We start from the raw sequence: 40,965 nt of genomic DNA on the forward strand, positions 1-40,965 counted from the left end.
TGCGGTGCCTTGAATGTCCAATTTTCTATAGACATAACACCCCTACGGGGTAAAAAGAGAAAGTTTTCCTTGAAACGTCTATGTTTAAACATCCAAGAGCTATTAGGTAGCAACTTGGGTTATTCTTAGCGAAAGCGTGCTGCAAAAACCGCCGATATTTTATTCGTGTCTAAGTGCATCAATCGGATGAAGTTTCGAGGCTTTCCATGCGGGATACGCGCCAAAAAAGACCCCTACCAACGCACTGACGATAAACGAGACGACAGCGTACATCACAGAGACTTCGGTTCGCCATCCCCAAATCGATGGCACGCCTTCCGCGCCCAGGATCCCAACGCCAATACCGAGGGCACCGCCAACGAGCGCGAGTGTCGTAGATTCAACGAGGAACTGCGCGAGGATATCGATGCGCTGTGCGCCGACAGCCTTCCTAAGCCCAATCTCTTTCGTCCGCTCCGTTACAGAGACAAGCATAATGTTCATAATGCCGATCCCGCCAACAACGAGCGAGACAACAGCGATCCCCAAAATCATATTGGTAAAAGTTTGGCTTGATTCTTCAAGTGTTTCCATGAACTCCGCTTGGTTGCGAATGTGAAAATCAGGCTCCTTATTTATAGGGATTTCGTGTTCCTTTCGGATGAGTTCAATTAGCTCGGTTTCTGCCGCAGCAATGAGTTTGTCGTTATTCGCTTGTACACTGATACTCGATAGATAGTCATTTCCGAAAACGCGCTTCATAGCAGTTGAATAGGGGATGAAAACTTGGTCATCGGGGTTGCGCCATCCGCTCGCCCCTTTCTCTTTCATAACACCTACAACGTGGAAACCAACATTTTTAATTTTGACTATTTGACCGACGGGTTCTCCGGTTTCAAAGAGATTATCAACAACAGTCTTACCGAGCACACAGACGCGGTCTCGCTTTCGTATCTCATACTCAGTAAAAAATCGTCCTTTCTCAACGGTAAAATTCGCTGTGACGAGGTATGCTGGAGAGGTACCGACGATGGTTGTGTTCGTATTTTTATTACGGAACTTCACCTGTGCGCGGCTGCTCACTTCTGGCGTGACATAACTAAAAGTTTGTCCGCGTTCCTGTAGTGCCTCCATGTCTTCGACAGTGAGGGTTCTGCGGGCATCAGCAGATCCGCGTCCGCGAAACATACTTTGTCCAGGTCGGACAGCGAGAATGTTCGCGCCTAATGTCTGAATCCGCTCGGTGATATCGGCTTTGGCACCTTCACCGATCGAAGTGGTGGTTATAATCGCGCCGACACCGATGATTACGCCTAACATTGTTAATAGAGATCGGAGTTTGTTTGCCAATAAGGCGCTCAATGCGTTTGCAAAACTTTCAAGAATACCCATAACGTTCGCTCCTACGCCCAGTTCCGTTCATCATAGCTGGGTGTACCTACACGTAAATGATAGTGTCTATCGTCCGCGGGGTCCGCCACCGCCCCCCATACGTCGCATTGTAGATGCTGGGTTCTGCATCATGCGTCGCCGCCAATCTTCAGCACCGCTGCCGCGTTCAAAGCCGCCGATAGCGACGACATCACCTTCGGCGAGTCCTGAGATAACCTCAATCTTCTCATAACTGTTAACACCCGTTACAACGGGCTGTGGTCGTCCGGGTTGTCCGTCTGCATCGACGATCCTCACCATTTTCCTGCCTCGCATATCAAGGACTGCTTCAGTTGGCAAAGTAAGGATACCAGTTTTGTTAACAGCCGAGATCTGGACGCTGGCGTTCATACCGGGTTTGAGAAACGGCATCTTTGTGTCTTCAGTCGCTGTAGGTTGCGCCTGGGTCGATGGTTCTTCTGTTGGTGCTTCCTCAAAGAATCCGCCGAAAAGTCCACCCCAATCATCGTCATCAGCCTCTTCTTTTGCCTCCGCTACGTCAGATGCTTCTGATTGCTGTGCGGGTTGTTGTGGAAGTGGTTCTTGGGGTGTCGGTCTTGATGGGGCTCCATCAGCCTGACCTCCTTCTGCTTGGCGTTGTTGGCGCATTGCGCGGAAACGTTCGCGTTGTTCATCGGTCATATTTGCGAAATCTGGTCGGGCACCGCCGCCTCGCCGACCTTCTGCCCCTTGCATCATCCCTTGACGTGATCCAGTAGCTGCTACATTTTTCAATTCAGAGGTCACTTCAAATGTTGTTACGTTCTGAATGACTTGCCCTTGGGGCGCAATCTTCAAGACTTCACCCTGAAACGGCATATCGGGGTAGGCTTCAACGTTAATCGTCACGGGTTGTCCGATTTGGATTTTGCCGATGTCAGTTTCATCGACCTCAGTCACGACGTAGACGGTATCAAGGTCTGCCATGGTGACGATTGCCTGCCCTTCAGTTGAGGCGAGTGAAGAGAGGCGCGAAGTAATCAATTGTCCTTCTTCAACCTTTTTCTCAAGGATTGTTCCAGAGATGGGTGCCTTGATGACTGTATCATCGTACTCAATTTGGCGAAGTTCGAGCTGCGTTTGATTGCGTTTGACGGCCAAACGTGCGGTCTCAATATCGCGTTCCTTTCGGGTAATTTGTTTCCGATTCGCTTGTGCGAGTTTCAATGACTCTTCAGCCTGTACGATGCGTTGTTCCTGAAGTTTAATATCCATATCTCGCGAGGCTTCAGCCTCAACGCGCTCCTTGGCAAGGTCGCGGTTGAATTCCGCCTTTTTGATATCTGCCTTCCCCAATTCAAGTTCTGCCTCAGTCGCCGGTTTCTTTACCAATTTCAGGTTTTCGGCAGATGACCGATGCCGCGCCTCCGCCGATTTAAGCTGTGCCTGTGAAGACTCTAAGGCAGCCTGCGAGATGAGTTCTTTCTCATAAAGCTTCTTATTGCGTTCATGCTCTGCGGTTACCAGATCCAAGTTTGCCTTGTCCTGTTCCAGGGAGGCTTGTGCGCGCTGTTTATTTTCTTCCCGGACTTCATCGGAGGTGAGCAATGTATACCGAATGTTAGCGATTTTGAGGCTGTTTTCAGCATCCATGACCCCGCGTTGGTTGGCTATTTTCTCAAGACGGATATCTTCCTTGAGTTGGATGAGCCGTTGCTGTGCCTCAGCGAGAGATTCCTGTGACTGCCGGATCTGAATGTCGGACTGCTCTCTCTGGAGCTGGATGTCAATTTCCGCCTGTTCCAAACGCGCTTTAGCAGATTGTAAATCGGCTTGCGCCTGTTCCAAACTGATCTGGACGTAGGTAGTCTCAATCACAGCAATGATGTCGTCCTTTTGAACATAATCACCTGCGTCAACCTTGAGTTCCAGAATCTTTCCGCTCGCTTTGGAACTGACTTCAACAATATTCAACGGCTTAATCGTGCCCGTTGCGTCAATCGTGACTGCAATGTTGCCACGTTCAACGGTTGCTGTCTTTATCGCGTGTGCATCGCTGCTGCCGGCTTCATCTTTGGTTGCGAACACGATGCGCCCGACAACGACCGCGACTGCTACAACGAGCACAACTGCTACAGCAATTGTAATAACTTTCCACTTTCCCATCATGGATGACTCCCTCCTGATATAGGTGCCCATTAAGAGAGTTATTGTAAAGAGAGTTATTGTAAAATCTATCTCTTAACTGAAAACTGATAACTCTCACTGCGAGGCAAACTGAAGACTTTTCTATTTAGTCAAATCTGAAAAAGAAAAAGTTCGTTGTTTTTGTTTCTACAAACTTGGTATATTAACGGCACTATCGCGTCGCTCGTGCATATTTTTTTCCATCGCTTCAGGATAGCGGTCGGGCAGATGTGAGACTTCGTTGAGTTTTTGGAGTGCGTCCCCCTCCAATCGCCATCCAGCTGCTCCGAGATTATCGCGCAGATGCGCAGTATGCCTTGCACCAACGATCACTGAAGTCATTGCCGGTTGTTCCAGGACCCACCGCAGTGCGACTTGTGCGGGGCTATGTCCAAGTTCTTCAGAAATGTCAAAAAGTGTTTGCAATGTCTCATCGGCGTTGTCAGCGAAATAGCGTTGTGGATATGCCCATCCTTCCTCTGACCGAGTGCCACCTTGTGTACGTTCGCCTGGCTTGTATTTTCCAGAAAGAAATCCCCCTGCTAACGGACTCCATACGACTATGCCTAACCCTTTAAGTTCACAGAGCGGCACGATTTCTTGCTCTATATCCCGCACAACGAGACTATATTGCGGTTGATAGCAGGCAAACCGTGCCCACTTGTGGACATCGCTGAGCCATAACGCTTCGGATAACCGCCACGCTTGGTAGTTGCTACACGCGGTGTAACGGACTTTGCCTTGTTGGATGAGATCATCCAATGCGCGAAGCATCTCCTCTAACGGTGTCTGTGTATCAACGTGGTGAATATAGTAGATGTCTACGTAATCCATCTGGAGGCGTTTGAGGCTATCGTCGATCGCCTGCATGATATGTGCGCGGGACATCCCAGAATCATTGGGACCGGTGCCCATCGGGTTGAAAAACTTGGTTGCGATAACGGCATCGCGTCGCCGCCCCTTGAGTGCTTTACCGAGGAGGACTTCGGATTCGCCATCGGCATAAGAATTTGCGGTATCAAAGAAGTTGACACCGGCATCCAAAGCGAGGTCTACCATTCTGTTTGACTCTGCCTCGTCAGCCCCGTGCCCAAAGGTCATGGTGCCTAAACAGATTTCTGATACTTTGAGTCCACTTTTTCCCAATCGTCTATATTCCACGCTTATTCCTCCGTCCAGTTGGCATTATCTTCTTGAAGAATCAGATACCTTTCACCGGAATCGTCCGTCCTTGATTCATGTTTCCAATCAATGAATCCCAAACTTTCATAAAGTCGCGCGGCAGCCTCATTTTTCCTATCATGGCTCGTTGCAATCCGCTCGACTTCTGGATGTAATTTCAATCTGCGTACCACTTCAACCATAGCGGCTCTGCCATATCCTCTCCTTTGAAACTTTTCGTCTATCATCAAGCGTAAGATGAAGCCGCGGGCATTGCTAAGGCCATACATTACAAATCCTACCATAGATGGATTCGCTTGGTAATGGGCATCTGCGTCATAGATGCCGCAAGGATGATATGTTGGACTGACAGATGCCTGGGCAAGGGAGTATATATTGGGGGCGACGAATCCCTTTTGATGATTAGCTACCTTTAGGGAAATACATTCATCAAGATTCTCGGGCGTAATGGGTCTGAGGGATACTTTTGCCATTTAATTTCCTTTTTAACGACTTTAGTTTCTACAGAACAGCAATGGTTTCACCTTCTGAACGGAGTCCTGCTTCATAGACCTTCATAACTTCAAGGGCGAACTCAAGCGACCCTTGCTCCGCCGGTTTGCCTTCGAGAATGCAATCGCAGAAATATCGCATCTCTTGGTAGAAACCTTGGACGAAAAGCCCTTTGTTTTCGAGCGTGCCGAGACTGTATTGCGGTTCCCAGACGACGGCACCACTCTCAAAACCTTCGGGGACATAACTGGTACTACCGCTATAATTGAAAGGCATGCCGCGCTGCAGGAGTACCCGGTTATTGTTCCGAATTTCGGCATGGCATCCGTCACCAAAGAATTGATAGAGTTCAGAAGGTTGCCCGTGCCTTGCACCATCCGCGAGATGGAAGTTTCCGAGTGCGCCGCTCTCGTATTCCAAGATACACGCGCCACCACCACGCTGTCCTCGACGGACGGTTACAGCGGAAACCTTTCCACCGACTGCCACCATCAACGATAACGGGTGGCAACCGTTTTGGAGCCAATTCGTATGCTCTTTCTCGCGCAGTACACGTTTCCCTTCGCTCGGAATTGTCATCGGATAAACCGCTAAGAGGCTTCTCAAGGGACCGTATTCTTCCGTTGCGAAGATTTCAATAATCTTCTGTGTCGCAGGCATGAACGCTTTTTTGAATCCGACAACGACAACGTGATCCTTGCGCTGGCGAATCATTTCCCGAACTTCATCAGCAAACATTCCGGGCGGTTTTTCCAACCAGACATGCATCCCTGCGTCGAGTGCTTCGCAGGTCAATTCGGGGTGCAGGCGTGGCGGTGCGCAGAGAAAGATGGCATCCAATTGCTCGTTCCGAAACATCTCCGCCATACTTGGATAACACGCTTTAACACCGTATTGTTCAGCAGTAATGTGGGCGCGGTCAAGGTCAAGGTCGCAAAACGCCTTCAATCGAATAGGGAGAAATGTTAGCGTCGGTAAGATATTCCGATAGCCGTGTGAACCGACACCAACGACTGCCACATTCAACCGCTCTTCAAATTCGCGTTGATAGCTCATGTTTTTAATTTACCTTGCGGTTAAGACACAGGGGTTGCGGATTTGACATTCCTTCCGAAAAATAATGGCAACTGGGAATGTGCCACAGGCTAACAGCCTATGCTACAAAAAACTGTCCAAACTATAGTTTAATTTACCTTGTGGTCAAGACACAGGCATTACGGAAGTACGTCATCAAGATAGGCATCCAAATCCCTTTTCATTTTTTGTAATTCCGTTTGGTCAATATACATCATGTGCCCAGCCTGATAGTAAGCCATCGTGATATTATCCTGCAAGGATGCATCGAGTCCGAGGTGGCTGAAGGTATATTCTGATGCTAAAAAGGGTGTTGCTAAGTCGTAATACCCGTTCGCGACAAACACTTTCAAGGCAGGATTAACAGTCATCGCCTTTCGCAAGGTATCAGCGACGTTGACGTATTCGTTCTGATGGCCGCTGTAGTCCCAAGGATGCACACGTCTGCTCAGGATCTCATAAGGGAGGTCCGACTCGAATTCGAGTTCGCCACGCACATAATCGTTGAGAGTCGCGGTATATGCCCCTTGGACGACCGCGGAACTTGGGTCATATTCGTAATACTCGCCTGCTGAATCGCGGTCAATTCCCTTGTATCGACTATCAAAGCGACCGACTGTCTGTGCTTCATCGCGGAGCAATTCCTTGCAAAATCGACTGATGTTAATTCGCAAGTCAGTCCGCTCGATGTACTCCGGTGTAAGTCCGGTATAACTTGCGAGTTTTTTAACAATGTCGGCACGTTGTTCAGAAGGGACGTTACTGCCCTTCATGAGTGCTACGGTATAATCACCTACGGCAAATTCTCTGACCTCGTCAATGAAAGTTTCTAATTGCGTATGGGTTTCATCCAACTTGTTATGATAAAACGCTGTCGCTGCATAAGTCGGGAGAAAGAGGATGTAGGGGAGATCGTTGCCGGGTGCGAACCGAATTGTCTGGAAGTTGAGGACGACCGAAACGAGCATGATGCCGTTAAGGTAAGTACCGTGTCGTTCCTGAAGGTAACCTGCGAGACCACCGGCCCGCGTTGTTCCATAACTTTCACCGATGAGGAACTTCGGGGATCCCCAGCGTTGATAGCGTCCCAAATAGAGAAGGATAAAATCGCCGACGGATTCAATATCTCTTTTGAACCCGTGGAACTGCTTCGCCTCTTCCCCCGGGACGGCTCTGCTGAACCCAGTGCTGACAGGATCGATGAAAACGAGATCGGTTTTGTCTAAGATAGAACATTCGTTATTGGTAAGCTGATAAGGTGGTTGTGGTAATTCGCCATCTTCATCGGGTTTGACGCATCTCGGTCCGAGGACTCCCAAATGTAGCCATACCGACGAAGATCCGGGACCACCGTTGAATGAGAAAGTTATAGGACGGTTGGAAGCATCTTCTACATCATCGCGCGTATAGGCCACAAAGAAAACAGCGGCTTTCGGCTTCTCACCCTCCTTGTCGATTTCTTCTTTGAGGATAAGCGTGCCTGTTGTCGCTGTGTAACGCATCTCCTCACCGTTGATTGTAACGCTGTGGTGTGTAACTGAGAGTTTATCCTCAGGTATATCGGCGTTTTTCTCTTCGTCCTTGGTTTCTTCAGATTCTTTCTTTTCTTCTTGGCTCATATTGAATTCCTCACTATTTTTTCATTGGCAAGACGCTGCATAGTGCCTTATTAAATTAAACGCATTATAGCATACTTTGCGGAAACAGGTGTGACAATTTTTTGTCTGAATGCAGGTCGCATGAATCAACGGTATGAATGCCTTATGGGCATTCCCCGGGGTGAGTACACCGCAAAACCTCACCTACCGGGCCTGGGAAAGTGGAACTCTGGAGGTCGCTCCCACAAGAAAGGGTCCGCTAATCGTTTCATACGACGCAAAGAATTTGACATAATACAGAAATGTGCTAAACTTTATACAAAGGAGATACACAATGCAGAAACCGATTCGCTTAGGACTCATCGGCTGCGGTGGGATTGTGCAAATTACGCATGCCCGTGCCTACCGCGCCCTCACAGATACCGTTCAGGTCACTGCCCTCGCAGATGTTGTTCCCGAAAATCTGGAAAAGATTGGGGACATGTTTGACGTTCCTACAGAAAACCGATACACAGACTATCGCGAGATGCTGGCACAGGCAGCACTTGATGTCGTGACGATTGCTACACCGCACTCACTTCACGCCGAGCAAGTCATCGAAGCCGCAAGTGCAGGCGTGGCGATCATCTCGGAAAAGCCGATGGCGACAAACTTAGAAGAAGCAGACGAAATTCTGGCAGCAGTACGCCAGAACGCTGTGCCTTACACAGTGGTGCATAACTATATCTTCACCGCGGGGATGCGCGTGGCGATGACAGAACTCGACGCGTTAGGTAAACCACATTTCGGACGCAGTGCTGGAATGGGATTGAAGCCTACAGATTTTTCGGCGGATCATCCGACACCAGCGTTCGCGTGGCGCGCCAGTAAAGCGAAAGGTGGTGGTTGTATCATTGACACGAGTTACCACGAAATCTATTCCGTCTGTACGCTGATGCAATCCCCGGTACGCTATGTTGAGGCACGGGTGCAAACGATGCAGCTTGACATTGATGTTGATGACATCGCGATGCTGCTGTGTGAACATGAAAATGGGGGGATCACGACTGTTTCAGGCGCGTGGTGCGTGCCGGGTACGGATTCGGGTTGGTGCGAGATGCACGCTGAAAATGGCTCTCTGCGCGTCAATCATCGCCACAACGTAGCAGACGCGCTCCGTCGTTTCACGAGAGCCGAAGGCTGGCAGCAGTTGGAACTGCCTGAATTCGATGAAGCAGAACGCACGGATGCAAGTGGCCATGCCCGCTACTTTATGGAGACCTTTAATGCACTTGCTGCTGGCGGATCGGTACCTGTGAGCCCAGAGATGGCGTATCATAACCTTGCGATTATTGAAGCAGCACGTAAGGCTACGACGGAACGCCGCGCTATTGAGATTTCGCCACCAGAGGACATTTGACTTTTTCAGGTTTATGCGTTTGTAATAGGGTGATTGATCGCCCGTTAATTGTGGAAGGAGACGGGCAATAAATTGCCCTACTACAAACTGGAAATGTTTAAGTTGAACCAGCATTTTCAGAGAGGAGTTGAGATGAAAAGAAGTCTGCTATTCCACGCTTTGGTTGTTTTAATGTTGATATTGAGTCTGCACATGCCGTTACAGTGCTTAGCACAGCAGAGTTCGGTAGCTCTTGATGCAAAAACGGATGCGGAATACGATGCTGAAGACGATGTGAACACGACGTTGTGGCTTGCCGCTGGTGGTATTTTAGGGACAGCCGGGAGTTTCTTGCTCGGCTCCATTGCTATGGGTGGGGCTTATGTCTACCAGCCCGTCCCTCCCGCCGAGCGACTTCTCGGTAAATCAGCAGAATACGTCAGCTTCTACACAGATGCCTACAAAGCGCGAATCCGTAGACTTCAATTGGTTGCTGCCATAAAAGGGGCAGCTGGCGGAACGGCTGTCTTCTGCCTGTTAGGAATGCTCAACATAAAGCCGTGGTCAGACTTTGTGACCCGGTAGATATTGTGAGGCGAGGCTCGCGAACCTCGCCTGCAAGAGAGTTTTTGTAAGTCTCGCCTAAATAAACACACTATCGACGCAACAGATGTTGTAACGCGTTTGCGATGATATATTCTTCGCCAGCATTGAGGGTATAGGCGTTAATCACAAGCGTGTCTTTCCCGTGTGTGTTCACTTTGATACGGGGGGTGCCAGCATCCAATCCACGTGAGATCTCCGCTGCATCCTTGCCACTACAGGTAACATGCAGATTGGAAAGGGTATGACTATTTTCTTGATAACGCACTTCGCAGGATACACCCTCAAGGTTCTCAAGCCCTTGTGCGAGTGCAGCGTACCTTGCATCCTGTTCCTTTAACCGTTTATTGTGATCCGTCGATAGCCAGATGTCAATAGCGGTTACCAATCCGATAACCTCCTGTCTATCAACTTTCATCCCGCGTCCGACGGGACGGGGGCCGATGAAACCGTGCCTCCGTACAGTCTCAATTAGTTCCTTTCTGCCACAGACGAACCCTGTCGAATGCGGTGCGTTGAAATACTTGCCACCGAAACAGACAAGGTCTGCAGATTGGGCATTGCGTCTGAAGTAGTCAAGCGGATAGATTTGAGATGCTGCATCGGCAATCAAAGGAAGGTTATGCGAATGCGCGATCTCAACCGCCTTTTTCAATGGAACGGCTTTACCTTGATTGGGTTGGATGAGATATGCGAGTGCGGCGGTGTTTTCACCGATGGCATCGTTGAGTTCGTCAGCAGTGCAACCGTTTTCGTCGCCTACGTTAATGAGTTTACTGCCCGGAATTGTAAATGCGCGATCGTAGGAGTAGTGTTGCATCTTCTGAAAAACGATTTCGTCTTTCAGTCCAGTGGTATCTGGCAGTTGCGCACATTTATCAGGATCGCTACCCGTCATGACAGTCGCTGATGCCAAGACGAGTGCGGTATAGCATCCGGCTGTGATGTATGCGTCTTCAACACCTAACCGCTCGGCTATGAATTGCCCAGATTTTTCGAGCAATTCTTCCATTTCGACGTAACTTTCATCTGCTTGGCGCATCGCGTCTCGGACTGCTGGAGACGGCGTGGATCCGCCCCGGACAGTCTGATTACCGGTCGCATTAATGACGGGGCGTGCGCCGAGTTTTTTGTAGACATTTCCCCAACCTGTATTCGCCATGAGATTGCCTCCTTGGGAATAGTTATCAGTTGTCAGTTTTCAGGTGTCAGTTATTAGCAGTCAGCCATCGGCTGTCAGCCGTCGGTAGGAACTCTCCCTTTCCAGTAACGGGTGGGAACCCTGGTTTTAAATCTCGTCAGCAAAAGAAGCTACGCAAGCTGTGTTCTATCTTTTTGGATTAGAGGATCGTCAATTCATCCTCATCGCCGCTCTCCTCTAACACTGTTTCTAATTCTTGCGCGACCGCGCCGAAGGCTTCGGATTGCGGAGACTCTGGATGCCCGGCGACAATCGGCACGCCGATGTCACCTGCAGTGCAGACTTCAGCATCAAGTGGGATCTGGCCTAAGAACGCGACACCGAATCGCTCGCTTGTATTTTTACCGCCGTCTTTCCTAAAGATTTCTGTCTTTTCGTTGCAGTGCGGACAGAGGAAATAACTCATATTTTCAATGATGCCGAGAATGGGAACACTGAGTCGTTCAAACATGGCAACACCACGCCGGACATCGGCAAGTGCAACATCTTGAGGCGTTGTGACAATGAGTGCGCCTGTGAGCGGAATCGCTTGCGTTAAAGAGAGTGCCACATCACCGGTACCCGGTGGTAAGTCAATGATGAGATAATCGAGTTCACCCCATTCTACATCGCTAAGGAGTTGGCGTATAGAACTGTGTAACATCGGTCCGCGCCAGATCATCGCCTGCTCCTCTGGCACCATAAACCCGATTGACATGAGTTTAATGTTATGGCGAACGAGTGGGACAAGCTTGCGCTCCGGACTCACCTTTGGTTGTTCTTGAATGCCCATCATCGTTGGGATACTGGGACCGTAAGCGTCAGCGTCCATCAGCCCGACCGTGCCGCCTGCCTTGGCTAAGGCGATCGCGAGATTGGTCGCGACGGTAGATTTTCCAACGCCGCCCTTTCCACTGGCGACCGCGATTTTATACTTGATATTGGGGAGTGTGATATTTTGTTGCTGGGGTTGTTGCTGTTGCGGTGGTGGCTGTTGTTGCGGTTGCCGTCCAGAAATTTGTGAACCGCTGATCACCTTCAGGTCGGGATGTCCCTTCGTTTCGGATCCTGATTGCGATTTAGGTTTTTTGTCGTCGCCTTTTTTAAGAAATCTCATATCTATGCTCCTACAGGTTGTTTATAGTAGGATTTACGCAAATTGAGCAAATATCGGACATTTAGACGCAAAAAGCGGTGATTTCCTTATTTTAAACCCCCTAAATCCGCCTTATCAGGGGGACTTTAAGAAGGAATGCGTAAGTCCTATATAGAATGGGTTGTCAGTTTTCAGTCATTAAATGTTACGGCACTTTGGCAAATAGTTTAACATTTTTTTAGATAATTTTGTATAATACGTTGAAGAAGAACATAAGTCAACACAATTCCGATAAAACGTCCGGCAATTATGGACTTTAAAGTACAAATAGGTCAGAAGGAGTTTTTATGAATATTCTGATGTTACGACATTCCGCTGGGTTTGAACATAGCTACCTACCGGATGCAGAAGTTGCGTTGAAGCAGATTGGTGCAGCAAACGGTTGGAACGTTACCACAACACACCGGTGCGACCGCATTAATGCTGACAATCTTGAACAACAGGATATCGTGGCGTTCGCAACGACGGGCGATCTACCGTTTAATGACAGGCAAAAAGAGGCGTTATTGAGTTTCGTACGCAATGGAAAAGCGTTTTTTGGTATCCATAACGCGACAGATACGTGCTACGATTGGCCCGAATACGGTGAAATGCTCGGCGGCTACTTCGCTGGACATCCGTGGCACGAAGAAGTGAACGTCATTGTTGAGGATACCGACCATCCAGCAACCCGTATGTTGGGTAGTAGTTTTAAGGTTGTTGACGAAATTTATACCTTCAAAAATTGGGATCGCAACAAAACACGGGTGCTGATGCGTTTGGATAACGATTCTATTGATGTTTCTCGCGGCAATCGCGAGGATAATGATTATGCCCTCGGTTGGTGTCATACATACGGAAAGGGACGCGTGATGTACACCGCATTGGGACACCCCGACGCACTTTGGAGCGAAAAATGGTTTCATGAACATATCATAGGATGTCTCAAATGGGCAGGTGGACTGGAAGATTAGTCAACAGTCAGCAATCAGATTTTTAGACATCAACCCTTAACACGTAGGTTGGGTTAAACGGATGCCAACAAAGCTGTCCAAATCAGAGAAAAGCACGACTTTCTCCTGATACGCAACAGCCACCAGAAACGGAGTGAAACCCAAAGCTTTTGCTGTGAAGTTTCCGAAACTCTGACAGTGTAAAGTTGGGTTTCACTCCGTTCACGAATAGATATAGCGGCATATTAGCTTTCAGGTGTCTTTGGCATATCAACATCTGACTTCTCAATGCCGTTCAACCTAACGGAAATCCGCAGAAACACCCCATCAATACGCAAAAACACCCAAGCAAAAACATCTACGGGACTCAAGAGGGTTTTGAAGTCTTCAAGGTTTCCGCTGAGTATCTTCCATTCTTCCCGCCGTTAATAATTGCGTTATGCATCCATCCTGTTTGTGTCCGTCAACTGGGTATAACGCCTGTGGCTCGTAGAAGGGTCTCTTGCACTAACAACTCATGTGCCACCGGACGATCGGGTGGTTGGTCTCCCGCAATTGTTGCTAAAAACGCGTCAAGTTCAAGTTCATAGGTGCGTTGACGGCTCTCACCGTCTATCTCTACGATTTGTTCACCTTGTGTGTAACCGTCCCTTGCATTCTCTAAACAGAGACGAATCTTCAACCCCGGCTCAAAGGGTTCAACGATAATAGCACTCCCTTCGCTACCGTAGACTTCAAACCGGCGCGCAACGGGTCTCGGTTCCAAAGCAGAGATTGTGATAAACGCCATGGCGTTTTCAAATTCATAGACAGTGAGCGTGTTATCTTTGAAAGGTTCAACCGAGTCGCCATCGTTTCTAAGGAAAGAGGTGACTTTCTCTGGTCGTCCGAGGAGCCAGAGGACCTGGTCAAGTACGTGTCCACCCAAATCAAAAAAGATACCGCCGATGTGTTGGCTGATACGGGTGCGTGCTTCAAGAGAGATGTTGGTTGACATGTGGGCGCGGACGGAGAAAACATCACCTAAAAAACCGGTGTGCACCCATTCGGCAACCTGCCTGAAGGCGGAATGATACCGCAGCATATAGCCCATCTGGACGTGTAGGGATTTTTCTTGGGCGGTATTAATGACGCGCTGCCACTGTTCCCAGTTTTCACCGGCGGGTTTGTCGTACCAGACGTGTTTTCCAGCGTTTACAATCTGCTCGGTCTGATCTAAACTTTCGGCGTTATTGCCCTCCGAAGCAACTGCGACGATGGTATCATCGCTGAGCATCTCCTCAGCAGCTGCATACCAGTGGACACCCTCAAATGTTCCGCCATTCGCCTGAAGTTTTTCACGTTGTTGTGTGTCGGGTTCAAACACACCTGCGACTTCCACATCGGGATTGACAAGCATCGCCTGCATCTTGCCGCGTGCGTGTCCGTGCTTTGTTCCGTATTGTGCCATCCGTACTTTCGCCATATTTTTATCTCCAAAATCCGAAATTTGGAATGTAGTGTTGTATGGCTATTATATGGACATCAGGTTGAGTGTCAAGGAAATTTCGGGATGTAAATATTTTGCTGGACAATGGCTGTGTGATGCCACGTGCGGTTTTTGATGGAAAGCAATGAGGAGGGTCATCACTTCGCTGAAAGGCAGTTTCCGAAAACTTTAGGATATTTACCCCATTTAGTCAATCACTTTTGGCGATGGTATTGTCCTATATCAGTGTATTTGAAATATTGTTATTGTTGGTCCCGGCTTGTCTAACACAAAGATATTCCAAAAAGGTGAGTAAACTTCATCCAAATAAAAAGGGACCTTTCCTTGGGAAGGAGAAATCTTGAAGATCTGATTGGCTTCTTTTTCGAGCGTGATATAAAATTCATTCTCTCTCGGATATTCATCCGGGCGATCAAGGTATCTCCTACTTATATAACTGCTGGTAATAATATAATTGATATCCTGCTGTTTGTATTCATTCAAACTGGACTTGGATAGCTTTTTCCCTACTTCCTCAACTTGATAGTTATTAATATTTTGCATAAAGCGACCTTTGTCATAATATACCCTCAGGCTAGGACCGTACCCTTCTGTAACTATTTTACTCCCATGGGGGAGGTTGTTGTTTATCCAGTTGCGAGCGATAATACGCGTATTTGTTTTCGATATTAAGTAATTATGTTTGCAACTAAAAATAACGCCTTGAGATATGGAAACTAATATTAAAAGAACAAGTGCTACCCGTCGATGCTTATAGGAAATACGGCCTGCCAGAGAAATAATTCCATAAGCGGAAAGAATGGATAGGTAAGGAATTAACGGTATTACAAACCGGACAAAAAATAGTTTCATTGCCCCCAACGGTAAATAGTAGAACAGAGGGCAGCACAAAATCAGTAAGAGCTTCTGTTTCTCTTTTTCCCTCGATAAAAATATAGAACCTATTATGAAGAAACAAAAAGGGAGTAGACCATATCCCCATAGCAATGTGAAAAAATATTGAATATATGAAGGTGTAGAAGAAGCACCCGGCCAGGGACGCTTTGAGAACATAAATTGTTCGGCAAATTGTTCCCAGAATGTTCTATAATCCAACAAAATCCAGGGGCAAAAGAGGAAAAATCCAATCAGACAACTCAGCCCTGCGCATATAAAGTTTCTATTAAAAACTATTCCTCTATTTGCAAAAAAATGACTTAGCACTAAAGGAAAAATAATGATTCCCATGTTATATTTTGTCGCGACTGCCATACCAGCGAACAACCCGCTTAGGATATAATCTTTTAATCGACCTTGTGTATAAATACTTACTATGTAGCTGAATGACAGAATGAGAAAAAAGGTTCCCGGAATATCATTAACAGCGTAATGAGAATCCCGGACCATAAGAAAACTCGAACACACTAATATACTCGCAATTAAGCCTGTTATTTTATCAAACAACTTTTTCCCTACTTTATAAACCACTAAACAGATACCGACACCAAACAGCGCATTTAGAGTTCGGGCAATCACAAAAAAACTCGTCATGTTTGAAAAATATAATTCCACAAAATCCCTCATTGAGGTAAACCAGCCAATTAGTTTCCCGAAAACAAAATATAAGAAAAGAACTATGCTATACAGATAGGTGAGTAAGGGAGGATTACGGAAATAGTGGGGGTTTAAATCCTGCGAGCGTAAAATTCTCAATGCCCGCGGTAGGTAATGTTCCTCATCTATATGACTAAAGAAAGGTAAACCAAAATTAATTGCCCATAATCTCAGAATCAACCCCATAATTAGGCAAAAGCCAAGCACAAACGATATCTTTGTTTTGTTGTTATCTTTTATTTTCATGCGAAGTACTCCGTGAATAGTTCACTTCTGTTTCTGGCATATTATAGATCTGTTGCTAAGACGGACACTGGCTTGGCAATTCCAATTAGATCCCACCTGTTCAATAGCACGACTGAAGTCGTTGCCATGGATAGAGATGTGCCAGACAGCCCCGATACCAACAACCAGACGGACGAAGATCAATAAGCCAACACCGCCCCAAACTATTGTTATCCAATCCGTCCAAGGCATTGTAGGAAAGAGATGGGGTTTGTTGACTATGGGTTGTGATGGTATTGGTGGAACTTCTGTTGATGATACCACCGTTGACGGGGGTTGGTTCGGGACCACTGAAGTAGGGATAGTAAGGGGTTGAGCGTTTTTTACTAATTGCGGCATCTCGGGGCGGATTGGTGCTTGTGGTAAAACATTAACCTTCCACTTCGGAATCAGAAGAAAAAACAGTGAGACGATGAGGCATCCTATAATTGCCATACCCCAAACAGAGCCGCACACCGCCGCTGATTTGCGGCGGAGGCAGAACGCGAATACACCTGCAACAGCGAAAATCACGAAACTTTTCATCGTCGTATTGACGAGGAAGTTCAGCAGCGGATCTACATAGAGTGTTTCAATGAATTGCATTATGATGAGGTATCTCCCTTTTTCGCTTGCGCAATGCGTTGGCTTAAATGGTCGAGTTCCTCATCTGAGAGGTCTGCATCAGAAATTAATGTCATGAGCGTTTTCTCAACAGATTTATCAAAAAACGTCTGGAAAACCTGTTTGAGTGCGGAACGTCCTGCCTGCTGACGTAGCTGCGTCGGGCAGTAGATATAACGTCTGCCATCTTTTTCGTGGGTGAGATAACCCTTCTTCTCCAAGATCCCTAACAGTGCCCGAACGGTAGAGTAAGTTGGTGGATCCGGTAAATCTTTGAGCACATCAGAAACAGAAGCGCGACTGTGTTGATAGACGATATCCATGATTTGCCGTTCCCGACGGCTCAGTTTAACGGTACGGTAATTTTCCATTTGTCACCTCTTTTAGCAATGTGTTAACATCTCAGCATTTATGAAAGCGATAATCAAGTGATATACTAAAAATTTAGAGGTTTTCAGCCATCAGTGGTCAGCAGTCGATTTTCATCAGTTGTCAGCTGTTAGTCGGTGGTGGATAGTTTGCGTGATCAGGAAGATACGCTTGTCTTAGATCTCAACACGCACAAACGCGAGATAAGCCCCCGCCAGCAAAACCACGACGAACAGCGTCAACAGCAGCAACTTTGTCGCAGCGGTGTTGAAATCTTTACCGATGTTGCGCGTATCTTCAAATCTTGGTACCGCCTCTGGATTGACGGGTTTCTGGGACATCCCCTCGCGAACCCCCATGATATGGCGACTCTCTGGGTCGCCTCTCTCCATATCGACAACGAATTCTCGGTATTCATGGGCGTAACGCTGAACATTCCCAGTAAATTGCTGGTACCGATCCAGCCCTGTTCCAGCGAACGACTCAAGCAGATACTGGAGGAGTGCCGCGGGTGAGACGCTGGTGATCGCACGCGCACGTTGAACTTGGGCAATCTTAAAGGTTAAGTACTCCCCAGCCAAGCGTTCGCCGCTTACTGCTATTTTGGTGTGCCACTCCCCCCTTATCCTTAGCATTCTTTCGTCATTTGACTCGTACCAAGCGTATCGCCAAGTTCTCCGAAGTTTGTGATAACTTTGGCCGTATCGGTCAGAATATTCATGGTTGGACATAGATGATGAAAAGCCGCTCGCAAGTGAGGCGAGCGTGCTGGGCATAAAAACGACAACAGTGACCCACGTCAACAGAAGTATCACAAGACTCACGGCACTCCGTTGCACACGCGCCGAGACTAACAGCCCTAACGCCAGAAACAGACACGTGTACAAAAGCGCGACAAAGAGGATAATACCTAAACGTCCCCACGCTTCAGTATTCAGGTGAACCTCACTTGCGGAAGAAATCATTAGGAGGTTCACTAACATAGCGAGCATAAAGGGGATGGTCATACTGATCAACGCCCCCAGAAACTTACCGATCAGCACCGTATGTCGTGGGATTGCATTTGCCAGCATCAATCGGAGCGTGCCGTGCTCGCGTTCGCTGGAGATCGCATCAAACGTAAATAAGAGCGCGATGAGACTCAAGATATAACCGATGATAAAGGTCCAATCAATTTGGGAAACGTCGGGACCAACATTCTTCATATTTAAGTTAACATCTGGATATTCCAGTCTCCAGAAGCTGTCTGTACCATGGGGGCTGTCAACCCTATCGGGTAAAAAGGCTTCTCCACCCGCTGCGCAGAAATGGAGCGGTGACGGTTTTTTGTAAAGCGTTCCGGGGCCCTCGTGTGCCAGTGTATAGAGACTGTCGTCGGCGCGAGACGTTAATCGGTTCATGGATTCAGTGACAGCGTCGTGATACTTCTGGACCCGTTTGGGATGTTCTCGGATATGTCTAACGGCGTTGGTTACCATCAGTGCCAGCAACAACAAGGTCGTCATCGCAAATCGGAGGCCATTCAAGTTATTGTAGAGTTCACGTTTTGCGATATGCCAAATCATTCTATTGGTACTCAGTTATCAGTACGGATTACTGCATAATCCTTGCAGTTTTCAGTTTTAATAGTTGTTAGTTATCAGTACGGATTACTGCATAATCCTTGCAGTTTTCAGTTAAGGGTTGTGGCATTCAGAACTCACGTAACCTACCATAAGGATTAACTGATAACTGAAAGCAAACACGGTGAGCGTACTGACAACCATCCTACACTTCACTTTTGACAAAAACAAGAAATATTGCTAAAAAGAGAAGAACATTCATCGTGAGGAGCAGGAACAGATCCGGCACTGCTCGTTTCGCATTGATGCCTATATCGCTTCTCTGAAAAGAGAACTGCGGGAGTGTGTCCCAGTCGACGGCACCCTGATCGGAAGAAAACCACTGCCGGGACGCAAATATTTTCTCATCATGAAAGTAATTGATGATTGCTTGTCGGTAGTTTTGTGCCGCTGTGAAAAAATCTTGGATACCATTGAGGTCGGTGCCTGCCCAGGCTTCGGTTGCGGCATCATACAAACCCGCAGGTGAGAACTTTAACAGCATTCGTCCTCTGTTCGCGGGTTGGACGTAGATCGTCCCGAAGGCTGGCTTTCGGATGAGCCATGCTCGTTCCGCTGTATTGACGGTTAGCGGTCCAAGGAAGCCGAAATACTTCTGGACGTGCGGCACGTATGGTTCAAATTTCGTGTCAATCGTTTCAAAATGGCCTGAAGCATGTCTGAGGTAGTAAAACACTAAACGTGATGGCTCGTCTTTCTTTTCACCATAAATGTGCTTTCCCCAATCTTCTTCTGCTGATAGGATAGGGTCGTTGCGGAGAAACTGCCCCCACTCTCTCTCAAGTTCCTCCCAGATCCGTTTCACCTGATCGTAAGCGGCGGATTCCATGTCCGTGCGCGGGGCAGTATCAACTGCGGTGAGAATTATATTTGGGTAGACGAGCACTAAGAACCCCCAGAGGAAAATCGAGAGGATGAGCGCAGTACTGGTTCGGCGTGTGATCACAGAAATGAGCATGCCGATGAGGTAGAAGAGCGATAGATAAACGAGGGACGTCAGAACAATCCCACCGACACGCAGAAGATCATCGGTGTTCAGGGAAAGCATGGCGGAAGTCGTCAGCAAAATGAGCATCAGGAGCAGACTCATCAACAACGGCACGAGCAAGCAGACCATTGCCCCGATATATTTGGCGAGCAGGATGACCCCACGTCCCACGGGGTTGGATAGTACCAAGCGTAGGGTGCCATGTTCATATTCTCCAGCGATAGCATCGTAGGCAAAAATAAGTGCCAGTAGGCTAAGAATCCCTTGAAAAATAAGAACAATATCAATTGAAGTGAGGATATTGAAAAATGGATTGTCCGCCGCGTACTTGTCGGCATCCCAAATTGTCGGCGTAAAAGCATGGGAAATCGTAATTTTGTTCCCCAATCGCTTATCTAAACCGGTGTTGAAAATGCTCAACGGGTTCGGTGGCCGGTCAACGTGCATCCCCCACGGTCCAAGCATTGCATATGAATAGGTTTTGCTCTCCTGCAGGAGTTCCTGCTGGTGGGTTTTGATGGCGGTGTTATAATCCACCAACCGCTGTTCATAATCCTTGATGAGCACAACGGTATTGGCGACCACGAGCAACAACATAATCACGACAGCTGCCGCAAATCGGAACGTCATGAGATTGTCGAGGAGCTCTCGCCGAATGAGTGTTAGTAACATCAATACCTCTGCCAAAAGTGATTGACTAAATGGGGTAAATATCCTAAAGTTATAGGTAAACAAACCAAACTTAAAAGGATGCTTACCCATGTCAGAAATTGTATCATTATTGACTGTTTTCAGTCTACATTTATCAGCGACGACGCTCCGGCAGTTTTGCGAAATCGTGTTCGCAGTGCTGGCGATGACCGGAGGCGGACTCGGAACATCCCGGTTTTGGCATTTTAGACATCAAAGCACGCTATTTCCTGAAACCACCCTATCACTATTTAGGTAATCCGCTCAAGCAAAGATGCTTGGATTGTGCTATTTTGGGAGCAACAATGTCAGAGTAACCTCGTCTAAATTACCTTCAAAAGTTAAAGTATGATTCCCTGGATTGAGAAAAGTATCCTCACGACTCGGTTTTCCATCTATGAAAACGTCAACGTTCTCTGCTTCTGTTTTAACAGTGTATATTCCTGGCACAAATGTGCGAAAACGAATTGGTTGATGGAATAGATCCTCTTCGGTTAGGTGTTTTCCTGCGACATAAACTCCGTCCATGATTTTGACGTAATTTTCCCTTAAAAATTCCCGGATATCATCAGGTAAATCTCGGATTCGGTAGTCATAGATAACGATCTTACACTGCTTCTCTATTAAATTTTTAGGAATGTCATTCGGAATGGTTTCATTTTTAATGAGCATCCGGACCCCCTTGACTAAGTTACAATAAAAATAAGCATGCGGTCTGAAAACATATAAACCGGTTCCGTCAAATACAACATCATTTGGTGAGGTTACCTTGAGTACATATTCCATCACCTTTAATTGTCTTTCGTTGCTTTTATAAAAAGGCTTTGCTTTGGACAGAAGTGAATGGAAAGGCATAAAAATACCGATAAAAAAACAAGCAGTTAGTGCACCGATATACAGAAATTTATAAATAACTTGGGGTCTAGCTGTACTTGACGGATTGTTCCAAGGCGAAAGTGCTTTTTCAGCAATCCATTTCAGAAAAAGCCCACCGTACATGGCAGCTAGTGGTAAAAAGAGTAGCTGCGTTTGTGGGTATGGAGCGGGCATTAGAAAAATATAGATAAAAGCCATTACAAGGCATGAAACGAGAGGGGTGCCTTGCGTGATAGAGATTGCGCCCTGGCGCATAAAATCACGAACCGTGATAAATATACCCCCGATAATCATTACCCATCCGCCTATGTTTTCACTCCTTAGCATTCCCTGTATAGGAGAAAATCTGTCTGGGTATGTAAAATTATGGATGAAAATCCATTCAATAAAATCCGTGTGCGCCCCGTGAATCGCGAAAAAGACAAGGCACAGTAAGATGGGTGAGCAGAACGCAGCACAAAAGAAAAACCAAGGTTTTGTATGTTGTAGGACGATTCGGATTTTCCGATGGAGACAACGGAATATAAAAAAGGCGATCGATAAGGCAGTAAACGGGAAGAGTGCTTTGGGGGAAAATAAAAAAGCAATCCCGAGACAGAATCCAGAAATAATGAATGGAGACTGCCGAAATTTCTGTGCAAGTACCTTTGAGTTTTCTTTAACGCCAACCTCAGCATCCATTTCAACGTTAGACTGAAAAGCCTTGATAAATAGATAAAGACTTATTAATTCCAAGAGTGTAATCGGGATATCTGGTCTTGTTTCAATCGTCATTGTGGTAAAAGTTACCATATAAGTGAGAAGCAATACGCCCAGAATGGCCACTTGAGTTCCATAGCATGTTTTAGCGATCTTATAAGTCGCGTAAAGTATCGCCAAAACTAATAGAAACATTATGCCGCGAGCGATAAATATAATTTGTACCCCTTCATCTAATAGCAAAATCAGAGGGGATAGACAGTAATAAAGGAGCGGGGTGTGGTTTTCCCAGAAATCGCGATATGGTAACTGTCCTTGCGTCACTGCCCAAGTTGCATGTAGGTGTTGTGTTTCATCAGGACCCAGCCACTTATTTGCCAGAAGATAACCGCGTATCAATAACGAGCATCCAATTAGAACAAGCACAATTCCATAAAAAATCCGGAATTTGGGCGAGAGTGTTGTGAATTGATTTATCATTGACATCAAATCTCCTGCTCAGTCTGTTGTATAGCTGCAGATGTTTCTGTCATGTTAAGGAAAAAGGCAATACTTGCTAAGATGAGTTCGGCAGAGAGCATCCATATACGACAAAGCAGCGCGACGAGCGTTGCTTGTGGAACAGGCATATAACTTGATAATAATAACCCTAACAGCCCTTCGCGGATGCCTAAACCGCCGGGGGTCAGGAAACTTAAGAAGCCGACAATCCATGCGAAGGCGTAGCAGGCGGTGAGAATACCAGCATCTGCCCATGCCACCGGGGCAAGGCTTCGAACAAATAGATAAAAAGCGAATCCTTGACAACTCCACAGCAGAATGTGGCTGGCGAGGATACCTACGCCCCCATCCCCGCGCAAGCAGGCGGCGGAGCACCAAAACGATTTTTGACAGAACGGTTGTCCTATTTCTCGGAGCGTTTTCAGAGCTTGCCTCGCGTGAACTGACACCTTTGGAATTAGAAATAGCATACCGGCTATAGCACCAACGACAGCGAGTGTGAAAAGCAACGTGTGTCCCGATATTTTTTCAAGAACACTCAACGCGGTATCCCGCATTTGCTTTGAAGATAGCAGAGACATAGCAATAAATCCACCAAGAGCTGTCTCGATACCAACGTGCAAGGTGAGACTCCCTCCGACAGCGGTTTTACTCAATCCGAACCGATGACTTAACGAAAGCAGTCTCACAACTCCCCAGATCCGACCAGGGAGATATCGCGTGATGTTGGCGAGGTGGAAGAGCGCAAAGGCGTTGCGAAACCAGACATGTCCTCCAGGGGTAATGCAGCGAAGGAGCATTGTGAACGGCCAGACATAGAAGCTTCGGTAAAGAAGAATGAATCCAAAGGAAGTCACGAGCCATCGCCACTGTATCTGAAGTGTGATATCTTCCAGCTGTTTGTGAGCCTGAATGAAGGGCTTGATGAGAAAAAAAAGGAGTGCACCTGCAATCAGAATACCAAAAGATTGACGGAAAGTTTTCATTGTTTCTTAGTGTTCAAAAATGTTTTGACGGTATAATCTTTTACCTGTTTAGCATTGGCAAACGAGACGAGTTCACCAAACATCCCAAAGCAAAATGTGAGAATTCCGCTGGTAATGAGAAAGGTGCTCGTCCCTGCGACAGTGCTGGTTTTTGGTAACCCGATGAGGAGAATACTACCGAGTGCGACTCCTATTGTGCCAAGCGGTCCAAACCCCCGGAGTGGACGTCGCTTGCATCGGGATATAAAGAAACGGACGAGTTTACCCGATTTGGGTAGAAACGGCTTTATCGGGTTCGAATTTTGCTGAAAGACAGAGATAATCAACTTGAAGGCGATAATATCCAACATCACGCGCCAGATTCTGCCGAGCCCGTACTTACTTTTTCCAAAACGTCGTGGGTGATGTGTGACAACAATTTCGGCAATACGCGCTCCTGCTACTGTAGACATTGCTGGGATAAATCGGTGCATCTCTCCATAAAGCGGTACCTGTTTGATAATGGATGCTCGGTACGCTTTGAGTGAGCATCCGTTGTCATGGATAGGGACACCTGTTACCTTACCGATGATCCAGTTGGCAACGATGGAGGGGACACGTCGCGTCAAAAATTTATCCTGTCGTTCTTTTCGCCAACCACATACCAAATCATAGCCTTCGTCCAATTTTTCAAGCAGTTTCGGGATATCGGCTGGATCGTTTTGCAAATCCCCGTCCATACTGATAATCCGCTGCCCTTTTGCGAATTCAAAACCTGCTGCCATGGCGGCGGTTTGTCCGGCATTCTTTTGGAATCGGATGACTACTACCTGTGGGAAGGTTCGACTCAGTTTAGATAGCACAGTAAAGGTGCTGTCTCGGCTGCCATCATCAACGAACAAGACTTCATAAGCCCCTTCGAGTGTCTCACAAACTGCCTGAATCTTCTCAAACAGAGGGACGATATTCTCCTCTTCATTGTAAACTGGAACGACGATGGAAAGAAAGGGCATGGTTAGAGCTCCTTTTTCCAGATCTGGTGGATCCAGACGCGAATTGCCAATTGGCACTTACTTCTTTCGGTTCCGTGCTTTGGCGGAACTTAGAAAAATAGTGAGGTTAACTATCGATTAGTAATTAATCTTCCAAATTTTTATATCATCAAAAGGCGAAGAATCTTCTGTCTCCATTTCTTGTGTTGGATAGACCTGCTCAAAGTGGTCTGTGTGACTACCTAAAAAATACAATTGGAAAATCAATAGGTTGCAGGCTTCCTCATTGAAGTACATTGCATGCTTGTATTCAAGAGTTCGATGGGGGCGATGGACATCCACATTTGTAATAACTAAACTTCCTGAGCCCTCAATATTTTTTTCTGTTTTTTTCTTATCAAAGATAACATACATGGGTGATGTGTTCATATCGTCAATGCGTATAGATGCTTTGTGGAAACTTCCATCTGCTTTGTATTCAACATCGGCGTGTTTGGTACTTGCGTTCTTCTTAGAACAGGGCAAATAACGTTCTTTTGTGCCCTCTGAAGAATTGGAATGTTCAGAAGATTGAGGCGATATCTGCTGAGTCGGTTTTTCTTGAGACGCATCCGAAGCATTGCTTGCTTGTTCATCAATTCTGAATGATTCTGTTAATATGTTAAGTGCCGTGTCTTCAGGAAAACCTGTGGCAACTATGCCTTTTAAATTCTTAAACACATCTTCAGCCGGAATCATAAGGTGTGTTGCCTTGTGAGATTTTAAGAATTTTAGAGCCTCTTCAGGTGTTTCTGCACAAAAAACTTCACGTGTCATGGAATGAATCCGAGGCAAGTTGTGTTGTTGATCTACTATTGTTGCTCGTTCTCCGAGTGCCTCAATACGGCTACCGTAGTCCCACCAAGCAGCCACAACTGATTCAATAGGGGTGTGGGTCTTTAACCAATTGAAAGCCTTAATTTCATGGGATGCTGGTATGTTTCCTGTTACATTCTGAGAAATCCAATTGGGGAGAAGGTGCGGAACTCCACCGGTAATAATACATATCGCTATGCTGAGTATCAGGCATGCGGCTTTTGTTTTGACAGAACTTTTCTTTTCCGTTGAAAATTCTTGATTTCCTCGGAGCAGGAGCATAATCACACTAAGTATCATTAAATTCGCACATATAAGAGACGACATAACCCCGTCGAGACCGATGTTAATGAGAAACGCGAGGCACGGGGTTCTCAACTGCCAGACAAGAACCAGGAAACACATTAGCATCGCAAGATTCGCTACTCTGCTATCGTTATAACGAGCAGCACGTTTAAGTATAAACATAATTGCATAAGCACCAAGAATTACCGCCGGAGGCACAAGAAAAAGCACGAATCGTAGGGCACCACGATTATAGAGTAGCGTGAATAATGCCCAAATTAAGAGAAATAAGAGTAGATCTGTATAGAGATTGATAGGATCTTGTCTTTTGTACGAATTCCGAAGATACGAAACCCCAATCGCGCCAATACATAAAATGACAGATCCGAGATATATAATTTCCATTAATCTGTGTTGCATATTCGGATGCGTGCTAAGAATCATTGCAGCAAGGGCAGTGGTAAGGATTCCTGTTACCACTTTTGCATGCATGCGATAGGTTTCAGTGAGGGAGTATGTTACTAACAAGAGACCTAACAAGGGAAAAATGAAAAAGAGTCTATATTGGTTAAACCAGTGAGATAATGAAGGTTCGTTAAATTCGCTAACGGTTGCCGTGAATGATTCTGTTCCTGCGGGATCGAGGAAGGTGTCAATTAACTGTTGGGGCGGAACTAATACAAACAAGAAGATAATCAAGCTCGTAACCAGTATCCCCCATAATGCGCTTCTCATCCATTGGGCTTTAACGTGCCTTACCAAAATGCCCAAGCCAGCAACGATGGTAAAAAGGGTTGGGACAACGATGGCGAAAAGGGTCGGTAGAGCCATCTCGGCAAGTGTGTACGCCTGATGCGGGTTAGAAGTGTATCTTTCAGTGAAAAGAAGCATCATTAAAATGGAAGGGATATACCAACATAAATAGAGATAGAACTTCTTCTGATCGTAGGATCGTGTAAGTAATTTGGCTGTATTAAAGACAACAATGATAATCGATAGGAGTCCTACCCCTGGCCAGGTCAACCCCAAGGCTCCCATACTAATGCCCGATAGCAGTGCCAATGGTAAGTATCGCTGTCTTTCTTGGGAGAGGGCTTGATAGGCAGCGACAAAAAAATAGAGGCACGCCAGCCATGCAAGTAGGGATAGCGGATCTCTGTCTGCCCAGCCTGCATGTGTTCGGGCAAGAGCAGCGGGTATTGTCGCAAGAATTGTTACCGCAATAAGCGATATAGGTTTACCAAACAGAAGATTTGTTAGACCGAAAAATATTATAAGGATTAATATGAATAGGATGACGGGATAATATATGGCGACGCTTTCAATTGAGATGTCGGGCGCGAAGATCCGGATGCCTTTGTAAAGATAAGCAATCGCATAGCAGTTTAGGTTTGCCCTGCCCCGTAAGTTGAGTCCGTCGGGATAATTTTGCATATAATCCCGATCCGGGAGCCGTCCCTCAGTGATGATTGTCTTTGCCTGTCTATAATAGAAATAGGAGTCATAACCGCTCAGGTATTTATCCTGAAGTTGGTCTGCTTCTTTAACACGAACAAAAACGGCAGCGACAATGCTCAAAGTTAAGATACCTATAGTCGCGATGTGCCGCCATTTTATGTGATTCATCATCCAATTCATACCCAACATATACCTCCTGAAACTTTAGGCTAATAGGCAGGTTTCAATCAACCCAATGAAGGGCTGACTGCTTATAAGACCCGAACCTCTAAAGTTGTATTACCAATGCGTCACTTTATCAATCAACATAAAAAATAGTATTCTTTTAATCTTATAAGTAATCTTATAAGCTTTGCTCATCCCCGGATGCGGGTTACGCAGAACAAGTTAGGGGCTAGGTTGATGTTCATTTAAAACTTCCGTACTTGCTGAGAGGTTGCACCATCACTAATAGCATGTAGGTTTTGCCTCGCAAAGTTCTAACCGAAAATTCGTCGCTTTTTTATTTAATCTATTCATGATAGACCTCTGGCTGATCTTTCGCGGTCCGCACCTTCTTGATAATAGGTTGTAAGGTTATCGGTAAAGAGATGACACGAGGTGCCTCAGAGGGACTGATGCGCCTCATGCCACCTGGCACACAGCGAGGAGTTAGTCATACCATACGGACGAAAACGCCTCACAGGATTTCCGTATAATGGTGCCATTTAAGGATCTTCAGGCTCAGGCTCATTTTTACAGTTATAACGGTATAGGTAGCAGTTATCGTCAACCTGAGCAATATCGCACTGCATACTTGAGGAATTACACACCTTGTTATAAACAATCACCGTAGATAGGTACTGGAGTGGTTGTTGCTCGAGTGGATCTACAACGAGTTGATTCTCCTGATACGATGCCTCTATTAACACAACGATATTTAGCAACGATATACTGGCAAACAAAAGAAGAGCAAAGACGATTTTTCTCTTAGACATTTTTCACTTCCTTGGTTAATGGGTTGTAAGGTTATCGGTAAAGAGATGACACGAGGTGTCTCAGAGGGACTGATGCACCTCATGCTACCTGGCACACAGCGAGGAGTTAGTCATACCATACGGACGAAAATACCTCACAGAGTTTTCGTATAACGGTGTGCCGTTTATTTGTCGTTATTTCGCTGATCATAACAGTTGAGAGGTCGTTGTACACAATCATACTTGGTATTGTCAATAGAGCAACTATTAGACTGCTTATTGCACCTCTTGTTATAATGTATCGATGCTGGAACTGGTTGTTGCTCGAAAGGATCTACAAAGAGTGCATCCTCCTGGTTCGATGCTTCTATCAACACAGCGACGTTTAGCAACGATATACCAGCGATAAAGAGAAGAGCAAAAATGACTGTTCTCTTAGACATTCTTTTTCACCTCCTTTCTCTTTGGAATCTTCTTAACTTCAGGACCTACGTAAATGTCTCTGAATATCAGGATTTTGGCGTATATCGTTGGTTTCGCCATCAACCGGGTGCTCAGTTGAAAGCGCAAGCCGGAAGGATTTCATACGATGTCCCGCAGAAAACTTCTTTAGCGGTTTGGCTCACAACTTCCCGTAAGCCCTGAACTTCTATATGCCTTCACATGGGGTTAACACCAAAGGTGTAGACGGTTGCTCCGCTTAATCGTTGGATGATTTGCCCATGCAAGAGGTTCCTATAGTTGAAATAATCTTTGTCTGCTAGGCCGAGGGACCTGTCAACTTTGCTGATCCGTGTTGAAAGATATTCGCTAGCCCACTCGAACAATGCGTCGTAGATATCCCGTGAAGAGGTAGCATGAGGTGTCTCAGAGGGACTGATACACCTCAATGCTACCTGGCACACAGCGAGGAGTTAGTCATACCATACGGACGAAAATACCTCACAGAGTTTTCGTATAACGGTGTGCCGTTTATTTGTCGTTATTTCGCTGATCATAACAGTTGAGAGGTCGTTGTACACAATCATACTTGGTATTGTCAATAGAGCAACTATTAGACTGCTTATTGCACCTCTTGTTATAATGTATCGATGCTGGAACTGGTTGTTGCTCGAAAGGATCTACAAAGAGTGCATCCTCCTGGTTCGATGCTTCTATCAACACAGCGACGTTTAGCAACGATATACCAGCGATAAAGAGAAGAGCAAAAATGACTGTTCTCTTAGACATTCTTTTTCACCTCCTTTCTCTTTGGAATCTTCTTAACTTCAGGACCTACGTAAAATACCTATCAACACCAAGGTTTTGGAGCGTAGCACAAACTGCAATGATTTCACAGGATCTCCTGCAGCAAACCTCTTTAGCGGTTTGGCTCACAACTTCCCGTAAGCCCTGAACTTCTATATGCCTTCACCTGATAGAATTCCGTCGAAATAAGGATGTATGACACCCTATCCGTGAGGAATAGCATTCTGGTGTACGGATAGAAGGGGTTGAGGAATTAATGTCTCACTTTAGGGTAGTATTTTTTCATATCAAAGTCTGAATGTTCTTTATCGTGACAAGTCATACATAATTTCTTAGATGGACGCCTCAACATATTAACTTTTGAGGGAGCTTTAATATGAGCAGAGCCTGGACCGTGGCACATCTCACATTGCACATTAACAAGGCTTCTGTCAGGCGATCCAAAAGTGTACCCTGAGTCATACCCGCCTCCTGTAACATGGCACATGACACACTTTGGACTAAATTGGCGATGTTTTCGTAAGAGGGTATCATACGCAAAAGCGTGTTTTGTCTGGGACCATTGATTGTACTCGTCTAAATGGCATGATTTGCACATTTCCACGCCGACAAATTCTGCGGTAGTTCGTTCCCAAGAGAGAATGGGTTTATCGAACCCAACTTCATCATTTTCGGCAATCTTGCTGTAGAACTCATTGAGATAGGTTCTGATATCAAGGGCGTCCTCGACTGACTCTGACAGTTTAAGGTCGGAATGTTTAAAATCCTGAATTTTTCCTGCTGCATTCATGTTCAATTCTAACTTATCTAAGGCATAAGTTTGTCCGGTGCATACCCATATTAACGTGTTTCCTGAAAAGCCGCTTGCCGCTCTACCAATGTAGACTTCGCCAGATGAGTTTACCGACCACCTTGAGATATCAAGGGGGAGAATGATAAGATCAATCTGATCTGTGTGATCTAAAATCTCAGTGATCGTCGCCACATCTAACTGTCCAACCAATACGACTAAGTCACACGCTTCTCTGAGCCTGGGTAGATATTTATCAATAGCTTCAATTGGATTTTTGATAGAAAGTTGTGCCGTTTTGGATTGATACAAGGGCGTAAAACTTCTTAAGTATACCTCCTGAGAAACCCCAAGAAATCCTACCTTGTAGTTGCCCATCTTCTTTAAGAGGTACGGTTTAAAGATGGGATGATCCCCATCATATATGTTTGCGGATATAAAAGGAAAGGATAATGTTTCTGACTGTTCTTTGAGAGCCGGATATCCATAAAGCAGTTCTAATTCGGTTACAGCCGCAAATTCATGCCCCATCATTTCAAAGCTCTCTAAGAAAGCCTCCAATTCAAGTTGGTCAATCTGTTCTTTGATCACTCGGTCTGGAAAAGCATTACCCGCACTAAACAACACAAGGTCGGGATCTTTTTGGCGTTCCTGTCTAACGACTGTAGCATTCTGGAAACACCTCCTGATTGACTAGCGAGACAACCGCATGTTTCAAGATAAGCGTGTGTGTTTGACGATATGAGAAAGGTTAGCGTCCTTTCTTTTTTCCAATGGGCAGGGGTATCTACTTTCGTCGGTTTTAGTGTATGTCCCAATTCAGTAACATCTATATCTTTTTTGGCGTGTTGTGGCTTCTTCTCTAATTTTCCTAATGCCTGGATATCCTTATATGGGATCGGTCCCGCTTCACCATCAGCATACGCAAAACACTCCGACGCATCTAAATTTGCCACCTGCTGAATAGCATCGATTAACGACTGACTTTTGGCTTGGGCCTTATATCTGTGTTTGATAATATCATTGAGATTGTACTTCCCTTGACTCTGTTCACGGATCCACTTGTCTAAGTGAGCCGTAAACACGACTGATTTTGCTTTCACCTCTCTCATAGAATTACTATCCGTTGTCCAATAGGTAGACTTATATAATTCAGGAGGGTTCATCAGATCCACATTGGATTTCGGTTTACTCCTATAGAAATCCTTACCCGGAAGTTGCTCATTGGGGTACAAACCGTAATAATCACTATAAAAGGTAAGCATCCACCTGTCTTTGTTGAGGAGGCCCTGCTTTGATAGAATTTGGATAGAACTATAGATAGCAGCCCCCTCAATAAACCATTTATCTTGCTGATCGTAAGCGGGGGAATCCGAGGCATATCTGCTCCATTTATAGAAGACGCTTTTGGTGATATCAAACCACTGCGTTTCCGTTGGAGGTATTGACAATGTGGCACCCAACCCCATGTTGTTTGATGCCGTCCATACATTATCACCTTCCTGCCTTGCTGGTGTGAATATGAATGTATACTCTTTCAGTGTCGGACCAAATAGGTCAATTATAGATTGAAAGATTGAAAATGCAGTATTAGCAATCTCTGATTCATGTGGAGAATAACCTTCGTTTACGTATATCTTAACAACACTTTGATCTATCTGCTTGGTATATTCGGTAAATTGACCCAGCCCAATGACAGCACCGAATATCGCTTGTTTGGAACGTTCAGAGACGAGATGAAACTCTCCAACCTTTTCTGATTCCTGAAGCGTTGAAATAATATTCCACTTTTCAGGCGGTTTAATCTGAACCTTTACCTGCTTAATTTGCGTTCTCGGGAGAAGAAAGACATTCCTGCCATAGAACAAACCAAAGTTCTCAGAAATGGAACCTGGAATCATTTGCGCATTTTTAACCGCCGGGTTTGGGGGTAGGTTTTCTCCTCCAACGCGGACTTGATAGACGATTTGTACGAATCTTTGCTTCCTTTTCGGGGAAATGACTAACTTGGATGCCGAATAACTCACATCTTCGTCTTTTTCTATTTTCTCCACAGAATATGAGTATCTCATCGGCTCGCCTACAGCGTCAAGGACAGAATCTATTTCCAGTGCCTGAAATTCCGCTGGAAGTCCGGCATCAAGGATAAGTTTGTTGGTATCAACTCCTTCAATATCAAGTTGGACCGAAAGGCTACCTTCCTTTGTGTTTATGTCAAATATTTTGTAGGTTAGATTAACCGATGTAGACTTTAGTTGATACCTTACATATATATGAATAACAAGATTTACCAAGATTACAATCGCACAAAAAATGATAGGTTTACGCATCAGTCGCCTCATTCCAAATGTCTCACTTTCTATTTTGAGGGTTTACATAACTACTGAGCGTCGCCATCAATAAAAGTAGAACGATGGGTAACCATCTTCGGAGGTATTTTCTCATCGGTGGATACTTCTTGCTTTGAAGTCTGCCACTGGCGACGACAAGAGTCTCTCCCTTTAAGATACTATAGCACTCGGACTCCCGCCTAACAAAAGAGTCGCATCGCGGGCGACTGCACTTGTCGCGTCAGTCTGCGATGCAACACCAAAAACCCGCGATACTTCGTGTAAGAGACAACTAACATCAAGGGATTTGGCTTACACTAACTTAAGCAAAAATCGTGCCAATCGGTGAAATCGTGATATCCAGCCCTGTTATAACTTTGTCCGTCAAGGCGATACGCGGGATCCAGACTGGACGCGATGTGATCGGATTGCTTAAAGTCGTTTTTCGTCGAGTGTTTCAAAATGAAACAAGTTTGGAAGCGGTATAGGTTGCGGAGCCTTTGATAAAGCGGGTTACAGCGTGTTGTGTTCCAATATGAAACGCTGTTTCATATTGGAACACAATTTTTAGGGTAGCAGGTTATATTGCTTCAATTTCCGATAAAGTGTGGTTCTACCGATGCCTAACGCCCGTGCTGCATCGGTAATATTATTGTCCGTCACTTTGAGAGCGCGGACAATGGCTCTGCGTTCAACTTCGTCAAGCGGAAGAATAACAGGAGTATCCGTCGGGCTGCCTGTAGCGGTTTGTGAGTCCTCTTGTGTGAGATGCGAAGGGAGGCTTTGTGGTTGCAGCTGGTCTGTTGTCTCAAACAAAACGGCACTTTCAATGGCGTTTTTCAGTTCGCGCACGTTACCGGGGAAATCATGCTGCATCAACATCTGTAAGGCATTAGCAGAAATGGCACGAACGGGTTTTTCGGCGGCTGCGGCAGATTTTTTCAGGAAATGATATGCCAAGATAGGAATATCTTCGCGCCGTTCTCTTAGCGGCGGAACCATGATTTGGAACGCTGCAAGTCGATGGTACAAGTCAAAGCGGAAGTCGCTCTTTTTGGCGGTATCCGTTAAATTCTGATGCGTGGCTGTTAGTACACGGATGTCAATGGCGATGGTCTTTGTGCCACCAATCCTCTGAAACTCCCGTTCTTCTAACACACGCAGCAACTTCGCTTGTAAAGCCAGTGGCATATCCCCAATTTCATCGAGAAAAAGTGTGCCGGTGTTTGCTTGTTCAAACTTCCCGATCCGCCGCTTGGTGGCTCCGGTGAAAGCACCGCGTTCATGGCCAAATAACTCGCTCTCAATCAATTCGGCTGGTATTGCAGCACAATTGATGGCAACGAAAGGTCCCGATTTTCGCGGGTTGTTATCGTGTATTGATTTTGCGACCAATTCTTTGCCGGTCCCGGTTTCGCCTTGAATCAGGACGGTAATATCCCCTGCTGCCGCCGTTTGAATTTGGGTGAATAGGTGCTGCATTTTTTCGGTTTTGCCGATGATTTCACCAAAAGAATGGTTCGTCTCAAGTTTGGTTCGTAATGCCATAATCTCCTTTTCATCTGCTGGATATGAACACCTTTTGACATGTCGCGGTAACTCATACCATTTCTGAGTAACGGCTTCTGGTTAATAAAAAACCGGTTAGTAGTCGCACAATTTTGAGACGTACCCGCCTAAATGCGCCCTGCCTTATTGCGCCTCAGACATTCGCCTTGCTATGAATTCCAAAATCTCTTAAATGCGAATTTATTTTTCAGATTTGATATTATAGGACTTACGCATTTCCTCTTAAAGTCATCTTGATAAGCGGGATTTATTTAAAAGTCAAAAATCTATCATCTTGTACTAAGTTTGAGCAAGTTTTATTGTATTTCATGTAATGCAAAACAAAAATAGAGCCTTCACATTACTATAACGCGTATGTTAGAATGAAAGGTTGCATAAAATAGACATTAGACATGATAATTGGTAAATTGTGTGTTCTTGTCCACTGGTTTTTGGTCATCCGACAAACACATTTTTACTTAATTAAAATGGCAAAAATGAAGACAACTCGCAAATGACACCGCTAAAAGACAACAAAACAACGTGAAATATATCCTAAGCGTTAATTCGCACAATATGTTCTTAAATCGTTATAATGTCTGATTAAACTAAGCTTTGGACAATTTTCAGCGGGTGGGCAACATAGAAGAAACACCCCAGCAAAAACTCCCCTACACAAGATACATAGCACTCCTAATGAGTTTAAGAAATAAAATGGGTAATTTACTCCAGACCCGGTAGGTGCGGTTTCCTAACCGCACCATAGGTGTCAATTTAGTGATTTTTTGATGGCATTTTAGCATAAATGATATAAACATGCCGCCCTTACAGGGCTGAGGAAACGAGGGAAACGCGTTTCTATAAACATTGCGTCCCTACGGGACTGAAGAGGGCTTTGAGATCTTCAAGGTTTCCGCGTAGTATCCGGTTCGGTTAGGGGATTTAGTCTGGGAATAGACTAAATCCATTCCTTGTATTACATTCCGAACCTACCGGACCTGGGTCCGAGGCGGTTTTTCTCCTTAAATTGACGCTTATGGTGCGGTTTCCTAACCGCACCATAGGTGTCAATTTAGGGGTTTTCTCAGCATTTTGGCGTTCCACAGATGCCGCAGAAACACCCTATCAAATACCCCCTACGGGGCTTGGGTCTATGGTGTTGGCGCGTTCTACACAGATGCCGCCCCTACGGGGCTAAAGAGAATATCACGGCATACAAGGTTTGCGTCTAAGATCAGACGGAGTTAGGAACCGCGAAGAAATACGCAGAAATACCCCTATCAAATACCCCAAGCAATACGCAGAAATACCCCAGCAAAAACTCCCCAAGCAAATACCCTAAGCAAATAAACCCTACAGGACTGAAGAGGGTTTTGAAGTCTTCAAGGTTTCCGCGTCGTATCCGGTTCGGTTGGGAATGCAGATCGCATGAATCAACGGTATGAATGCCTTATGGGCATTCCCCGGGGTGAGTACACCGCAAAACCGAACCTATCGGTCCTGGGTCTGAAACGGTTGTTGTTTCTAAAATTGACACTTATGGTGCGGTTAGAAACCGCCCCTACCAGTGAAGTGCGTAAGTCCCGTTAAGATAACAGAGGATAGAATGCCTTTCTATAATTACAGTAGTTTGGGCAATTCATGTCGCATTTCAGTTGCGTTCTGAAAGGTTGAAAGGGTTTTCTTTGGTGTTTCATCTGCCACAGAACTTACCAAAAAATAACGGTAACTGGTAATATGCCACAGGCTAACAGCCTATGCTACAAAAAACTGTCAAAACTTGGGAATATGCCACAGGCTAACAGCCTATGCTACAAAAAACTGTCAAAACTGCGGAAAGGGTGCATGGTCTCTGAGGTATCGAAAAGTGCCTATATCAGGTCCACGGAGAGAAAAAATTGACAAAAAAGCGTGAACGCTTTACAATAGATGAAAAAACAGAGGTAGGACAGAGGATGAAAATTGCAATATGCAACGAGATGTTTGAAGATTGGAAAATCGAGGATGTATTCACTTATGCCGCTGAACTCGGATACGAGGCAGTCGAGATTGCCCCGTTTACCTTAGCAGATTCAGTGTTAGACATCAGCCAGACTGAACGGACACGTATCCGTAAGGCGGCGGCAGATGCGAAGATAGAGATTGCGGGGCTGCACTGGCTGCTGGTTTCGCCGCCGGGGTTGTACGTTAATCATCCAGATGCCGAGATTCGCGAGGAGACACGCGATTATTTCCTGGCACTGGTAAATCTATGCGCGGATTTAGGCGGAGAGGTGATGGTCATCGGTTCACCGCAACAACGGAATGTGATGGACCCACTTAGTTTCGATGAGGCGTGGGAGTACGCACGGGCGACTTTCTCTGAAAGTGCTGCACTGGCAGGTGAAAGAGGCGTTATGCTGTGTATGGAACCGTTGTCAAGCGATCAGACGAACTTCATCACGCACCCTGATACAGCCGTTGAGATGGTGAAGGCTGTCAATCACCCAAATTTCGAGATGATTCTGGATGTGTGTAGTACAGCGAAAGAGGGGATAGATATGCCGACGCAGATCCGTAAACACGCGCCGCACGTCGCACATTTTCATTCCAATGACGACAACGGCTACCTCCCCGGTTCTGGCGGTGTGGACTATCCACCGATTATTGAGGCATTGAAAGAGATTGATTATAAGGGTTATGTCTCAACAGAGGTCTTCGATTTCAAACCGGATCCGAAGACGATTGCGGAACAGAGCATCGAATTTGTGAAGTCGCTACTGTAGGAGAAATTGATGGACAACACTATCCACGAATGCTACACCGAGTATACGACGCTTAGAAGTGAGATGGGACGTTGGCTGAAACAGAGTATGCTACTGGATCCACCGGGTCCGAATGATGGTGGCGAAGATGAAGCGAACTATGCGCTGGCGTGGTTTCCGCATTATCTTATCACTGGCGATGCGACTGTCCTGCAGCATTTCGATATGCTGAAAGCAGCACTGATCGGTTGGGTAAAGCGCGATTGTCTTCACGGCTATGAACCGAAGGCGGAGGCACATCACGGACCGGAACCGTTTCTGCTGTTTCTGCCTCGTTATATCGGTTTGATGCCAGCGGACACGGAAGCCACCGATCTATTGACGGACGCAGCAGAACATATCGGCAATTGGGTACCAGAGATTCCAGCGTGGTATGATTATGACCGAGATACATTTATCGGTTACAACATCGGTAGCCGTGATGTGAGGAACGACGAAAAGAACGCTTATGAGATGGCGGAGCATTTCCGATTTATTCACATCGCGCTTGCGGCGTATCGTGTGACAGATGAAGAACGCTATTTAACATGGTCGCTGCGGTATGGCAGAAAGCGTGCGGAACGGCTGATTGCGGCACCGGATCCGATGCCGTTGATCTGGACACTTGATGGTGAGGGACTTGATGAAACCGCGGTCAACGCGAAGAATTTACAGCGGCTCGTGGCAAGTACGCATCACATCGTAGGGGACCCACTTGCTGGTATTGAAGTGCTGTTGGCTTCTGGTGCCATCTATGCGTTGGGCGATCTCTATCTGTTGTCTGGAAAAGAGATATTTAAAACGGCGGCAAAACGAATTGTAGAACCGCTTGTGTCATCATTGGGTGATCCGTATAACGATCCGGCGGCGGCGGCGTTGAGTTACTACCGTTGGACATTTGAAGACACCGATTTTGATGCGGCGATCCGTGTGGCGTTAGCGGATTTGCCTGACGAACCACCAGAACTACTGGCGTTGGTTTTTCCGCAAGAGACGCGTCGCCGGGAACCCGGTGTCGGGAAACGATCGGATATGGCATATTGGGGAGAATGGTCAGATGATGGCTCTGTGAGACCGATTCGGGAACCATCAACGGCTACTTTGACGCTGGCGTATCAGGTGACGGGTGAGGCTGGCTATGCGATGCGTGCCCTCCGAAGTGCTGCGAGGCGTTTGGGTATGGCGCGGCGGGTGTTGCGCGGTGGACGGGAACATGCGGATATGGGAGGCGCGGTCTGTTCAGTTGCAGCAGGACACGGACGGAATTGGGGACAAGGTGCTGTCACTGCGTGCTATGGTCCTTTGCTTCTGGGGACGCGTGAGGTACAGAGTGAAGTCACACAACTTTTGGAGATCAAACAAAACAACGGAAACAACCATCCACCGCCGAGGCTTCTCTCTCTCGTGCGCCCCATTTTAGGAAGCAAGGAAGGGAATGCGGAAGCAGTATTCTATAATGGTGGCGATACATCGCTTACATTTTCGTGGCGGTTCCGAAGCACAAGCGAAATATCAACGTGGCATGAAGAAACGCTTACGGCACAGGAAAGTAAAAAAAGAATATTGTAACTGCCCTTAATTTCCGAAATGCTGGGCAACGAGTACTAAGTCGAGAATGTTAACGATCCCGTCGTCATTCACATCAGCCTCTGGATCCGCTTCTCCAAATCGAGAAGCGACAAAGGTGAGATCCAAGATGTTGACCATCCCATCTGCATTTACGTCATAAGGCATCTCAGGTGTGACCAGATCGAAGCTGGTTAGTTCAAAGATGATATCCTGACTTGTCTCAAATTTAACAGGTCCGAGATCGGGTGCGAGCCACTGGTAAGAGGTAGAACGACTTGATCCGACTGCAGCGGTGGTTTTTGTGCCTATCCGAATTTTCAGACAGTTCTCAAACGTGCCAGCCGGTGTAACCACGTCTTCTATAGCAATAACTTTATTAGTACTGGAGACTGTAACGTCACCCACCAGATATACTTCCGTTTCTCCGATGGTCTCCCACACTTCCCCAACTTGAAGTGTTGGTGGAAAAAAGACAGCAGGTGGTGAAAATTCCAGACGCGATACACCGAACACATCACCAAGTTCTGCGACAACTTTATGGAGTTTCATCCCTTCCGCATCGATCTCAATAAGGAATGTGTTTGTATTAATCGCGCTTGTCCCTAACACCTCTGTTATAATTTTAAGGGTGCGAAACTGTTCGCCACTGAGTTCTTCTTCGGGTGTCTCAAGCGTGTAAGTGATACGTTCAGCACTATCTGTGCTTTCTAAGACCCAAGTATTCCCAATATCTGCGGGATAGTAGTTCTGTGCAGATGCTGTGCTAACGAGTGCACAGAGTATCGCCGTGAGCAATACGGTATTTATAGTCACTTGATCCTCCTTTTCTTAAGTGAGGCGCGGTCGCGAAGTACGCCTGCCGTATGCTAAAAAACGCCTTGATGGTGACATCAAGGCGTTTAATTGAATCGTGTTGATAGTTGTGTCTCCTACTTGAGGATAACCATCCGTCGGGTTGCAGCAAAATCTGTGGTCTGGAGCGTATAGAAGTAGATACCACTTGAAACACGCTCGCCAACCGAGTTTTTACCGTCCCAATACGCGGCAGTTGATGGTGTCATGTAGGAACCTATCGGTTTCAGCCCTAAATCGAGCGTGCGAATTAGGTGCCCCGCGACATTGTGAATATGGATTGACACCTCAGCCGATTTGCTTAACTGATACGGAATCCACGTTTCAGGGTTGAACGGGTTCGGGTAATTCTGTGCCAAAATGGTATCTTTTGGTCGCACGTCGCCGACAGTGAGCTGCAGACTGAGGAAGGCGTTGCGAATGTCAGCCGTTGAAACGGTGCGTTGGAAGGGACCGGAGACGGTATTCCCGCGTTCGTCATAAAGGACGATTTCGAGTTTATCGCCAGCTTCAACAACACTCTTGCGGTTGAGATCTGCCCAGACAGCAGCAGAACGTTTCGCTTCGCTTGTGACAGTCTCCGTAGCGATGGTCCCGGTACGGAGGTTTTTTGCGACGAGGATGTATCCTGTGTCTGTCGCCATGTCGCGGATGTCACTGGTGACGACGAACGCCCAAGTGTTTTTATTAGTGGAAAGTGTAGGTGCAGCGGGTGCGTCATCAGCGGCTTCAGGTTGGTTATCCCACGCTTTACCGGTGAACTTTACCATACCGCCAGCGGGTGTATTGACAATATACCCCATGCCCCCGTCAATGCCAAAACCATCCCCTTCATCAAGGGAGGTATAAGCACTAAACTGCTGAGTTGTCAGATCTAATCGGATAACAAGGGTTGCCTCCAACATTGCTGCCAATGATTTTGCGGTATAAGGCTCTTCTGGCATCAATGGGATAGAAATCATGTTTAAACCGGGCTCAAGGGTCACATCGAAACCCCATGCTTTTGGCATCATCGGTTCTTCAACCATTGGTTCTGCAGGCACTTCAACCTCAGTGCCCTCTTCGACAGTTTCCTCGGTAGTCTCCTCAGTTACCTCTTCAGTGATTTCCTCGGTAGTCTCCTCGGTGACCTCTTCGGCAGCTTCCTCGGTAGTTTCCTCGGTAGTTTCCTCAGTCGGTTGCATATCCTCAGCAGCTGGCATCTCTTCAGCAGCCGGTTCAACTAAGTTGTAACTTGCCAAGTCAAAAACAATACCCCTTGTATCATCTAAGAATTTAACGGGGCCCACATCGGGTGCGAGCCATAGGATTTCACGCTCACGTACAATTGTAATTGCCGTGACGGCTTTTCGATTAGTCTCCACCTTAACACAATCTTTGAATACGCCGATGGAAGTTTCAACGTCCTCAATTGCAACCACTTCTATAGTGCTGGTAATGGTTGCTGCTCCCACGAGTTGCAGTTCTGCTTCCGTCACAATCTCCCA

29 protein-coding genes are annotated in these 40,965 nt (G+C 46.3%); 5 read left to right on the forward strand and 24 right to left on the reverse strand.

Going from position 1 to position 40,965, the window contains the following annotated elements:
* Window positions 1-159 precede the first annotated feature (159 nt).
* From OXH00_07895 to OXH00_07920, 6 genes are all read right to left on the reverse strand, one after another.
* Window positions 160-1,371 (reverse strand): ABC transporter permease, encoded by a 1,212-nt coding sequence (locus OXH00_07895; protein MCY3740927.1) that lies wholly within the window; start codon window positions 1,369-1,371, stop codon window positions 160-162.
* A 66-nt stretch (window positions 1,372-1,437) separates the two neighbouring features.
* Entirely contained in the window at window positions 1,438-3,519 is a 2,082-nt protein-coding gene (locus OXH00_07900; GenBank protein MCY3740928.1) for an efflux RND transporter periplasmic adaptor subunit, read from the reverse strand.
* A gap of 165 nt (window positions 3,520-3,684) precedes the next feature.
* Window positions 3,685-4,698 (reverse strand): aldo/keto reductase, encoded by a 1,014-nt coding sequence (locus OXH00_07905; GenBank protein ID MCY3740929.1) that lies wholly within the window; start codon window positions 4,696-4,698, stop codon window positions 3,685-3,687.
* A gap of 2 nt (window positions 4,699-4,700) precedes the next feature.
* Window positions 4,701-5,192, reverse strand: a complete 492-nt coding sequence (locus tag OXH00_07910; GenBank protein ID MCY3740930.1) for a GNAT family N-acetyltransferase — start codon at window positions 5,190-5,192, stop codon at window positions 4,701-4,703.
* Between the two features lie 28 nt (window positions 5,193-5,220).
* A complete protein-coding gene (locus OXH00_07915; protein ID MCY3740931.1) occupies window positions 5,221-6,267 on the reverse strand; it encodes a Gfo/Idh/MocA family oxidoreductase in 1,047 nt (348 codons plus the stop codon).
* 158 nt (window positions 6,268-6,425) lie between these two features.
* A complete protein-coding gene (locus OXH00_07920; GenBank protein ID MCY3740932.1) occupies window positions 6,426-7,904 on the reverse strand; it encodes a peptidase S10 in 1,479 nt (492 codons plus the stop codon).
* Window positions 7,905-8,217: 313 nt separating this feature from the next.
* Here OXH00_07920 and OXH00_07925 point away from each other — a divergent pair, with 313 nt between their 5' ends.
* Both OXH00_07925 and OXH00_07930 read left to right on the forward strand, forming a co-directional pair.
* Complete coding sequence (locus OXH00_07925; GenBank protein MCY3740933.1) at window positions 8,218-9,282, forward strand: Gfo/Idh/MocA family oxidoreductase; 1,065 nt, start codon at window positions 8,218-8,220, stop codon at window positions 9,280-9,282.
* Between the two features lie 132 nt (window positions 9,283-9,414).
* On the forward strand, window positions 9,415-9,846 hold the full coding sequence (locus tag OXH00_07930) for a hypothetical protein (protein ID MCY3740934.1): 432 nt from the start codon (window positions 9,415-9,417) through the stop codon (window positions 9,844-9,846).
* Between the two features lie 70 nt (window positions 9,847-9,916).
* Here the strand turns inward: OXH00_07930 and OXH00_07935 are convergent, their stop codons facing one another.
* Both OXH00_07935 and OXH00_07940 read right to left on the reverse strand, forming a co-directional pair.
* Window positions 9,917-11,026 (reverse strand): aminotransferase class V-fold PLP-dependent enzyme, encoded by a 1,110-nt coding sequence (locus tag OXH00_07935; protein ID MCY3740935.1) that lies wholly within the window; start codon window positions 11,024-11,026, stop codon window positions 9,917-9,919.
* A 178-nt stretch (window positions 11,027-11,204) separates the two neighbouring features.
* Window positions 11,205-12,161 (reverse strand): Mrp/NBP35 family ATP-binding protein, encoded by a 957-nt coding sequence (locus tag OXH00_07940; GenBank protein ID MCY3740936.1) that lies wholly within the window; start codon window positions 12,159-12,161, stop codon window positions 11,205-11,207.
* A gap of 326 nt (window positions 12,162-12,487) precedes the next feature.
* Between OXH00_07940 and OXH00_07945 the strand changes: the two genes are divergently transcribed.
* Window positions 12,488-13,153 (forward strand): ThuA domain-containing protein, encoded by a 666-nt coding sequence (locus OXH00_07945; protein ID MCY3740937.1) that lies wholly within the window; start codon window positions 12,488-12,490, stop codon window positions 13,151-13,153.
* Window positions 13,154-13,595: 442 nt separating this feature from the next.
* Here the strand turns inward: OXH00_07945 and OXH00_07950 are convergent, their stop codons facing one another.
* From OXH00_07950 to OXH00_08015, 14 genes are all read right to left on the reverse strand, one after another.
* A complete protein-coding gene (locus tag OXH00_07950) occupies window positions 13,596-14,597 on the reverse strand; it encodes a Gfo/Idh/MocA family oxidoreductase (GenBank protein ID MCY3740938.1) in 1,002 nt (333 codons plus the stop codon).
* A gap of 246 nt (window positions 14,598-14,843) precedes the next feature.
* Entirely contained in the window at window positions 14,844-16,460 is a 1,617-nt protein-coding gene (locus OXH00_07955) for a glycosyltransferase family 39 protein (GenBank protein MCY3740939.1), read from the reverse strand.
* 21 nt (window positions 16,461-16,481) lie between these two features.
* Entirely contained in the window at window positions 16,482-17,084 is a 603-nt protein-coding gene (locus OXH00_07960) for a hypothetical protein (GenBank protein MCY3740940.1), read from the reverse strand.
* Entirely contained in the window at window positions 17,084-17,473 is a 390-nt protein-coding gene (locus OXH00_07965; GenBank protein MCY3740941.1) for a BlaI/MecI/CopY family transcriptional regulator, read from the reverse strand. Before OXH00_07965 ends, OXH00_07960 begins: the two co-directional genes overlap by 1 nt.
* Window positions 17,474-17,647: 174 nt before the next feature.
* Window positions 17,648-19,036 carry an ABC transporter permease subunit gene (locus OXH00_07970; protein MCY3740942.1) on the reverse strand — a complete coding sequence of 463 codons (1,389 nt, stop codon included), beginning with the start codon at window positions 19,034-19,036 and terminating at the stop codon, window positions 17,648-17,650.
* A 202-nt stretch (window positions 19,037-19,238) separates the two neighbouring features.
* Window positions 19,239-20,753 (reverse strand): ABC transporter permease subunit, encoded by a 1,515-nt coding sequence (locus tag OXH00_07975; GenBank protein MCY3740943.1) that lies wholly within the window; start codon window positions 20,751-20,753, stop codon window positions 19,239-19,241.
* 306 nt (window positions 20,754-21,059) lie between these two features.
* The gene (locus tag OXH00_07980; protein ID MCY3740944.1) at window positions 21,060-22,832 is read right to left on the reverse strand and encodes a glycosyltransferase family 39 protein; all 1,773 of its coding nucleotides are present in this window, start codon (window positions 22,830-22,832) and stop codon (window positions 21,060-21,062) included.
* Window positions 22,832-23,833, reverse strand: coding sequence for a hypothetical protein (locus OXH00_07985; protein MCY3740945.1), 1,002 nt, complete (start codon window positions 23,831-23,833; stop codon window positions 22,832-22,834). The genes OXH00_07980 and OXH00_07985 overlap by 1 nt, the downstream gene beginning before the upstream one ends.
* Window positions 23,830-24,825 carry a glycosyltransferase family 2 protein gene (locus OXH00_07990; protein MCY3740946.1) on the reverse strand — a complete coding sequence of 332 codons (996 nt, stop codon included), beginning with the start codon at window positions 24,823-24,825 and terminating at the stop codon, window positions 23,830-23,832. The genes OXH00_07985 and OXH00_07990 overlap by 4 nt, the downstream gene beginning before the upstream one ends.
* 117 nt (window positions 24,826-24,942) lie before the next feature.
* Entirely contained in the window at window positions 24,943-27,582 is a 2,640-nt protein-coding gene (locus OXH00_07995; GenBank protein MCY3740947.1) for a hypothetical protein, read from the reverse strand.
* A 527-nt stretch (window positions 27,583-28,109) separates the two neighbouring features.
* Window positions 28,110-28,379 (reverse strand): hypothetical protein, encoded by a 270-nt coding sequence (locus tag OXH00_08000; GenBank protein ID MCY3740948.1) that lies wholly within the window; start codon window positions 28,377-28,379, stop codon window positions 28,110-28,112.
* A 1,480-nt stretch (window positions 28,380-29,859) separates the two neighbouring features.
* Window positions 29,860-30,987 (reverse strand): multiheme c-type cytochrome, encoded by a 1,128-nt coding sequence (locus OXH00_08005; protein ID MCY3740949.1) that lies wholly within the window; start codon window positions 30,985-30,987, stop codon window positions 29,860-29,862.
* Window positions 30,984-32,726 (reverse strand): hypothetical protein, encoded by a 1,743-nt coding sequence (locus OXH00_08010; protein MCY3740950.1) that lies wholly within the window; start codon window positions 32,724-32,726, stop codon window positions 30,984-30,986. Before OXH00_08010 ends, OXH00_08005 begins: the two co-directional genes overlap by 4 nt.
* A gap of 567 nt (window positions 32,727-33,293) precedes the next feature.
* Entirely contained in the window at window positions 33,294-34,274 is a 981-nt protein-coding gene (locus OXH00_08015; protein MCY3740951.1) for a sigma-54 dependent transcriptional regulator, read from the reverse strand.
* A 1,955-nt stretch (window positions 34,275-36,229) separates the two neighbouring features.
* On the opposite strand from OXH00_08015, the gene OXH00_08020 reads away from it, so the two are divergent.
* Together OXH00_08020 and OXH00_08025 are read left to right on the forward strand one after the other, a co-directional pair.
* Window positions 36,230-37,039, forward strand: coding sequence for a sugar phosphate isomerase/epimerase (locus OXH00_08020; GenBank protein MCY3740952.1), 810 nt, complete (start codon window positions 36,230-36,232; stop codon window positions 37,037-37,039).
* A 9-nt stretch (window positions 37,040-37,048) separates the two neighbouring features.
* Entirely contained in the window at window positions 37,049-38,626 is a 1,578-nt protein-coding gene (locus OXH00_08025; GenBank protein MCY3740953.1) for a hypothetical protein, read from the forward strand.
* A 6-nt stretch (window positions 38,627-38,632) separates the two neighbouring features.
* Here OXH00_08025 and OXH00_08030 read toward each other — a convergent pair whose 3' ends face one another.
* Together OXH00_08030 and OXH00_08035 are read right to left on the reverse strand one after the other, a co-directional pair.
* Window positions 38,633-39,439: a hypothetical protein gene (locus tag OXH00_08030; protein MCY3740954.1), complete on the reverse strand. Its 807-nt coding sequence runs from the start codon at window positions 39,437-39,439 to the stop codon at window positions 38,633-38,635.
* Between the two features lie 116 nt (window positions 39,440-39,555).
* On the reverse strand, window positions 39,556-40,965 hold a 1,410-nt coding region (locus OXH00_08035), incomplete at its 5' end, for a T9SS type A sorting domain-containing protein (GenBank protein MCY3740955.1).

The organism is Candidatus Poribacteria bacterium, from assembly GCA_026706025.1.
Classification (GTDB): Bacteria; Poribacteria; WGA-4E; order WGA-4E; family WGA-3G; genus WGA-3G.

What these genes read in the sequence shown, in the direction of transcription:
- OXH00_07895 (MCY3740927.1), bottom strand. Translation starts at nt 1,371, where the DNA reads ATGGGTATTCTTGAAAGTTTTGCAAACGCATTGAGCGCCTTATTGGCA.
- OXH00_07900 (MCY3740928.1), bottom strand. Translation starts at nt 3,519, where the DNA reads ATGATGGGAAAGTGGAAAGTTATTACAATTGCTGTAGCAGTTGTGCTC.
- OXH00_07910 (MCY3740930.1), bottom strand. Translation starts at nt 5,192, where the DNA reads ATGGCAAAAGTATCCCTCAGACCCATTACGCCCGAGAATCTTGATGAA.
- OXH00_07915 (MCY3740931.1), bottom strand. Translation starts at nt 6,267, where the DNA reads ATGAGCTATCAACGCGAATTTGAAGAGCGGTTGAATGTGGCAGTCGTT.
- OXH00_07920 (MCY3740932.1), bottom strand. Translation starts at nt 7,904, where the DNA reads ATGAGCCAAGAAGAAAAGAAAGAATCTGAAGAAACCAAGGACGAAGAG.
- OXH00_07925 (MCY3740933.1), top strand. Translation starts at nt 8,218, where the DNA reads ATGCAGAAACCGATTCGCTTAGGACTCATCGGCTGCGGTGGGATTGTG.
- OXH00_07930 (MCY3740934.1), top strand. Translation starts at nt 9,415, where the DNA reads ATGAAAAGAAGTCTGCTATTCCACGCTTTGGTTGTTTTAATGTTGATA.
- OXH00_07935 (MCY3740935.1), bottom strand. Translation starts at nt 11,026, where the DNA reads ATGGCGAATACAGGTTGGGGAAATGTCTACAAAAAACTCGGCGCACGC.
- OXH00_07940 (MCY3740936.1), bottom strand. Translation starts at nt 12,161, where the DNA reads ATGAGATTTCTTAAAAAAGGCGACGACAAAAAACCTAAATCGCAATCA.
- OXH00_07945 (MCY3740937.1), top strand. Translation starts at nt 12,488, where the DNA reads ATGAATATTCTGATGTTACGACATTCCGCTGGGTTTGAACATAGCTAC.
- OXH00_07950 (MCY3740938.1), bottom strand. Translation starts at nt 14,597, where the DNA reads ATGGCGAAAGTACGGATGGCACAATACGGAACAAAGCACGGACACGCA.
- OXH00_07955 (MCY3740939.1), bottom strand. Translation starts at nt 16,460, where the DNA reads ATGAAAATAAAAGATAACAACAAAACAAAGATATCGTTTGTGCTTGGC.
- OXH00_07960 (MCY3740940.1), bottom strand. Translation starts at nt 17,084, where the DNA reads ATGCAATTCATTGAAACACTCTATGTAGATCCGCTGCTGAACTTCCTC.
- OXH00_07965 (MCY3740941.1), bottom strand. Translation starts at nt 17,473, where the DNA reads ATGGAAAATTACCGTACCGTTAAACTGAGCCGTCGGGAACGGCAAATC.
- OXH00_07970 (MCY3740942.1), bottom strand. Translation starts at nt 19,036, where the DNA reads ATGATTTGGCATATCGCAAAACGTGAACTCTACAATAACTTGAATGGC.
- OXH00_07975 (MCY3740943.1), bottom strand. Translation starts at nt 20,753, where the DNA reads ATGTTACTAACACTCATTCGGCGAGAGCTCCTCGACAATCTCATGACG.
- OXH00_07980 (MCY3740944.1), bottom strand. Translation starts at nt 22,832, where the DNA reads ATGTCAATGATAAATCAATTCACAACACTCTCGCCCAAATTCCGGATT.
- OXH00_07985 (MCY3740945.1), bottom strand. Translation starts at nt 23,833, where the DNA reads ATGAAAACTTTCCGTCAATCTTTTGGTATTCTGATTGCAGGTGCACTC.
- OXH00_07990 (MCY3740946.1), bottom strand. Translation starts at nt 24,825, where the DNA reads ATGCCCTTTCTTTCCATCGTCGTTCCAGTTTACAATGAAGAGGAGAAT.
- OXH00_07995 (MCY3740947.1), bottom strand. Translation starts at nt 27,582, where the DNA reads ATGAATTGGATGATGAATCACATAAAATGGCGGCACATCGCGACTATA.
- OXH00_08000 (MCY3740948.1), bottom strand. Translation starts at nt 28,379, where the DNA reads ATGTCTAAGAGAAAAATCGTCTTTGCTCTTCTTTTGTTTGCCAGTATA.
- OXH00_08010 (MCY3740950.1), bottom strand. Translation starts at nt 32,726, where the DNA reads ATGCGTAAACCTATCATTTTTTGTGCGATTGTAATCTTGGTAAATCTT.
- OXH00_08015 (MCY3740951.1), bottom strand. Translation starts at nt 34,274, where the DNA reads ATGGCATTACGAACCAAACTTGAGACGAACCATTCTTTTGGTGAAATC.
- OXH00_08020 (MCY3740952.1), top strand. Translation starts at nt 36,230, where the DNA reads ATGAAAATTGCAATATGCAACGAGATGTTTGAAGATTGGAAAATCGAG.
- OXH00_08025 (MCY3740953.1), top strand. Translation starts at nt 37,049, where the DNA reads ATGGACAACACTATCCACGAATGCTACACCGAGTATACGACGCTTAGA.